The sequence below is a fragment of the Flavobacterium sp. genome (assembly GCF_040383245.1).
In the GTDB taxonomy this organism is placed as follows: domain Bacteria; phylum Bacteroidota; class Bacteroidia; order Flavobacteriales; family Flavobacteriaceae; genus Flavobacterium.
Genome location: NZ_JBEIDX010000014.1, coordinates 1 through 57,671 on the forward strand (window position 1 = coordinate 1; position 57,671 = coordinate 57,671).

The window sequence follows — 57,671 nt, forward strand, 5'->3', positions numbered from 1 at the left end:
GTTAATATTATTTTTAATTTATTGTGCAATCATATTTTATTAATTTTAGATTTACATTATGAAAAATGATTCTTTAATTATTTTACTATTAAGTTAGTATCAAAAGATTTTTATTTTTCCTTTGTTTTATATTTAATATTTTCAAGTTTCTTTCTTTTTTTATATAATAATTCTGTAAATTAATTCAAGGTAATGACAAAAAAAAATAATCTTTTTACAAATCTTAATTCTGATTTTGGATCAGGTTTAGTTGTTTTTCTTGTGGCTTTGCCATTGTGTCTCGGTATTGCATTAGCCAGTGGAGCTCCGCTTTTTTCAGGTATAATTTCCGGAATTGTAGGTGGTGTTATTGTAGGTTTTTTAAGTCAATCACAATTAAGTGTTTCTGGTCCTGCAGCTGGTTTAACAGCAATTGTATTTACTGCAATTACCGACTTAGGGTCATTTAATGCATTTTTATTGGCAGTATTACTAGCTGGAATTTTCCAATTAATATTAGGCTTTATTAAAGCGGGGACCATTTCAAATTATTTCCCTAATAATGTTATTGAAGGAATGCTTGCAGGGATTGGAGTAATAATTATTTTAAAACAAATTCCTCATGCTTTTGGATATGATCCAGATTTTGAGGGGGACGAATCTTTTTTACAAATAGACGGTCAAAACTCTTTTTCTGAACTTTTCCATGTATTAAATCATATACAACTCGGTTCAATAATTATTGCTTTAGTTTCCTTAACAATATTAATACTGTGGAATAAAATTGAGTTTTTAAAGAAAATTAAATTAGTTCCGCCAGCTTTAATTGCAGTTATAGTAAGTATTGTATTAAATGAATATTTTATTAAATCAGGCAGTAATTTGGTTGTTGCAAAGGAGCATTTAGTTAGTTTACCTGTGCCAAAAACCTTTGAAGATTTTAGAAATATTATTATTTATCCCGATTTTACATTTATTACAAATCCTAAAGTTTGGATTATTGCAATAACCATTGCTGTCGTAGCTTCAATAGAAACACTTTTATGTATTGAAGCAGCCGATAGAATGGATAAACAAAATAGATATACAAACACCAATATTGAATTAAAAGCACAAGGAATAGGAAATATCATTAGTTCACTTTTAGGTGGTTTACCAATGACATCAGTTGCAGTTAGAACTTCTGCAAATAATGCTGCGGGTGCAAAGTCAAAAATGTCTGCTATAATTCATGGGCTATTATTATTAGTGAGTGTTATTTTTATCCCTTCAATATTAAATAAAATTCCACTTGCAACTTTAGCTGCAGTATTAATTTTAGTTGGTTATAAATTGGCTAATCCAAAAACAATAAAGCATTTTTGGGAGAAAGATAAAATATACCAATTTATTCCTTTCATATTTACTTTTATTGCGGTTGTTGCAACTGATTTACTAAAAGGTGTAGCACTTGGAATAGTAATAAATATTATATTTATTTTGATTGGTAATTCAAAAAGGGCTTATAATTTTAAAGTTGAAGATTATCATGAGGGGGATATTATTCATATAGATCTTGCTCAAGAAGTTTCATTCTTAAACAAATCTGCAATTAAAGATACTTTAAATAAAATTCCTGAAAATTCAAAAGTTGTAATTAATGCCAGCGCTACAGTATATATTGCTCATGATGTTTTGGATTTAATAAAAGAGTTTAAAAAAATTAAATCCAAGGATTTAAATATTAATGTTAAATTAGTAGGCTTTAAAGAAGCATACAAACTTGAAAATAGTGAAGGATATCAAAATACAGTCACAATTGTTCAAAAGTATAATGTGCTTAAAAGAAAGTTGGAAACTATTGAGAATAAGGAAATAATATTTAATTAATATTGAAGATGAGTAGTGATTTTTACAAAAAAATTCTTGACAATAATAAAAAGTGGGTTGAAAATCAGTTAGCGCTTGATCCAGAATATTTTAAAGATTTGGCAAAAGGACAACAACCTCCCTTGTTGTGGATAGGTTGTTCTGATAGTAGAGTTCCTGCTAATGAAATAATTGGTGCAAAGCCTGGAGAAGTTTTTGTTCACAGAAACATTGCTAATATGGTTATACATAGTGATATGAACATGTTGAGTGTATTAGATTATGCGGTAAATGTTTTAAAAGTAAAACATGTTATAGTATGCGGTCATTATGGTTGTGGAGGTGTAAAAGCAGCAATGGGTAATCAGTCAATTGGATTGATAGATAACTGGATTAGGCACATAAAAGATGTATATAGATTACATGAACATTATTTAGATACAATCAAAGACGAAGAGGAACGATTCAATAAATTTGTTGAAGTAAATGCTCAAGAACAAGTATTTGATTTAGCTAAAACATCCATAGTTCAAAATGCTTGGCGAAATGGGCAAGAGTTAACTTTACATGGTTGGACTTATGGTTTAAACTCTGGATATGTTACTGATTTAGGTGTTAATATGAGTTCAAATGAAGATTTGGATGAAGTATACCAATTAAAATTTTCAAGTTAGTTTAAAATAGAAAGACTACACTTTTTAAATGTAGTCTTTCAAAACAAAAACAAAAAAAATTAATTGAATAACTCAATTAATGTCAGGTAAATAGGCATTCCTAATGTAATATTAAATGGAAATGTAATTGCCAAAGTCATTGGTAAAAATAATCCCGGATTTGCTTTTGGTACCGCAATTTTCATGGCTGCTGGTACTGCAATATATGAAGCGCTACTCGCTAATACTGACAACATAAATCTATTGCCAATATCATTTGTAATTAGTTGACTTGCAATTGAAACTAAACTTCCATTAATTAAGGGAATAATTATAGCAAATAGAACTGCAAACCATCCACTTTTTAAAAAATCTCCTAATTTTTTTCCGCTGACAATTCCCATGTCTAAAAGAAAAATTGCGAGAAATCCTTTAAATAAATCATTAGTAAATGGTTTTATTCCCATGGCTTGCTCGTCACTTGCAAGTAATCCAATAATTAAACTTCCTAAGATTAATAACACACTTCCATTTGTAAATGAGTGTTTAATTATTGATAAAATAGGTGTGTTTATTTCTTTTTTTGTGTCAAATAATCTAATTAAAATAACACCTACAACAATTGCTGGAGCCTCCATTAATGCCATCACGGCTACCATGTGACCACTAAAATTCATATGTTGGATTTCTAAAAATGAGGCAGCTGTTACAAATGTTACTGCACTTACAGATCCATAAGCCGCAGCTATAGCGCCTGAATCATAAACATTGAATTTTTTTCTGAGAATAAAATAGGAATAAATAGGGATTACAAAAGCAATTAAAATTCCAAATAAAACCGACCAAACTATTTCTAAGTTAAAATGACTATGCGCTAATTCTTGTCCACCTTTAAATCCAATTGAGAATAATAAATAAAGAGAAATAAATTTTGATGAATTGGGGGGTATTTCTAAATCACTTTTAAGTTTTACTGCTATTATTCCAAGTAAAAAGAATAGTAGGGCAGGATTGGTTAAATTATCAATAAGTAAATTTAAATTCATAGTTTTAATTTTTTGTTGCTCGTTCTAAACGGTCGTTAATTGATTTTCCCAAATCATTTTCGGGGAATTTTTCTGCAATAATAATGTCTAATCCTTTTTTATCTAATCGATGCATTGCAGCATATAGTTTGGTGGAAGCTTCTTTAAGATTCCCATTATTTGAAAGTATCTCTTTTTCGATATTATTTTCATTTAAATTCAAATCATTAAATAATAAAACTCCAATTTTAGAATTAGGATAGTTATTAATTTCAGCCTTAATATTTTGTGTTAAAATTGTTTTCGTCTTTGGAGCGTAATGCCTAGATAACATGCCTGGAGCATTTGGGGATTTGTCATTTTTATTCTTAATTTTTATTGGACCAACAACAGATTCAATTTCTTCTACAGATATTGAGCCCAATCGATATAAAATGACTTCTTCATTTTCAAAACCAACAATTGTTGATTCAATACCATTATTACAAGCACCACCTTCAATAACCATTTCTAGAGAATCCTTAAAATAATTAGCTACATGTTGCGAAGTTGTCGGACTAATGGAACCGAATGGATTTGCACTAGGTGCTGCTAATGGAAAATCAAGTTTTTTTAACAATTCTAAAGTCAAAGGATGGTCAGGGACTCTAACTGCTACTGTATCTTTTCCTGCTGTTATGCTGTTTGGAATAGTATCTTTTTTCTTTAATACGAGGGTAATGGAACCAGGCCAAAATTTTTCAGCTAATATTTTTGCTTTTTCAGGAATTTCTTTAGTAATGTTATTTAATAAATTTACAGAATGTATGTGAACAATTAACGGATTATGTTTAGGCCTGTTTTTTGTTTTAAAAATATTATTTATTGCTTTTTCGCTATAAATATTTCCAGCCAAGCCATATACTGTTTCAGTTGGAATAGCTACTAAACCTTCGTTTTCAAGAATTTGTTTGGCCTTATTTATATCGGTTGAAATTTGTATCATATTTTTTTACGGATTGCAATAATCACAAAATGTTGGATCTTCAAATTTTATTCCTTTAGGATAGATTAATTCTTTTTCAAAACAACATTTTTCACATTTGTATAAATAACTTAATGTAGATCGAGTAGGTAAAGCACAATTTTCACAGGGCAAACCAGGAATAGCTTTAAGAATATCAAAACCAGGCAAGAAACAATTAGGGCATTTACTTTTTATTTTATCAACTAATTTTTTAGTAACCTTTTTAATCACTTTCATTCTTGTAGGATTATACATTGCTCTCATGTCCGTCTCTGCATAAACACTATTAAATTCTTCTTTTAGTTCATGAAAATGCTTTAGCAAAGCTTTCATTGTTGTTATTCCTTTGTGTATTTTTAAAAAATTCTGCTCTGTAGACTTTAAGATAATTGCATGACTTGGAAAATTAACTTGTTCTGCAAATGCTAGTAAATCAGGCTCTTCAATTATGATTTTTCCATAAAAGTTGGTTTCTAAACTAATTTCTCGTGTTACAATTTCAATATCATTTTTAAAATCTTTGAGCATTATTAATTCTTCATTTGCTTGTGCAAAAAATAGTGTTGGATGTGTTCCAAATGAACCTTCACTTGCAATTACCAAGTCGCATTTAGTAACTTGATTTCCCAATATGCATTTGGCTCTTAATGTTGAAATCACATCCTCTTTACGATCTATTTCACCAGAGAATGTGCCCAATATATCAGTGTCAATTTTCCCATTTGTAAAACAATAGTTTTTAAATTCCTTAGAAAATATTGGTGCAATTACTAATTCCTTATGATGTTTTGTTGCAATAAGAAGTTTTCTGTTTTCAAACATTTTATTATTCTAACTCAATTGTAATATTGCCTTTTATAATAAATTTAGGATCCCTTAATTTTGAATTATTTATAATATTTTTTATTTGATCTTTTGTTTCTGTAAGTTCTTGAATTCGTTTCTTTGAATGTTCAATATCTTTATTAAATCGGATGTGATTGCTAAAATCTTCTCTATTATGATAGTCAATTTTGTAATTTATTAATGTTGTTAATACTCTATCAGCATCTTCTAAAGAAAATACCCCATCAATAAGTTTGAATTCGGTGTTGTTTTTCATGTTCTTTTGTGATTGTAATATTTAATTTATTAATCTTGATTTATCATTAAGGGCGATTTACCATCAGTGACTATTATTTTAGTGTTTGGTGATTTTGATAATTCTTTAAAAGCATCAATACTTCTTAATTTGATTATTTCACTACTTAAACCCTCTGATAGAATTTTTTGTGAATCTCTTGTTCCTTTAGCTTCAATTATTTTTCTTTCAGCCTCAAATTTTTCTTGTTGCAATACAAACTCCATTCTCATGGCATCTTGTTCAGCTCTAAGTTTACTTTCAATTGATTGCGATAGACCTTGAGGAAGTTGAATACTTTTCATCAGCACAGATTCAATTACAATACCTTTATCAAGTAGGTTATTAGACATTCTTTTTAAAATATCAGTTTCTATTTCTGATCTTTTTCCAGAATGCATATCCTTAGCGTAGTATTGAGAACATATATCTGCTGAAGCAGAACGGAATACATTAGCAATTATTCCTTCATAATTAAGACCTAAATTATTCACAATTTTAACTACTTCGTTTTTTTCTAATCTGTAAAGAATTGAGATTTGTGATGTAATACTAAGTCCTTCTTTGCTTGGCAGATTTAAACTTAATTCCAAATTTCTCGTTTGAATTGAAGTACGAACTACTTTTGAAGTAAATGGATTAAAAAATACCGGACCTTGAGAATAAATCTGATCTGATAATTTTCCAAGTTTTTGTTTTAAACCAACTTCTCCAGGTTTAATTGTAACACAGTTTGTTAAACTAAAACCTAATAATAGAATTAAATAATTTTTTTTCATGACTATTAATTTTTTTACAAAATTCTATCATTTTAATCATATATTTTTATTTATATTTGTAATGATATATATAAAATATTTTTATGAATTATACCCTTCACCAACTTCAAGTATTTTTTAAAATAACTCAAACAAAGAGCATAACTAAAGCTGCCGAAGAGCTTCATCTTTCTCAGCCTGCTGTTTCTATTCAATTAAAAAATTTTCAAGATCAATTTGAAATTCCACTTACTGAAGTTCTTGGAAGAAAATTATATGTTACCGATTTTGGAAAGGAAATTGCTCTGGCAGCAGATAATATAATTAATGAAGTTTATGCAATTAATTATAAAACTCAAGCTTTCAAAGGACAATTATCAGGAAGGTTAAAGTTATCTGTGGTTTCAACTGGTAAATATGTAATGCCTAATTATTTGTCAGAATTTATGAAAAAAAATTCAGAGGTTGAACTTGAAATGGATGTAACCAATAAAAGTAAAGTAATAAAATCTCTAAAGAATAATGAAATTGATTTTGCGTTAGTGTCTGTTCTTCCCACTGATATAGCTGTAGAATCTATTCAATTAATGGATAATAAATTGTTTTTAGTCGGAAATAAGTTTATTGAAATAAATAATGATACATTAATATCAAAATATATTTCAAATCTACCTTTAATTTACAGAGAGTTAGGTTCTGCAACAAGAACTTCAATGGAAACTTTCTTAGATAAATCTAACATTATTCCTAACATGAAAATTCAACTTACTTCAAATGAAGCGGTAAAGCAATCCGTAATTGCAGGATTAGGAATTTCAATAATGCCACTTATTGGATTAAAAAATGAATTAGAAAACGGAGATATAAAAATTATACCTGTAAAAAATTTACCTATTATTTCAACTTGGAGGTTAATTTGGTTAAAGGGTAAAAAATTAAGTCCAGTTGCTAAAGCCTATTTGGAATTTGTTAATTTACAAAACGAGGATATAAAAAATAATCATTTTTCTTGGATAAATAATTATTAGTCTTCTAAATTTTCATTAAAAGCCGAAGGTAATATTTGCGGGATAAATTTTATCAAAAGGGGGAGTAATAAACTCCCGCCAGGAAGTAAAAAAATAGTTAAGGACGGTACGCTTTTGCAGATGTCTAATAATTGTTTTTTCACTTTCTTTTTTTCGTTAGTATCCAACTCTCTTTGAGTTGATTGAAGTAATAATTGCATTAATTCCTTACTTTCAACTATTTCTTTTGATAATCTTTTTTTGTTTCGTTTTATCAGCAGCTCCACACTTGAGGTCGAATGCTCATAAAAATGCTTTACTGGATTGGAATAATTAAAATATTGGATTTCCGATTTATACTTTTCAATAAATTGGCTAATACTATCAATTGATTCTTGAGTTATTGCGTCAGATAATTTTAGTGTTTCTGCTATTTTAAATAGAAAATAGGATTCTTCATTATCTAATTTTCCATCCTTCCATACTGTTAATCCTGCTAAATCTAGAAGGTAATACTTTTCTAAATCATCTTTGAAATAATCAAGTGAAAGCCCATCTAGGTTTTGTATATTAACTTGTGAAAACTTAGTGTATCGTAAAGATGATTCAAATAGTTTTATAAGTAAATCATCATTTGAAGTTTTTACAGTTTTTATTTGTAATGCCAATGAAACAAAACTAATAATAGCTTCTTCAGTTTTTTTAAAATACTTATCAGGTACTTCGCCTGCAATCAAATAATGTCTATATGCCAAAATATCTACAAATAATAAAGCATTAGTCATAATATGAGAAAAGTTCCGGCTAATGATGTCTTTATTAGTTTGTACTCTTTCTTCAATAATACCTTCTAATTTATGACTATCTGAAGTAGGTAATATTTTTTCAAAAAATCCAAATCCAATTGGTGTAATTTTCTGATAAAAGCTTACGGTTTTAGTAATAAAATCATTTTGGTTGTTACTTTTAGTTGTAAAAAAATAAGTTTCAAATAAAGTATTTATTAATGCAATTTTTGAAACTTCTTCCAAATTCCATTGTGCAATTGAAACTTCGGAATTATTATTTAAGCTTACTATATGTCCGTAAATGAAACCTGTTGAACGAATGTTTTTATAAAAACCCAATATATCGGTTTCTAAAATAGATTTGGTATTGGATTGCTCCAAGAAGTATTTATCTATCCAACCATTTGCCGAAGGGTTAATCATAAAATAAATTTGAATTACAAATCTAGAATAATTTTAAACAAAAAATCGTTATCTAAATTAATAAATAACGATTTGATAAAGAAATAGTAACGACTATTTTATTATTCCTGAGCAAGCTACTCGAGCTCCCGCATTTCCTGTTGGTTGTGTTACAAAATCGTCAGGTTTATCGTGAACTATTAAACCTTTTCCTAGAATATCCTTGTTTGTATCGCCACAACCAATGCACCAATCCTCAGTTTTTAGGGTGATAGTTCCGTTGCCATTTTCATCTGCAGTAAAGTTTCCAATATCTCCTTTATGGTGTTCTGCATCAGTCCAATTTCCATGTTTAACATGCATAGGATTCCAATGTCCGCCAGCAGATGAAGCATCTCCCGTCGAACAATCCGCTTTTTCATGAATATGAATTGCATGAACTCCTGGTTTTAATCCAGATAATTTTGCTTCAAAAGAAACAACACCATTTTTTTCTTTGAAAGTAGCAGTTCCAGTAACTGTGCTTCCGCTTTTTGGTTCTAATGTTATGGTTAAAGCATTTGCTTTGCTAGAATTACCCGATTTGCATGCAACAAAAATTGCAATTGATGCTAAAGTTAGAATAAGTAATTTTTTCATAGTATTTATTTTTATCAAAGTTAACGATAAAAAAATATTTTTACTTTAATATTTACTTAAAAGCAATACTCGTTTTCTGCAACTAATTTATTGGTAATTGTTTCTCTCAAAGCTACAACATTTGGCATGTTTGTGTACTTGGTAAATCTTCTTAATCCCATTAACATCATTCTCTGTTCATCGCCTTCGGCAAATGAAATAATGCTTTCTTTACCACGTAATGCTACAATATCAACAGCTTTGTATAGATATAGTTTTGCCATTGCTATTTGTTCTTCCACTTTTGCTTCTCCTCCTTTTTTGGCTAATTTTTCAGTGCGAAGGAGCGTACTTTCTGCCATGTAGATTTCAATTAACATATCTGCAGCAGCCATTAATAACTGTTGGTGCGAATCTAAATCCATTCCAAATTTTTGAACCGCAGCACCTGCAACCATTAGAAATGCATTCTTCAGTTTAGCAATCATTTCTTTTTCTTCAGAGAATAATTCAGAATAATCGGGTGTTTCAAATGAAGGAATTCCCATTAATTCTTCTTGTACTTTCATGGCAGGTCCAAGCAAATCAACATGGCCTTTCATGGCTTTTTTAATTAGCATTCCTACAGAAAGCATTCGGTTAATTTCGTTAGTACCTTCATAGATTCGAGCAATACGAGCATCACGCCAAGCACTTTCCATTGGAGTGTCTTCCGAAAATCCCATTCCGCCATAAATTTGAATTCCTTCATCGGCACAATTTTGTACATCTTCCGAAACGGCAACTTTTAAAATCGAACATTCAATGGCAAATTCCTCAACTCCTTTTAATTCTGCTTCTTGGTGTGAAGTGCCTTCTGCAACACGAGCATTAATTCGATCTTCAATCGATTTTGCTGCACGATACGTGGCGCTTTCTCCAGCATAAGCTGAAGTTGCCATTTCGGCTAATTTATAACGAATTGCTCCAAATTGTGAAATTGGGGTGTTGAATTGAACTCGTTCATTGGCATAATGAACGGCATTAGTTGTTACTCTTCGTTGGGCATCCAAACAGGCTGCAGCCAATTTGATACGGCCAACATTCAAGGCATTCATTGCAATTTTAAATCCGTTTCTTCTTTCGGAAAGCATATTTTCAACTGGGACTTTTGTTTCATTAAAGAAAACTTGTCGGGTAGAGGAGGCCCTAATTCCTAATTTATGTTCTTCTTCTCCAAATGAAATTCCATTAGTTGTATCATTTTCTACAATAAAACCAGTAATGTTTTTATCGTCATCAATTTTTGCAAAAACTATAAATAGCGAACAAAATCCGGCATTGGAAATCCACATTTTTTGTCCGGTAATTTTATAATGTGTTCCATCTTCTGATAAAACTGCTTTCGTTTTTCCTGAATTGGCGTCACTTCCTGCGCCAGGTTCTGTTAAACAATAAGCACCAAACCATTCTCCTGACGCCAATTTCGGAACGTATTTTTGCTTTTGCTCCTCGGTTCCGTATAAGGTAATTGGCATAGTACCAATTCCGGTGTGGGCGCCAAAAGCTGTCGAAAAAGATCCTGTTGCCCCCGAAATATAATCACATACCAAGCAGGTATCTACAAATCCCATTCCCATTCCGCCATAATTTTCTGGAACAGCAACACTTAAAAATCCCATTTCACCGGCTTTTTTCATTACCTCTTCGGTAAATTTAAAGTCCTTGCTCTCGAATCGGTTTTTGAATGGCCAAATTTCTTTTTCCACAAATTCTTTAACCGAATCGCGCATCATTAATTGTTCTTCCGAAAAATCTTCTGGTGTAAAAACATCCTCACATTTGGTTTCTTTAACCAAAAATTGTCCACCTCTTGTTATTTCGCTCATGGTATTTATATTTTGAATTTATTAATTATAGTAACTCATATACACCAGCGCAACCTTGTCCGGTTCCAACGCACATGCTAACTATTCCGTATTTGCTTTTTCTTAATCGCATTTCTTCAAATAATTGTACTGATAATTTAGCACCGGTACAACCAAGTGGATGTCCTAATGCAATGGCGCCACCATTTACATTTACGATATCTGGATTTAATCCTAATTCTCTTATGACAGCTAATGATTGCGATGCAAAAGCTTCGTTTAATTCAATTAAATCAATATCATCTAATGTTAGACCTGCTTGCTTTAATGCTTTCGGAATTGCTTTAACCGGACCGATTCCCATAATTCTTGGTTCCACTCCAGCAGAAGCAAAGTTTACCAAGCGAGCGATAGGGGTTACGCCCAATTCTTTTACCATTTCTTCACTCATAATGAGAACAAAAGCTGCACCGTCACTCATTTGTGAGGAATTTCCTGCGGTTACACTACCATCGGCAGCAAATACGGGTTTCAATTTACCTAATGCTTCAATATTGGTATCGGCTCTCGGACCTTCATCTTTTGAAACAACATACGATTTGGTTTCTTTTTTACCATTTTCATTGATAAATGTTTGTTCTACAGTTATCGGAACAATTTGATTATCAAATTTACCCTCAGCTTGCGCTTTTAAGGCTTTTTGGTGTGAGTTGAAGGAAAATTCATCTTGATCATCTCGAGATATAGAAAATTGTTTTGCTACAGCTTCTGCAGTTAAACCCATTCCCCAGTAATAATCTTCGTGCCCTTCTTTTGCAATAGCATAATCTGGAGTTGGTTTATAACCCCCCATCGGAATAAAACTCATGCTTTCGGCACCACCTGCAATAATACAATCGGCCATGCCACTCTGAATTTTAGCTGTTGCCATTCCGATAGTTTCTAAACCAGAAGCACAATACCTGTTTACGGTTACCCCAGGAACATCAGTAACTTTTAATCCCATTAGGGAAATTAAACGACCCACATTCAATCCTTGTTCGGCTTCTGGCATTGCGTTGCCAACCATTACATCGTCAATTCGAGTTTTATCAAAATCAGGTAAATCCTTCATCATAAATTGGATGGTTTCAGCTGCCAATTCATCGGGACGCTTAAATCGAAATACCCCTTTTGGAGCTTTTCCAACTGCTGTTCTATAAGCTTTTACTATATAGGCTGTTTTCATAAATTTTAGTATTAAGAATAGAGTATTAAGTATTAAGACTTTTTTAGTATTAAGAATTAAGACTTTCTAATTTTTTTTATGTTGTTTTTAATTTTTTTTGAATGGAGAAATTCATATTTGAAACTTCTACTAGTTGACTTATAATAGGTTGTATTATTTCTTCAGTTACAAGATTTAATCTTTTTGCTAGTATTAATTGTGTTATTAATTCAAATGTAGATCCATTTGCAATTCCTAAAAATTGAATAAATTCTTTATTATGATTTCTACCTGATCCTTCTGCAATGTTTGAAGGTATTGAAACTGCACACTTTTTTATTTGGTGTATTAAATTAAATTTTTCATCATTTGGTAACAATAAAGTAACTTCATAAACTGAAACCGCTACATCCATTGCCTTTTGCCATATTTTAAGTTTTTCATAATTGTGCATATTCTGTATTGTATTAAGATTGGAGTATTAAGTATCAAGACTACCAATCATGTTTAATTATCTTTTTATATTTTAAAACCTTTGTCCATTAGTCTTAATACTTAATACAAAAGTCTTGATACTTAATACAAAAGTCTTGATACTAATTTCTCAACGGTTTTCCTTTAGTTAACATAAACTGAATTCGTTCCAATGTTTTTCTTTCAGCACAAAGGGATAAAAAGGCCTCTCTTTCGATATCTAATAAATATTGTTCACTTACTAGAGTTGGTTCTGATAAATCACCTCCAGCCATAACATAGGCTAGTTTATTGGCAATTTTTAAATCGTGTTCGGATATGTATTTTCCAGCAACCATTTGATTGGTTCCAACTAAGAACATTCCAAGTGCTTGTTTTCCTAATACTTTAATATCTGTTCTGCGAATAGGCTGCGTATAACCTTGATCTGCCATTTGCAAGGCAACTTGTTTTGCTACTGCAATTTGACGGTCTTTATTCACCACAACAATGTCTTTTCCTTTCTGTAAAACACCAATATCAAATCCTTCGTATGCAGATGTAGCTACTTTAGCCATTCCAATAGTTAGAAAATATTCTTGAAGTACATTTAATTCTACATCATTTTTATGAAATAAATCCGATGCACGCAAGGCCATTTCTTTAGATCCACCGCCACCAGGAATAACACCAACTCCAAATTCAACCAAACCAATGTAAGTTTCTGCTGCAGCAACCACACGATCGGCATGCATGCTCATTTCGCATCCACCACCTAAAGTCATTCCGTGTGGCGCAACAATAACCGGAATAGAGGAGTAGCGCACGCGCATCATGGTGTCTTGAAAATATTTAATTGCCATATTTAACTCGTCGTATTCTTGTTCGACAGCCATCATGAAGATCATTCCAATATTCGCACCAACCGTAAAATTGGCTCCTTGGTTTCCAATAACTAATCCGCGGTATTCTTTTTCGGCTAAGTCAATTGCTTTGTTAATTCCTGCTAATACGCCTCCGCCAATGGTGTTCATTTTTGAATGAAATTCTAAATTCAAAATTCCATCGCCTAAATCAATAATACTAGCATCCGAATTACCCCAAACTTTATGGCTCTCGCGAATATTGTCTAGAATAATAAAGGCATCTTGACCTGGGATTTTTTCTTGAGATTTACTGGTGTTATTATAATAATGTGTGGCTCCGTCTTTTACCGAATAAAAAGTTGAATTTCCAGAAGCTAGCATGTCATTCACCCAACTAGCAGGAGTATATCCTTCAGCTTTCATTAATTCGATGGCATTTTCAACACCAATGGCATCCCAAATTTCAAAGGGTCCGTTTTCCCAGCCGAAACCGGCTTTCATGGCATCGTCAATTTTGTAAAAATCGTCTGAGATTTCAGGAATTCTATTCGAACAATAGGCAAACATCGCTGCAAAACTTTTTCTGTAAAAATCTCCTGCTTTGTCTTTTCCTTTTACTAATACTTTGAAACGATCAATAGGTTTTTCAATAGTTTTAGTTAATTCTAATGTAGCAAAGGAAGCTTTTTTAGCAGCTCGGTATTCTAATGTATTTAAATCTAATGATAGAATTTCTTTCCCAACTTTTTTATAGAATCCTTGTCCGGATTTGCTTCCCAGCCATTTATTTTCCATCATTTTGGAAATAAAATCTGGAAGTTTAAATAAATCATGCGCTTCATCATTTGGGCAACCTTCATATAAGCCATTAGCTACATGAACTAAAGTATCCAATCCAACCACATCGACTGTTCTAAATGTAGCCGATTTTGGTCTACCAATAACAGGACCAGTAAGTTTATCCACTTCTTCAATAGTTAATCCCATTTCTTTTACCAAATGAAATAAACTCTGAATTCCGAAAATTCCAATACGGTTTCCAATGAATGCTGGAGTATCTTTGGCAATTACCGATGTCTTTCCAAGAAATTGGGAACCATAATTTGACAGGAAATCTAAAACATCAGGCGAAGTTTTAGGTCCAGGAATGATCTCGAACAATTTCAAATAACGCGCAGGATTGAAGAAATGTGTTCCACAAAAATGCGCCTGAAAATCATCGCTTCTGCCTTCACTCATATACTTAATCGGAATTCCAGAAGTATTGGAAGTTATTAAAGTTCCGGGTTTACGGAATTTATCAATTTGTTCGAAAACTTGTTTTTTGATATCCAATCGCTCCACAACAACTTCAATAATCCAATCGCAAGTGGCTATTTCAGAAAGGTTATCGGTTGTGTTTCCAGTTGTTATTCTGTTTGCAAATTTCTGACTATAAATAGGAGAGGGATTCGATTTTAAAGCATTCGCCAAATGGTCGTTTACCATTCTATTACGAACAGCCTTACTTTCTAAAGTCAATCCTTTCTTTTCTTCAGCTTCAGTAAGTGCATTGGGAATAATATCCAATAATAATACCTCAACTCCAATGTTAGCGAAATGACATGCAATTCCAGATCCCATAATTCCAGACCCAACAACTGCTACTTTTTTAATTATTCTTTTCATTTTTTTATTTGAATGTAGTTCAAAATATTTTTTTCTCTGTGATCAAATCGTTTATGGTTTCTGAAACCTCCATGAAATGATTTAGTTTTTCTTCTGTAAGGTTTTTTCGAATGGCTTCATTAAATTTCAAAACAGTTGCTTTTGATAATTCTCTTTTTTCTTTACCTAATTCCGTTAAGTATATTAAAACCCCTCTGCCATCATCTGGATTTTTCTTACGAATTATCAAGCCTTTTTCTTCTAAAGTTTTAAGTGTTCTAGTTAATGAAGTAGGCTCCATTCCCATTCGGTTGCTAATATTGGTTGATGGAGTGCCCTCTTCTTTGTCAATACTAAGTAAAGCAAATCCTATTGCCATCGAACCATCATACTTTGAAGCTTCTTCATTATACATCCTAGAAACGGCTTGCCAGGTTGCTCGAAGCATGTAATCAATGGTTTTTTCTTTCATGATTTCTAAATTCAAAATCAAATATACAATAATTTATTATGCACGCATAATAAATTAAGATTTATTTATATAATTCAGAAAAAAATTATTCATTAAGTCAATTATCAATTATTTAGGTCAATTATAATACAGAACAACCTATTTATATATAATTATTTTGTAGGAAAATTATACATACTTGATAAATTTTGTTTACACTTACAAAATGTTAAATATTTGAAAATAATAAATTTTAAAGTGTGTTTTATTGAGGTATTATTAATTGAAAGTAAAAATGGTAAATAATAATGTTTTAGCATTAATTCTATGTTTGTAAAAAGATGAATTAATTCATTATTATTAGAGTTTGTAAAGAATCTATTCGTAAATTAAATATATAATTCAAAATTGAATATAATTGAGAAAGTAAAAAACTATGAATAGAAATAGAATCCTTATTGTTGGTTCGGAGTTATTGTTATCTCAAAATATTCAATCTATTTTAGAAAACGAAGGTTATGAAGTTATCATAAATTTAGTAATTGCAGATTCAATTTTGCAGCAAATTGAGACTATAAATCCCCAATTGGTTTTAATTGATAATGATATTAAAGGAAAAATTAGTTCAACTGAAATTGGTAAATATCTTTTAAATGCCGATTTAATTCCCTTTATGTATATTTCTTCTTCTGCAGATAATATAACATTAGAACAAATTAAGGTAACTCGTCCCTATGGTTTTTTGATTAAGCCAGTTCGAAGGACTGAATTGAATGCTTTAGTAAAAATTATTCTATACAATTACTCGCATAAACATTTAGATCTATTAAAAACCGATAAGAAAGTTATTGAAGATGTACCTTACCGAATTCGACATGTAATTAATTACATCAACGACAATATTTATGAAAAAATTGATATTGATGAATTAACAAATTTAACTAAATGGAAAAAGCATCATTTTATTCGAATTTTCCATAGTATCATTGGAAATACACCTTATCAATATATTTTATTTCATAAAATGGAAATAGCGAAAGCATTAATCGAAGAGACCGATCAACCAATAAATGAAATTGCTTTTGATTTAGGGTTTGTAAATTATTCCAACTTTGGGCATGTATTCAAGAAAATATGCCACACTTCTCCCGAGAATTATAGAAAAACAAAAAAAACTAAAAGCTCAATTGAGCAACTTTGAAGTTCAATACTTTCCGTTTAATAATTCTCCCCCAATACTCGATTTAGCTTCGATACCAATCTTTTTCATCATTTCATAAGTAGTACAAACTGCAGCTGAAGTAACCGGAATTCCACATTCTGCTTGAATCAAATCAATTGCTTCTAAAGAAGGCATTTGTACACAAGCCGAAGCCACTAAAACATCCACATCAGTTAAATCCAATTGCTTGTATATTTCCAATAAATTCATTGGGTTTTGAGCTGCAACTTCTAGGTTATCTGGAATTTCTAAGGCGATACTTTGTTTAACTTTGATCCCTTGGTTTTCTATATAATCGACAACCATATCGGTTAATGGTCGCATATAAGGCGTAATTATAGAAATTTGTTTGGCACCTAAAACTTTTAATCCATTGATTAATGCACCAGCCGAAGTTACAATAGGAGTAGGGAAGTCATTGGCAACAGTTTCTTGATGTAAATTCACTTCAGAAACGCAATGATAACCGCGTCCCATGCTCATAATGGCAACCAAACAGGCATATCCCATAACATCTACATGTGCATCCGAAAGTTCTTGGGCACATTTTAAACTCATGGCATCCATGGCTTCTAATTCTTCTTTGGTTACTTTCTTCATGCGCATTCTACTGCTATGAAAAGTAAAACGTTCTGGCAAAATGGTTTCTCTTGCTCTAAATATCGCTGGTATTTCGGTTTCCATCGTCACATTGGAAGACGGAACTATTTGTCCTATTCTGTATTTTCTCATATTGTCATTGCGAGGCACGAAGCATTCTCTCTTATATTTCCTTAATCGTATTTACTATTGTTCCAATTCCTTCCACAGTGGCTTCCACAATATCACCATCGTACATCCATTCTTGAGGATCTCTACCGGCACCAACTCCTGATGGTGTTCCGGTTGCAATAATATCACCTGGTTCAAGAGTAAATACAATACTCAAATCCTCAATTAAATCATTGATATTGAACAATAAGAATTGGGTATTCGAATTTTGTTTTTCAACTCCGTTTACTTTTAAAGATAAATTCAAGTTGTGCGGATTTTCAATCTCATCTTTGGTTACTAAATAAGGTCCCATTGGCGCAAAAGTATCTTGTCCTTTAGAAACAATCCATTGGCCTTCACGACGGCAATCTCTTGCAGAAATATCGTTGATAACGGTATATCCAAAAACAAAATCCATTGCATCAGCATTCGATACAAATTTTCCTTTTTTACCAATAACTACTGCCAATTCTACTTCCCAGTCTAATTGTGAAGTTAGTTTGGTGTTTTTAATAATGTTGGTATTTGTCGCTGTAACTGTTGTTGGCGGTTTCGAAAAGATAATTGGTTTTTGAGGTAATTTACCAGTAGTATCCAATGTTCTTGCGCTTTCGGCAACGTGTTCTGTGTAGTTCAATCCAATTCCGATGATGTTCTTTCTCGGTTTTTCAATCGGAGCGAGGATAGTAACTTCATTCATTTCATATGAAATTTCTTCAAAGAAATTTTCTGGAGTTTCGTTCACCATTTCGGTGATTTCTTGAATGATTTCAAATCCAAGGTCAATTAAATCCAACATATCGTTTGGTAATGGAAAATTGGATATTTCTCCAAAATCTTCCATGTCGATTACTTGGTTGTTGTGAATAAATCCTAAACGAGGTTCGGTGTCGGCTGTTTTGTAAGTAAGTAGTTTCATTTTTTTTAAGTTTCTAAGGAACTAAGCTTTATTTTTTTTAATTAATTTATAAAACGCAAATAGCAATAATACGGACCAAAAGCAAATATTTACATATCCAATAATAACTGCCAATTTATCATGTTTTTGAACTAAATTGGCTCCCAATATAATAAAACCAATAGGTCCAATAAAAGCATTAATTAATTTTAATTTATTCATTATTCGTTAATCAATTGGTTTCCATTATTTTCTAAATAGTCTCTTCCTTGAAATAACCCCAATCCTTCAATTACAGGTAAATCGTTGAATTGAAATAAGCAAGCATCTTCGTTTTCAGATAGGTTATGGTGCTCATGCCAAGCCCAAGAGGGAACGCAGAAAATATCGCGTTCCTTCCAATCGAAACGTTTTCCATTGATGATGGAATATCCTTTTCCTTTAGCACATTGGTATACAATAGACCCTGTATGTTTGTGTGCTTTTCCTTTAAATCCTGCCGGTAACAATTGTATGGCTGCGCCCATGGTTTGCATCACATGTCCACCTGTTAATGGATTGGAATACTGCATTAATATACCGTCAAACGGATTGACTTCATTAACTTTAGCCACTTCCAACATGGTTGGATAAACAGTGGTCCAAGAGTATTTAAACAAAGGAGAATAGGGTTTGTCCCAAGTTTTGTCGGCAGGAATTAATCCTGCTCCGCCATAAGTCAAAGGAGAGTGATTAATTGGTGCTGTTAATGGTTGTTTGCCATCATAAACCGCATAATCATTAGCTTCTAATGCATTAACTAAAGGAATATCCAAGCCATCTTGCCAAATACAAGTTTGGCCATCTGCTTCAACTCCGTGTTCGTGCCAAGATGAATTTGGTGTAATCACAAAGTCGTTGACTTCTAGCATGATTTTATTACCATCTACTACGGTATATCCTTTGCTGCCTTCCATGATGAAACGCAACGCAGAAGCACGATGGCGATGCGCCGAAGTGCTTTCCCCTGGTCGAGTAACTTGAATTCCGGTATATAACCAACCCACAGCTGCCGAAACATCTTTACGTTTGTCATTTACTAAATAAACCACGCGACGACCTGCTTGTTCTGGAGTTACTAATTCGGAGGATTTTAAAACTAAAGCTCTTAAATCATCGTATTTCCATAACATTGGAACGGATGTAGATCGAGGTTCCCAAGGTTCAATATCATTGGCAACGGTCCATAAAGCACCTGCACCAAGAGTTTCTAATTCTTTATAATAGGCTTCTAATTCTGGCGAATCCTGAACTCGAGCTCTTCCTATTTGGTCGTCTGAATGTTTTGCGTCCATGCTAATTCTTATTAAATTCTTCGTGATTGTCGATAAAAGTTATCTTTCTTGTAGGAGCAGTGTTCACTCTTAAATCAAAAATATCAAATCGGTTGTAATGCCCTAATATATCGTGCATTTGTTTCGGTTGAATGCATTTTTCCAAATCAATATCGGCATAAATCATTCCTTCTTGATCAATTAACGGAGTTCCAATTACAGCACCATTCGGACCAATAAATCCAGAGAAAGCAGAGCTTTTTCTAGTCAATAATTCATCTACATTTGGAACATCTGCTCTTAAAGCATCTTTTATTTCTTGCGATATTGTAGAACAAGAAACGATTGTAAATAATTTTCCTTCAAATGAATGTGCTGCCGCTCGAATTTTAATGGCTTCAGCCATGTCATAATCGGGTGGGGCAACAGGCAACGAAATGTAATTAGCAATATGAATTAATTCGCCTTGCGATAACAAAGTAAAACGGGCTAAAGTATTAGTGTTTTCGCCACAAGCTAAGGTTCCAATTGGACCAATTTCAGTATTATAAACTTTTAATGATGATCCATCACCTGAAGTCCAGGTTAGTTTTTCTGCCCATGTTGGTACTAATTTTCGGTGTTTACCAATTAGATTTCCGTTGTTGTCAATAATTAAATTGGTATTGTATATTTCGCCATAACTGTCTCCTCTTTCATTAATTCCGATAACAATATGAATGTTGTTTTCTTTTGCAGCTTGAAATAATGGTTTCATTGATTCGTCAGTAACTGCAACCGAATTTTTGTATAATTCTTCGTACCATTTGCTTCCTTGAATAGGAGTCATAATCCAATTCCAATACGGATAACCTGCTACAAATACTTCGGGAAACGCTATTAATTGCGCACCATTTGCACTTGCTTCCTTAATAAAATTAATTGCTTTATCAATTGTTTTTTCTACATTTAAAAAAACTGGTGCTGTTTGAACGGTAGCGGCTTTAAATTTTTTGAAATCCATTTTATATGTAAATATTAAATAATAAAAGTAGCAATTTTAAGTTTCATTTCTTCGTTAAACGGAGTTGCTTTAATGTCTTTTCTATCGTCGTTGATAGTCACATTTACTAAAGTAACTTCGCCTTCTAAACAAACTGATCCTTGTGCGTCTTCAAATGAAAATCCGCAAAGAATGGATGCACCACCTAAATTTTTAACCCATAACTTCTTAGTTAAGATTTCTCCTAAGCGAGCAGCTTTTTTGAATTGCACTTTCAAATCAACGGTTGGAATACCATTGGTTTCGTGCATTTGAGAAAATGGTCTTCCAAGTGCTTCTTCAAACCAATCTTCGACTAAGCAATTCAGCATTTCTAGAAATCTAGGATAGAATACTATTCCGGCATAATCTACATGCTGAAAACGAATTTTTTCTTGTTTTACAAAAGGTTGGTTCATCTTACTTTAATTTAAATCGTTGTATTTTTCCGGTTTCAGTTTTTGGCAAAGCCTCAGTAAAATTAATTACTCTCGGATATTTGTAGGGCGCAGCCACTTCTTTAAACCAATGCTGTATTCTGTTTTTCATTGCATCAGAAGCCTTTTTTTTGTCTTTCAAAACAATGTGTGCGCAAACTAACATTCCGCGTTCTTCATCGGGTAAACCCACAACAGCACATTCTAGAATATCCTCGTGAGTCAAAAGTACGCTTTCTACTTCAATTGCTGCAATATTGTATCCTGAAGAAATGATCATATCATCTCCACGAGCCACAAACCAAAGGTAACCTTCTTCATCTTTTCGGAATATATCTCCCGTAATATTCCAGCCCTTTTCGACATAGTCTTTTTGTTTGTCTTCGCGATTTAGGTATTTACAGCCGGTAATTCCCCTTACGGCTAATCTTCCAGGTTCGTTAGCAGGAACTTCGTTTCCGTTTAGGTCAATTATTTTGGCTTCATAACCGGTAATTGGCAATCCGGTAGCCCCAGGTTTCATGTTTTCTTCATTGGAAGAAATGAAAATATGCAGCATTTCTGTAGCTCCAATACCATCAATTATTTTCAATCCAGTGGCATCGTACCAATCTTGCCAAACTTTTATTGGTAAAGTTTCTCCAGCCGATACACATTTTCGCAAACTCGAAATGTCGTATTCTTTTACTTTGGTTGTGATGATTCGCCAAGCAGTTGGAGCAGTAAAGCAAATGGTGATTTTATGTTCCTGAATTGCTTTTAATAAAACATCTGGACTTGGTTTTTCAATTAAAAAAGTAGAAGCACCAAAATACATCGGAAACAAAACCAATCCACCTAAGCCAAAGGTAAAACCAATTGGAGGACTTCCGGTGAAAATATCATTTGGAGTTGGTTGTAAGGAATAGGTTGGAAAGCATTCACAAATATTTAAAATATCTTTATGGAAATGCGAGGTCATTTTTGGTAAGCCAGTTGTTCCAGAAGTAAATCCGATTAGGGCAACGCTATCGTTTTTAGTTTGAAAATTTGAAAATGTTTTTGGTTTGTCTTTCATTAATTGCTCTAATTGGGAATTTCCATAGATGCAAATTTGTTTCAAATAATCCGATTTTACCAAAACCATTTCCTCTTCCAATTCCTTGTCGCAAAAGGCATGAGATATTTGAGCGCAGTCAATAATTGTAGTCAATTCTTTATCTCTAAGTAGCGGCATGGTTGCAACAACAACGCCACCTGCTTTCAATATTGCAAACCAACAAGCGACCATCATTGGGTTATTTGCAGAGCGAATTAAGACACGATTACCTGATTTAAAATTTAAATCTTCAACTAAAACATGTGCAATTTGATTTGCTTTTTCATACAAATCCTGATAGGTCCAAACAGTGTCAAAGGTTCTAATGCAAATGTTGTTTCCGCGACCTTCTTCAATATGTTTATCAAGCAATTTATCAACACAATTCAGTGTTTCAGGATGTTGAAATTGAGGCAAATCGGTGAATAGATAATCAGGTTGTAATTTTTGATTAGGTAAATTGTCATGAGCAAAATTATCTTCCATAAATTAATTACGAATTTTAAATTACGAATTACGTAACGTTTTTTGAATAGAACCAATTATTCTTAATAATTCTTCAATATCAATTAATAAACTTTGAGCCTCTTCATTTGAAAGATAAGAAGTGTCTTTTAGCAATCTAATCCAGTAATGAGTTTCTCTTGCTTCTTTATAAGAAATCGTAAGTTTTGCAAAAAAATCTTTTTCAGTTTGTCCTCCAATTGCTTCTTCTATGTTTGCTCCAATTGAAGTTCCACATCTTAAAAGTTGCTTGCTCAATACATATTCTTTTTTTTCTTCTGATAAATACTTATAAACATTTACAATCCGAACTGCAAATGCATAACTTTTAATTTGTACCACATTATCTTTTTTCATAATTCGTAATTCATAATTTATAATTACTTTTTATTACTTTTTGGTTTTAATGCTTTTTTCATTCCTTCCAGTTGCTTTCTTTCGGTTGCCTTTAATGGATATGAATGCGAAATTCCTGCTTTGTATGAATTTGGAATGTCCATTGGTTCAAATTGTTCGTAGGCTTGTGCGTTACGAACAAAGTTAGGGTCTGATAATAAAGGTCTTCCAAGCGCAACAATATCCGCTCTTCCATTAAGGATAATAGTATTAATTTGATCAATGTCTTGAATGTAACCTGCGGTAATTGTAGGGATATGAACGGTATTACGAACGGTATCTGCGAATGGCGTTTGCCACATTCTACCGGTTTGTGGTTTTTGACCTGCAACGGTATTTCCTGTAGATACATTAATAATATCGGCTCCAGCCTTTTTAAACGCAGCAGCAATTGTAATAACATCTTGCTCAGATATTCCGTTTTCAACCCAATCAGTAGCGGAGATTCGAACTGACATTGGTTTTTCTTTTGGAAAAACGGCACGTATTTCATTGAAAACACGTAATGGAAATTTCAATCTGTTTTCTATGCTTCCACCAAATTCATCATTTCTATTATTTGTTAATGGAGATAGGAACGAGGCTAATAAAAATCCATGATGCGCTTGTAACTCGATCATATCAAACCCAGCTTCATTGGCATTTTTAGCTGCTTGTACAAATTGAGAAGTTATCAAATCCATATCAGAAAGGGTAATTTCTTTCGGTGTTGCAAATTTTTCATTAAATGCAATTGGTGAAGCCGAAAGTAATTCCCAGCTGTTTTCTAACGGTTCTCCACCTTCCCAAGGTTTTTTTGTAGCACCTTTTCTCCCAGAATGTCCTATCTGAATTCCGATTTTAGTTTGTGTCTTTTTATGAATAAAATCAGTTATCTTCTTCCATTCAACTATTTGATTTTCATTATATATACCAGCGCAACCTAAAGTTATTCTTCCTGTTTCTGAAATTGCAGTTAATTCGGTGATAATTAATCCCAAACCACACAAAGCTCGAGAGGTATAATGTTGGAAATGCCAGTCATTTACAATGCCATTTTCAGCTTGATATTGACCCATTGGAGCCATTGCAATTCTATTTTGCAATTCTAAATCGCGTAATTTGAATTTAGAAAAAGCTGCAGGAGTAGCTTGTTGATTGGTATTGAATTCTTCCAAAACCTTATCTGTAAAAGACTTGTCTCTTAATCGTAGGTTTTCATAAGTTACTTTTTTAGAACGGGTCATGCAACCAAATGCAAACTGGTAAAACGGATGTTGCATGTTGCGATCCATATTTTCAAACCAATCCAGCGAAACTATAGCTGCATGCTGAATCATTTCTACTGTATTTCTCCGAGTCTTTTCGTATTGCTGAAAAGCAGCTTGTACATCATTTGTATTAGCAATTAAAGCATCCGATAAGCCGATAGCGCAATCCATGGCTAATTTTGTTCCAGATCCAATAGAGTAGTGGGCTGTTGCTTTTGCATCACCAAGTAATACAATATTTTTATGATACCATTTTTCATTAGTTACATGAGGAAATTGACGCCAATTTGATTTATTAGACAATAAAGGATGTCCGTCTAATTCTTCCTTAAATAGTTCGGCTATTTTTGCAATGGTATCTTCTTCATTAGTTACTTCAAAACCATGCCTTTCCCAGGTTTCATTGCTGCATTCGAAAATCCATGTACTACGATTTTCTTCGTATTGGTAAGAATGAGCTACGATAGTTCCGTGGGGAGTTTCTCTAAAAAAATAAGTAAATGCATCCAGTGGTTTGGTTGAACCCAGCCAGACAAATCGGTTTTTCTTTAAAACAATTTTGGTCCCGAATTCTTTTTCATATTTTGTTCTAATTCCGCTTGAAATACCATCGGAGGCCAAGATAATATTGGCATCTGCATATTTTGATAAGTCATCAATATTTTGCTCAAAATGTAAATTCACGCCTTCTTCAATACATCTTTGTTGCAGTAACTGTAATAATGTTTTTCTGGAGCAGCCGCAAAATCCATTACCGGCAATACTTACTTGTTCGCCATTTCTAGCCACTACAATATCATCCCAGTAGGCAAACTTGCTACGAATTAATTCATACGACTGCATATCGCGTTTTAAAAATTCGCCTAATGTTTCATCTGAAAAAACAACTCCAAATCCAAAACTATCGTCAGGTTTGTTGCGTTCGTAAATATCTATTTGGCAATGCGGCATTGCTTTTTTGGTAAGAATCGAAAAATAAAGTCCGCCAGGACCACCGCCAATAACTGCTATTTTCATATTTTAATTTCTTTTGACAGAAAAGATTTCTCCAATTTTACTGTAGTTGGAACCTGCTAAACGTGAAATTGGTTTGTAGGTTTCCAAATTAATTTTATAATCTTCCAGAATCACATTGTCATCAAAATGCATATGTACAATTCTCCCAATAATTACGCATGCTCCACCTTGTTTATGATTTTCCAAAAAATAATGATGCACTAATTCACATTCTAAATGTATAGGACTTTCTTTTACACGCATTGGCTTAACCAAAACTGATGGCACCGGAGTTACCCCAACCAAATCAAACTCATCAATATCTGAAGGAACGGATTGTGCAGTTGCATTCATTTGTTCTGTTAGTGATTCAATCACCATATTTACCACAAATTGTTTGTTGGTAAGAATATTATTTAAAGTGTCTTTATTGGAATTGTCATCTCTGCGTGTAGAAAACATAATATGCGGCGGATCATCGCCAACCATATTAAAATAAGAAAAAGGAGCAAGGTTATTAATCCCGTTATCATCCACAGTTGAAACCCAGGTAATAGGCCTTGGAATGATCGTTCCGGTTAGCAATTTATAAATTGCTTTAGTTTCTAGGTCGTTAGGATTAAATTCCATTCTTTATTGTATTTGTAAAAATTAAAGATATTTTTTGGAATTTTTTTAGCTGATTTGTAATTTATATGTAATAAAAATTGAGAATTTCTATTTTAGTTTTTAGAAAAACAAAAACTAGGAATTATATATTTTGTTATATAATTGAATGTATTTCTCTTTTACGATTTTACGTTTCAATTTTAATGTAGGTGTCAGTTCACCACCATCAATACTCCAAACATTTGGCGTTAATTCAAATCGTTTTATTTTCTCCCAATTTCCAAATTTTTCATTGTAAAAATCAACTTCTTGTTGAATTTTATTTATCACATTTTGATTTGAAACTACATCTTCATTTGTTTCTCCAATTGAAATTCCTTCTTTTTCTGCCCAAGTTTTAATATAGCTGAAATTTGGTTGAATAAAAGCTCCAGGCATTTTTTCACCATCGCCTATAATCATGATTTGCTCAATAAATAGCGATTGTTTTAATGTGTTTTCTAGATGTTGCGGTGCAATATATTTTCCGCCAGAAGTTTTAAATATTTCTTTTTTTCTATCGGTAATTTTTAAGAAACCTTCTGAGTCAATTTCCCCAATATCTCCAGTGTGAAAATATCCATCAATTATTACTTGTTTAGTAAGTTCTTCATCTTTATAATAACCCATCATTACATTTGAACCTTTGCAAAGAATTTCTCCATCTTTTGCAATTTTTATTTCTACATTTTGAATTGCTTTACCAACAGTCCCAACTTTAAACAATCTGTTTCTAATATCGTTTACAGTAATTACAGGGGAAGTTTCGGTTAATCCATAACCTTCCATAACAGGCATTCCTGCTGCTGCGAATACTCTTGTTAGTCGTTGTTGTAATGCAGCACTTCCAGAAACCAAAACATTAAGGTTGCCACCTAAACCATCTCTCCATTTGCTAAAAATTAATTTTCGAGCTAATTTTAATTGCAATTCATACCAAATTCCGTTTGCTCCATAAGGTTCGTATCGCAATCCTAACCCTACAGCCCAAAAGAATAATTTTCTTTTTATTCCGGTAAGCGCAGATCCTTTTTCAATAATTCGGTCATATACTTTTTCTAATAATCTTGGTACAACCGAAAAAACGGTAGGTTTTACTTCGGCAATGTTCTCTGAAAGTTTATCAATGCTTTCTGCAAAATATATAGAAACTGAATAATATTGGTAAATGTATAAAATTACTCTTTCAAAAATATGGCAAATAGGCAAGAAGCTAAGTGCCCTACTGGTTCCTTCTTCAAAAGGGATTCTGGGCGAACTATCCAATACATTGGAAACAATATTGTGATGCGAAAGCATAACTCCTTTAGGTTTTCCCGTTGTTCCAGATGTGTATATGATAGTTGCTAATTCTTCAGGCTTTACATCATCTTTGCGTTTTTCAACTTCATCTTGGTTTGAAATAGGTTCACCTAATTCCAGTAATTCATTCCAATTTTTACATCCTTTAATTTCATTAAAAGAATATACTTCTTTTAATTTTGGAAGATTTTTTTTAATTGATTTTACTTTTCTAAATACTTCTTCATCTGATACAAAACAATAACTCGATTCGCTATGTTTTAAAATGTATTCGTAATCTTCCTCGGAAATAGTAGGATAAATAGGTACTGTTTGTGCACCAGTTTGAAGCACTCCAATATCCATAATATTCCATTCGGTTCTGTTATTTGAAGATATAATGGCAATTTTATCATTTTTTTCAACACCTAATTTAAGAAGTGCTCTAGAAATAGTATTTGCTTTATCAATATATTCTTGTGTTGATGTTGCAATCCATTTTCCATTGTATTTGGTTACCAAACAAGTTTCTATATTGTTTTTTTCTAACTGATAATATGGAAAATCAAATAAACGCGTAATTGTTATCATTTGAGTAGAGTTCTAATTTTTTTGCAAATTAATTAATTATTAATTTATAATCAATTTATTTTTAATTATTCTTATTGGATTTAGTAATTTTGCGAAAAATCAACTTTGAATATATATGATAAAATTTCCTAGGTTTAGTGAATATAAAGTATTGTTTTATAGAATAATTTTAGCATATTTTTTTTATATGATTGCTCGAATATTATTCTTTTTTTATAACATAAATTTACTTAAAATAAATACTATTTCTGATTTTATTTCTTTATCTTTTCATGGAATCACATTTGATACTACCTCAATTCTATATGTAAATTCTTTATTTATTTTATTGTCAATTTTTCCATTTATAGTAAATACAAAAAAAGGTTATCAAAATTTTTTATTTTATCTTTATTTTGTTACAAATTTAATCGCATATACAACAAATTTTATAGATTTTATTTACTATAAGTATACTTTCAATAGAAGTACAATTGCCTCATTAGATACTTTGGAAAATGAAAGTAATAAGTCAAGATTGCTTTTCAATTTTTTAATAGAATACTGGCATGTTTTTTTGTTATTTTTTTTGTGTTCATATTTATGGATATTCTTATATAAAAAAGTAAAAATTCAACATCTACCTCCACAGCTATCCGTTAAATATTTTGTTGTTTCATTTTTTACTTTTTTATTTCTAACTACTATGTGTATTGGTGGTATAAGAGGAGATTTTAAAAAAAGCACAAGACCAATTAATTTATTAGATGCAAGTAGATATGTTACAGATGCTTCTCAAGCAGATTTTGTATTAAACACTCCTTTTGCAATAATTAGAACTTGGGATGTAAATTCTTTTCAAAAAGTAAATTTAGTGTCTAAAATTACGATTGATAGTTTAATTGTTCCTATCAAAGAATATCATAATAATCCAAAGACCAAACCTAATGTGGTTATTTTAATTTTAGAAAGTTATGCCAAAGAATATATTAGTTCATTCAATAAAGACAATATTATACCAAATTATAGAGGCTATTCACCATTTGTGGATTCATTAGCTCAGCATAGCTTAATTTATACAAATGGCTATGCAAATGGGTATAAATCTATTCATGGAGTATCATCTGTAATTGCCGGAATCCCCTCTTTTAAAGAAGCATTCACATCTTCTCCTTATCCAAAACAAAATATTGAATCATTAGTTTCAACATTAAAAGGCGAAGGTTACGATACTTCCTTTTTTCATGGTGCACCAAATGGTTCGATGGGGTTTCTAGGGTTTTGCAATATTCTTGGTTATGACCATTATTATGGAAAAAATGAATTTAATAATGATTCTGAATTTGATGGCTCTTGGGGTATTTGGGATGAGCCATTTATGCAATATTTTAATCAAACTCTTTCAAGAAAGAAAACTCCATTTATGGCAACTTTTTTTTCTGTTACTTCTCACGAACCCTATGTAATTCCTGAAAAATATGAAGGTAAATTCCCTAAAGGCGATAATCCAATTCACAAATGTATTGGTTATACCGATTATTCCTTAAAACAGTTTTTTAAAGCTGCAAAAAAAGAAAAATGGTATCAAAACACAATTTTTGTATTGGTTGCTGATCATGATAATTTAATTTATTATAATGAGTATAGTAAAGATCAAAATTATCATACTGTTCCGATTTTGTTTTATTATCCAAATGAGAAATATAAAGGAGTAAATAAAGATTGGGCTCAGCAAATTGACATTTATCCTACCATATTGGATATGATTGGATATGACAAGCCATTTAGAAGTTGGGGTAGAAGTTTGATTAGTAATGATAACATTAAGCCTTTTGTTATGCGATATTCATCTGATAATTATCAAATGATGAGTGGCAGTTATATATGTATATTTGATGGGGTAAAAGCTGTTGGTTTTTACAAAAAAGAAGATAAAGAATTAAAAACTAATTTGATTAGAACACGAAATTCTGAAATGAATTTATTAGAATTACGATGTAAAGCATTTTTACAAGATTATATGCAGCGAATTATAGATAAAAAATTGACTTCTAAATAACAAATGATGAGCATAAAAAAGAAAATAACGATACTTATTACTGTGGTAGTTTTAGTTATTACAGGTAAATATGTTTATGACAGACATATTAATAATAATTTCATGGCCATAACTGAAGGCAAAGTATATAAAAGTGGGGTTATTCCGCCGGATGAAATTGAAAGTTATGTAAAGAAATATAATATTAAGTCAATTGTTGATTTGCGTTTTCCAGGAACTGGAGATGATGTAAATAATCCGGAAATTCCTGCCGAGTTAATTGCTGAGAAAGAGGCAGTGGCAAAAATACCTGGAGTTAATTATTTTAACAATGGATCAGATCAAATTCCTAATCAACAAAACTTAGATACTTTTTTTACAATTATGGATAATCCAGAAAACTATCCTGTTTTAATTCATTGTTACCATGGCATCGGTAGAGCGCAATTGTACTCTGCTTTATATCGTATAGAATATGAAGGGTTTTCAAATGAAGAGGCTCGAGAAAAAGCGGCTTTCCCTTTAATGTTTAGTTCTTTTGATAATGGAAAGCCTAAAGGAGAATATTTAAAAGCTTACAAATCCAGAATACAATTAGCTAAAAAACAATAAATTAAGAAAGCACTATTTATAGTATTTTTTTTATTTGTTTAATTTTTTACACATGTGATTTATATAAAATAAAATATTTAAAATGTAATAATAATAAGCCTTAAACCTTGCAAATTTGTATTATTAAAACGTTCATAATTAAACAGTTTTTATACATTGGCTTGGTTATATGGGCAACGTAGAGTTTACGGAAGACTACGAATACAGGTAAAAGTCAATTCAAGCACAGGAAATCTTTTCTGTGCTTTTTTTTTATTTTAATTTTTTAATAGTAAATAGCTCATTGTGTACTTCAACTTTTGGATACATTCGCAGAGAATAATTATCATCAAATTTCTTACGATAATCTAAGTTTCGAATTTTATTTTTTTCATTTATTACCATCGTGTTAAATAAAATAAATCCATTTATATTTAATAAGCAATTTACTCTTTGAATAAAGTGGGTTTCAAATAAAAAACTCGGCATTTTAGTATCTTGAAAAATGTCTATGATAATTAAATCAAATTTATCTTTTGTTCTTAAAACAAATTCAAATGCGTCTTCAATTACGATTTCTAAATTTTTAATTTGATCAATATTAAAGTAAGTATTTGCTAATTCAATGATTTCAGGATCTATTTCAACGCCAATAATCTGACCTTTATATTTTACATCATCAACTAAAGTTTTTATAACACTTCCGCCAGCAACACCTAAAACTAAAACTTTATCAAACTTTTTAATACGATCGTATCCAATGTATTTTAAGCCTTTTTTTAAGATACGCTGTAAACTGCCATAAGAGTAATTAGTGTTTTCAGAATCAATTACTAATTCGCCGTTATTCCAAGTTACTTCAATAGAGTTGCTTACAGAAGATTTTCTCTTAATTACGTTTATTGGAAGGAAATAACTAAAGAATTTAGCGAACATTTTTATATTTTTCTCAAAAATAGCAGAATAATCTTAAATTTACACAAATTATTTTACATGAAAAAGCAACTATATAGTTTTATTTTTTATAAAATACTAGGTTGGAAATTAATTGGGAATTTTCCCTCAGAAATAAAAAAATGCGTGGTCATTGTGATACCACATACCAGTAATTTAGATTTTTTTATTGCCCTATTGGTTAGAGGAATATTAGGGATTAAAATTAATTTTGTTGGAAAAAAAGAATTGTTTCTATTTCCGTTCGGGTATTATTTTAGAGCAGTAGGAGGTGCACCATTAGATAGAAGTGGAGGAAAAAATAATGTAGACGCTACTGCAGAAGTATTTGAAAAACATGATGTGTTTAGATTAGCATTATCTCCCGAAGGAACTAGAAAAAAAGTAACCGAATTACGAACAGGTTTTTATTATATTGCATTAAAAGCAAAGGTGCCAATTATTCCTGTTGCATTTGATTTTGGTAAAAAAGAAGTTAAAATAGGGGATGCATTTATTCCTTCTGGGAATTATGAAAATGACTTGAAAATAGTACTTCCGTTTTATAAAGGAGTAGTTGGAAAAATTCCAGAACGAAGTTATCAGGTTTTATAATAATGGATTATATAGAATTACATAAGCAGTATAAACAAAATTCACTTTTTGGGAGGTATATCACTTTACGTGATATTGAGCCTATATTAATGAAGTTTTCTACCAAATATATAGGTGAATCGGTTTTAGGTAAACCTATTTATCAGTATACTGTTGGTAACGGAGCAACTAAAGTTTTTATGTGGTCTCAAATGCATGGAAATGAAAGCACAACTACTAAAGCATTATTTGACTTTTTAAATTTGATCGATTCAAATGAAGAACTTGGAAAACGATTAATTAAAGATTTTACTTTTTGTATTATTCCAATGGTTAATCCAGACGGCGCCGAATTATATACTCGAGAAAATGCAAATAAAGTCGATTTAAACCGAGATTCAATTGATTTATCACAACCAGAAAGTCAATTATTACGTAAAGTTTTTGATGAATTTAAACCTGATTTTTGTTTTAATCTGCACGATCAAAGAACTATTTTTGGTGCAGGGACTTCAGGGTTTCCAGCTACGGTTTCTTTTTTAGCGCCATCTTATAATGAGCAAAGGGATGTAAACGAAGTTAGGGCTAAGGCAATGAAAGTAATTGCAGGCATGAATACAGAATTGCAAAAATATATTCCTGGCCAAGTATCCTTATTTGACGATGGATTTAATCCTAATTGCATTGGTGATCAGTTTACTTTGCAAGGGGTTCCTACTATTTTGTTTGAAGCTGGGCATTTCCAAAATGATTATTATCGAGAATTTACTCGTAAAATGATATTTATTGCACTTATTTCGGGATTGCTAAATATTAACGAAATCGATATAGTTGATGGTAATAATGCAGATTATTTCGAAATAACTAAAAATAATACTGTTTTTTATGATTTTCTTTATAAAAATGTCAAAATAAATTATGATGGTAAAGAAATAATTACCAATTTTGCTGCTCAATACAAGGAAGAGCTTTTTGATGGTAAACTCCAATTAAATGCTTATATAGTTGAGATAGGAGAATTGAAGGGCAAATTTGGTCATTATCAGTATAATGCACATAAAATGCATTATGAAGATAATTTAGGTAATTGTCCAAAATTAGATCAAAAAGCTAACTTTACTTTGGGTAAAGTAATAAGATTTGAGAACGGAATTAAGCTTTAATTCATTTCTTTAAATTTAATAATTGTATTGCAATAAATAATATATTAATTAAAATTTTAAGTATGAGTAAGTTCCGATTAGATGAAGTAGATCATCAAATTTTAGACATGTTGATTGATAATACAAGAATTCCGTTTACGGATATTGCAAAAAAATTATTGATTTCTGCTGGGACAGTTCATGTTAGAGTTAAAAAAATGGAAGATGCAGGAATTATTATGGGATCTTCATTAACTCTTGATTATGAAAAACTTGGCTATTCATTTATTGCTTATGTGGGTGTTTTTTTAAATAATACTTCTCAAACAAAATTTGTTTTAGAAAGAATTAGTGAAATTCCATTTGTGACGGTTGCTCATGTAACTACAGGGAAATTCAATATTTTCTGTAAAATTCGCGCTAAAGACACTAAACATGCCAAAGATGTAATTTTTATGATAGACGATATAGAAGGAGTTTATCGCACAGAAACAATGATTTCACTTGATGAAAGTATCAATGATAAAAAAAGATTGATGCATACGATTTTTAAAGACTTCTAAATTTATTTACAGTTTTCAAATATCACAAACAAAAACCTCAAGATAACTTGAGGTTTTTTGTTTTTATTTTTATTAATTTGTCAAAAAAATATGAAAGTACAAGATTTAAATTCTTACGAATACGGACCTTATCATCACAATTATTTAAAACTTGTGTCTAACGAATATACTCTCATTGAGGAACTAGAAATTTCTTTACATAGGTTTATTAAATTCGTACAGGATATTCCAATGGATAAATTTGATTACCGTTATGCTGAAGGAAAATGGACGATAAAAGACATCATTCAGCATATTATTGATGCGGAAAGAGTATTTTCTTATAGAGCTTTACGATTTGCAAGAAATGATTCTACTAAGTTGCCAGGCTATGAAGAAGATCATTATGCAACATTCGCCAATGGTTCACAAAGAAGTATTATGGATTTATTAAATGAATTATCTGCTGTTCGATATGCTACACTAAGTTTGTTTAAATCCTTTAATTCTGAACAATTAGTTAGAATAGGAATAGCTTCAGACAATCCAATGTCTGTTAGAGCTGCTGGATTTATTATAATTGGTCATCAAAGTCATCATCAAAATATATTTAAAGAAAGATACCTATAAAAAAAGCCTCAATTTAATTGAGGCTTTTTTATGTTTTAATTTATTCTTCTTCTTCGTCTTCAAAATTATCAGAAGATTCTAAATCTACATCATCTTCATCTTCCTCTACATCTTCAGATCCACCACTGTCTTTTAATAAATCAACTTCTTCCTCTTCTTCTTCACTTGGTAAATCATCATCATCTATATCTAATCCTTTAACTGGAGCAATTGGCTCAATTACTGCATCTAAATCTTCTTCATCAAATTTTTCCATACGGTTAGCTAATTTCGTGCTAACTTTTACTAAATATATAGTATCTTCTGTTCTAACTTCTACTGCTTCGATAAGTTCGTCTTTTGCATTTCTAAAACGAATAATATCAGTACTATCATATCCGTCAGGAAATTTTTCTACTAATAAGTTTAAAATGTCACCGGTTAGCTTGGCATAATCAACAATTATTCTTTTCATAAATAGGATATTATAAATCTAATAAATAAGCAAAAATTAAAGGTGCAACTATTGTTGCGTCTGATTCAATAATGTATTTAGGAGTATCAATATCTAATTTACCCCATGTTATTTTTTCATTTGGAACTGCCCCAGAATAGGATCCGTAGCTTGTTGTAGAATCTGAAATTTGACAGAAATAACTCCAAAACGGAATGTCGTGCATTTCCATATCTTGGTAAAGCATTGGTACCACGCAAATAGGAAAATCTCCAGCAATTCCACCGCCAATTTGGAAGAAACCAACTCCTTTACCAGCAGAATTTTTAGGATACCAATCTGCAAGCCACATCATGTATTCAATACCACTTTTCATAGTAGTAGGTTTGAATTCACCTTTGATGCAATAGGAAGCAAAAATATTCCCCATCGTACTATCTTCCCATCCTGGAACTACAATAGGTAAGTTTTTTTCTGCTGCAGCAATCATCCAAGAATTCTTTGGATCAATTTCATAATATTGTTCTAATACACCAGAGTTTAGCATTTGATACATAAATTCATGCGGAAAATAGCGTTCTCCTTTAGAATCAGCATTGTTCCAAATATTGAATAAATGTTTTTGTAATCTTCTAAATGCTTCTTCTTCTGGAATACAAGTATCTGTAACTCTATTGTAATGATTTTCTAATAAATCCCATTCTTCTTGAGGACTAAGGTCTCTATAATTTGGAACTCTTTTGTATGAATTATGAGCTACTAAATTCATAATATCCTCTTCAAGGTTTGCTCCTGTACAAGAAATAATATGAACTTTATCTTGACGAATCATTTCTGCAAGTGATTTACCTAATTCTGCAGTACTCATTGCGCCAGCAAGTGTTATCATCATTTTTCCGTTTTCTAAAAGATGTTGTTCATATCCTTTTGCAGCATCTACTAAAGCAGCAGAATTAAAATGAAGATAATTATTTTCTAAAAACTGACTTATTGGTCCTTTACTCATTGTTATTGTTTAATTAGTTGTAAACACTTGGGTTCAAAGAAAAACTATTTTTTTTAATATTTCAAATTTTTGAGAACTAATTTTAGGTATAAAAACGACTTAAAATCAGCCTTTATAAATGGTTGATAATTAATAAAATTAACTCCTTATTTTTGAAAATAGGTTGTAAAATAATTTAAAATATTTTTATTTTTTTTTGGTGTAACCTAAAATTTTAAGCACATCATCGGAAGTTTGCTGTTCAGAAAAAACCTCAGTTGCTATGATTCCGTTTTCATCTCTATCAATTAAGATATGTTTTGGCTGCGGAATCAAACAGTGGTGCAGTCCTCCAAAACCACCAATGGTTTCTTGGTAAGCACCCGTATTGAAAAATCCAATATAAAGAGGTTTTTCTTTATTGTATTTTGGCAAATAAATAGCATTCATATTTTGTTCAGAGTTATAATAGTCATCGCTATCACATGTCATTCCGCCAAGTAGCACTCTTTCGTAGGTATCATTCCATCTATTTACGGCAAGCATAATGAAACGCTTGTTAATTGCCCATGTATCGGGTAAAGTTGTGATAAATGAGCTGTCAATCATGTTCCATGCTTCTCTGTCATTTTGCTGTTTTTGATACAATACTTGGTAAATAGCGCCTCCAGATTCACCAACTGTAAACGATCCAAATTCGGTAAAAATATTTGGAACATCAACTTCAGCTTCATCACAAGCAATTTTTATTTGGTGAATAATTTCATCAATCATGTATTGGTAGTCGTATTCAAAAGCTAATGAATTTTTAATTGGGAATCCACCACCAATGTTTAGTCCATCAAGTGATGGACATTCTTTTTTTAGAGCTATATAAACTTTAATACATTTTACCAATTCGTTCCAGTAATAGGCATTGTCATTAATTCCAGTATTGATAAAGAAGTGAAGCATTTTCAATTCTAATTTATCATTTTCTTGAATTTGCTTTTTATAAAACTGAACAATATTTTTATATCCAATTCCTAAACGAGAAGTATAAAACTCAAATTTTGGTTCTTCCTCCGCAGCAATACGAATTCCGATTTTAAATTTACCTTTAATTTCTGATTGAAGTAAATCTAATTCTTCATAGTTGTCAATAACAGGAATGGTATTTTTATGACCATTATTAATTAATCTTGCAATATTTGTTATGTACTGTTCTCTTTTAAAACCGTTACAAATTATATAGGTGCTCTTATTAATTTTCCCATTTTCTAATAAATTCTCAACAATATTAATATCAAATGCAGAAGAAGTTTCTATATGAATATTGTTTTTAAAAGCTTCATTCATAATGTATTGAAAATGAGAGCTTTTTGTGCAGTAGCAATAGTAATATTTACCTTCATATTTGTTTTTTTCCATAGCATTACGAAACCAATTTTTGGCTTTTTTAATGTTATTGGAAATTTGTGGTAAATAAGTAAACTTTAACGGAGTTCCGTATTGTTCTACCAATTTCATCAAATCAATATTGTGAAATTGTAAAGCATTTTCTTTATTTAGAGTAAATTCCTCTTGAGGAAAATAGTAGGTTTGATTAATTAAGTCGAAATATTTAGTGTTCATTATAGTAGATTTTAGATTAAATAAATGTAATTAAACAAAGATTAATCTAGAATTCAAACCCTAATATTTGCGTAAGCAATTGGTAAATCAATTGTTATTGATTCGATGTTATTAAAATTTTCAACAATACTTGCACTATTAGTATATGAAATACCAATTCTATTAACCGGATTAACTGGGTAGTTTTCCAGTATAAACAGAGGGTTGAAAGTATTGTTTTTGTTTTTGTTCATCACGGCAAATTTAAAAAATAATAAATGTGATTTATAAAAAAATAAATAAAATAATTGTTAAGTTTCGTATTCTTTAAAGGCACTTATAATTGTTTCATTATCAGCGTTTTGATTTAGAATACAGGTTCCGATTGAATTAATTAAAGCAAATTGTACCATTCCATACTCATTTTTCTTGTCATGAATTAGAAGGTTTAGTATTGCTTCAATGTCGTTTGAAGTGAAAATATGCTTTCCAAAAACAGCTAATAAAGTGCTTTTTATTTCAATATATTCTAATTCAGAAATAAGGTTTTTTTCCTTTGAAATGAAACTCTCCAAAACCATTCCTATAGCAATTGCTTCGCCATGTAAAAGAGGTGTGGGAGTTTCTAAAAAATGACTTTCAATTGCGTGTCCTAAGGTATGCCCGAAGTTAAGTGCTTTTCTCATCCCAGTTTCAGTTGGGTCCTGGCATACGATTTCGTTTTTTATTTCAACAGAGCGATGAATCAATTGATCTAAATCATCAAAATTTAAATCCTGTAAATCTTTAAATTGATTCCAGTACGTTTTATCAAAAATTAATCCGTGTTTTAGCATTTCTGCCAATCCCGATTTCATATGATTTTGAGGTAAAGTTTCTAAAAAGTCGGTGTCAATTAATACTAATTTGGGTGCATTGATAACTCCAATTTGATTTTTTAATGCTCCAAGATCAACACCGTTTTTACCGCCAATTGCAGCATCGACCATACCTAGAAGCGTAGTTGGGATGTTAATGAAATCAATTCCTCGTTTAAAGGTTGAAGCAACAAATCCGCCAAGATCAGTAATAACACCACCACCTAGATTTAGAAGTGCGCTTTTTCTGTCAGCACCTAAGTCTGCAAGTATGGACCAAATTTCAACGCAAGTTGAAATATTTTTCATTTCCTCGCCAGCTTCAATTTCAATAATTTCAATTGGAATTTCTACTTCTAATAAAGGCAATAACTTTGGCAAACAAAATTCATTTGTAGTTTCATCTACTAAAATAAATAATTTTGAATAGTTGTATTTTGGTATCCAGGAATTAAGCATTTCATGTGCTTCGTGATTGAAGTAAATGGAATAGTCGTTGGCTTTTATGGATTGCATTTTCTTGTTATTTAAGGTCAAAAATAAGGTTATTTTTGATAAATAATCGCCAAACTCTAATTATATTTGTGCAATTATTACAAATAAAGTAATGGATAAAATATTCAATAATACCGAAGTTGCATTTTCTTTAAAAAGCGACACCGAACTAGATAGAGCCTATTTTCTTTTTAAACTTATTGCAAGTCAACCACTAGTTCGAATTGGAACTGCGGTTACCAATTTTGCTATAAAAGCACATCTTCCAGTTGAAGGACTTATTCGTGCAACCGTTTTTGATCATTTTTGTGGTGGTGTAAATGAATTGGATTGTCTTTCGGTTGTTGATAAAATGTATACCAAAGGCGTTTCTTCGGTTTTAGATTATTCTGTTGAAGGAAAAGAAGAAGAAGCGCAATTTGATGCTGCTTTGGAAATGACTTTAAAAACTATCGAATTTGCAAAAAAACGCCAAGCAATTCCGTTTGCTGTTTTCAAACCAACCGGATTTGGAAGATTGGATTTATATACTAAAGTGGGAGAGAAGTCAACTCTAACTTCTGCTGAACAATCGGAATGGAATAATGTAAAAAATCGATTTGAAAAAGTTTGTAAAACGGCTCATGAAAAGGATGTAGCATTATTAATTGATGCTGAAGAAAGTTGGATGCAAGATGCGGCAGATGATTTAGTTGAAGAAATGATGCGCAAATACAATAAAGAAAAAGTTATTGTTTTTAGTACGTTGCAAATGTACCGTTGGGATCGATTGGATTATTTGAAATCGTTACACGAAAGAGCAAAAGCGGAAGGTTTTTATATCGGAATGAAATTAGTTCGTGGCGCCTACATGGAAAAAGAAAACAAGCGTGCGGAAGAATTTGGATACCCAACGCCAATTTGTGCTTCTAAACAAGCTACCGATGATAATTACAACGCTGCTGTAGATTACATGATGCAGCATATTGATAAAATGGCAATTTTTGCAGGAACACACAATGAAGAAAGTTCTTATAAGTTACTTGAAATGTTGAAAGCTAATAATATTGCCATTAACGATAACCGAATTTGGTTTGGTCAATTGTATGGAATGAGTGATAACATAAGTTATAACTTAGCTTCCAATGGGTATAATGTAGCTAAATATTTACCTTTCGGACCAGTTCGTGATGTGATGCCATATTTGATTAGAAGAGCTGAAGAAAACACTTCAGTTGCAGGACAAACCAGTAGAGAATTAAATTTACTTAAAACGGAAAGAGAAAGAAGAAAATTAAAATAAATAATTAGTATTCACTAAACTGCAAGTTGCTCAAATTCTTGTAGATACCATTTTCTATTTCAAGTAATTCTTTATGAGTTCCCGACTCTGCGATTACACCATCGTTTAATACTAAAATAGCATCTGCATTTCTAATAGTTGCCAATCGGTGTGCTATTATAATGCTGGTTCTGCCTTCCATTAAGTTTTCTAAAGCTTCTTGAACTAATTTTTCGCTTTCGCTATCTAAAGAGGAGGTTGCTTCGTCTAAAATCAAGATGCTTGGATTTTTCAATAAAGCACGAGCAATAGCAATTCGTTGTCTTTGCCCACCCGATAATTTAATTCCGCGTTCTCCAACTAAAGTATCAAATTTTTCAGGGAAGCCGTTTACAAAATCCAAGGCATTGGCTTGTTTTGCTGCAAGTAAGATTTCTTCTTCGGTCGCTGTTGGTTTGCCATAAGCGATATTTTCTCTTATGCTTCCGCCAAATAAAATCACGTCCTGCGGAACGATACTCATATTTCCTCGGAGACTTTCTAAATCATAGTCATAAATGCTTTTTCCATCAATTAATATGGAACCACCTACAATGTCGTAAAAACGAAGTAGGAGTGAAGAGATGGTTGATTTTCCTGCACCACTTGGACCTACAATTGCAATCTTTTGTCCGTAATTTGCAGTGAAATTCACATCTTTCAAAACTTGTATTTCAGGACGTGAAGGATAAAAAAAAGATACATTTTGGAAAGTTACATTTCCTTGTATTTTTTCAAAATTTGAAGTTCCATTAATTTTTTCTGGGGTTTCATCCAATAGTTCAAAAACTCGTTCCGTAGCACCAACTGCTTTCTGAATTTGTGCATACAATTCGGCTACACCGCCAAAGGAGGCACCAACAAAAGTAGAATAAAGTACAAATGAAATTAGTTGACCAACGCTCATTTCTCCACTGATACTCAACGTTACGCCATACCAAACAACTGCCACAATTGCGCCAAACAAACAGAAAATAATAAATGAAGCAAAGTAACCTCGGTATTTTCCACCTTTAATTGCAATCTTCACAATTTCTTGAATTTTGCCTTTGTATCGGGCAATTTCATACCATTCGTTGGCAAACGCTTTTACATTGCTTATACCTTGTAACGTTTCTTCAACTATAACTTGGCTTTCGGCAACTTTATCTTGAACGTTTTTAGAATACTTTCTGATAAATCTTCCAAAAATAACTGCTGCAACAGCAACAACCGGAACTATTGAAAGCATCATTAAAGTTAGTTTGAAGCTCTGACTTGCAAGCAAAGCCACTCCGCCAATAATTAGAATGAATTGTCTTAAAAATTCGGCAATCGTTGATGTTAAGGTGTCTTGAATTTGAGTAATATCCGAACTGATGCGGCTGTTTAATTCGCCTACTCTTTTTTGAGAAAAGAAAGTCATTGGCAATTTTACCAAATTACTATATAACGCCAAGCGTATATTTGCTAAAGTATGTTCGGTGAAATTCACAAATAAGGAAAGTCGGAAGAAAGAGAAAAATGATTGTAGGAATAAAATTCCAACTAAAATTAAAGCAATGGTATTGGCTTCGGCTGTATCTTTATTTTTCACACAATCTACCAGCATCCCCATTAACTTAGGGAAAGCCAAGGCTGTACAACCGGTCATCAACAAGAAAAAAAGACCCAAATAGAATTTCCATTTATGGTTGTCGGCATACTTAAAAATTAAAAGCGCTTTACTTAAAGAACTGCTGTTGATTTTTGCTTTCGGTAAGTCGTTTTCTACAAATCGAGCCATTTTTATATTTTTTTTCAAAAGTAATTAATATTACTTTTTTATACTCTTTACAAATGGTAAAGTTTAGTGAAAATTGAAACAAATTTGAAATAAAAAAAAACTCCAAGTTTCCTTGAAGTTTTTATGTAATTATTTTAAAACTAATTATTCAGATTCATCCATGGTGTGATACACATTCATCACATCATCGTCTTCTTCAATTTTTTCAATTAATTTTTCTACATCTGCAATTTCAGCTTCTGTAAGTTTTTTTGTTATTTGTGGAATTCTTTCAAATCCAGAAGATAAAATCTCAATTCCACGAGATTCCAATTCTTTTTGAATAGCACCAAAGCTTTCAAACGGCGCATAGATTAAAATTCCGTCTTCATCAGCAAAAATTTCTTCGGCACCAAAATCGATAAATTCCAATTCCATTTCTTCAATATCAATATTGTTATTTGGAATTCGGAAATTACAAGTATGGTCAAACATAAATTCAACCGAACCTTGAGTCCCCATAGTTCCGTTACATTTATTAAAATAACTTCTAATGTTAGCTACGGTTCTGTTATTGTTATCGGTAGCCGTTTCAATTAATAATGCAATTCCGTGTGGTGCATATCCTTCAAAAAGTTGCTCTTTATAGTTGGCTGTATCTTTGTCGGTTGCTTTTTTAATTGCACGCTCCACATTTTCTTTTGGCATATTTGCTGCCTTCGCATTTTGCATTACAGCACGTAAACGAGAATTGGCATCCGGATTTGGACCACCTTCTTTTACGGCCATTACAATGTCTTTTCCAATACGAGTAAATGCTTTAGCCATTGCTGACCAACGCTTCATTTTTCTCCCTTTTCTAAATTCGAACGCTCTTCCCATTTCTAAGAATATTTTGTATTTATTTAATCGGTTGCAAAAGTAATTTTTTCATTTGTATAACAAAAGAAAGTTATGCTTTTTTGTAAAACGGCATTTTTACTACTTTGGCAGCCACTTTATTGTTTCTAATTTGAATGAATATTTCGCTATCTATTCCAGCAAATTCGCTTTTCACATAACCCATTCCAATTCCTTTTCCTAAACTTGGCGCCATAGTTCCCGAAGTTACAATCCCGATGTTGTTTCCATCAGCATCTACAATTTCGTAGTCGTGACGTGGAATTCCTCTTTCGATTAATTCAAACCCAACCAGTTTTTTGGAAACTCCAGTTTCTTTTTGCGCTTTAAGATTAGCGGAATTTGTAAATTCTTTATCAAATTTAGTAATCCATCCTAAACCTGCTTCAATAGGAGAGGTGGTGTCGTTGATGTCGTTTCCGTAAAGGCAAAATCCCATTTCTAAACGAAGGGTATCTCTTGCTGCTAATCCAATTGGCTTAATGCCGAATGCTGCTCCTGCTTCAAATACTTTATTCCAAATGGTTTCAGCATCTTCATTTTTGAAATAAATTTCAAATCCTCCTGATCCAGTATAGCCTGTAGCAGAAACAACTACATTTTGAATCCCTGCAAATTCTCCAATTTGAAAAGAATAATAGGCCATATTTGCTAAGTCAATATTAGTTAAACTTTGCATTGCAGCTGCTGCTTTTGGACCTTGAATTGCAAGTAGTGAATAGTCGTCAGAAGCATTGGTCATGTTAACTCCTAAGTCATTATGTGATGATATCCAGTTCCAGTCTTTATCAATATTAGAAGCGTTTACCACCAACATATAATCGTTATCGGCAATTTTATATACGATTAAATCGTCTACAATTCCACCCTCATTATTTGGTAAACAAGAATATTGTGCTTTTCCATCAACCAATTTAGAAGCATCATTTGAAGTTACTTTTTGGATTAATGCCAAAGCATTTTCTCCTTTTAAAAAGAATTCACCCATATGGGAAACATCAAAAACACCTACAGAAGTTCTAACAGTTTCGTGTTCTGAATTAACTCCTTCGTATTGAACAGGCATATTATATCCTGCAAAAGGCACCATTTTTGCTCCTAAACTTTCATGTATGTGGGATAAAGCAGTATTTTTCATCGTAAAATTTGTTTGTTTTAAAGAGGCAAAATTACTACTTTTTTAGAGAATAGTATATGTTTTACCCAACAGAATTTTTGTAAACACGCAAGCATTTTTCTCTTGCTTCTTTGTGATCTACAATTGGATTTGGGTAGTTTGGAGTATTAATTTCTGGAATCCATTTTTTGATATAGATTAAGTCTTTATCAAACTTCTTTATTTGTTCTGTTGGATTGAATATTCTAAAATAGGGAGCTGCATCAACACCACTTCCGCAGGCCCATTGCCAATTACCCACATTACTCGCTTGCTCGTAATCTAAAAGTTTGGTTGCAAAATAGGTTTCGCCCCAGCGCCAATCAATTAATAAGTGTTTGCATAAAAAACTAGCCACAATCATTCGGACACGATTGTGCATGTGTCCGGTTGCATTCAATTCGCGCATTCCTGCATCAACAAATGGATAGCCAGTTTTTCCTTCGCACCATTTTTTAAATAAATCCTCGTTGTTATCCCACTGAATAGCATCATATTTTGGACGAAAGCTAGAATTAGAAGTGTGAGGAAAATGCCATAAAATTTGCATAAAAAACTCCCTCCAAATTAGTTCTTTTAGAAAGGTATTGTTTTTACTTTGTATAGCATTTGAAACCATTTTTCGGATTGAAACGGCACCAAATCGCAAATAAATTCCGAGGTAGGATGTTTTGTTTTGCGCAGGAAAGTTTCGCGTAGCTTCGTAATTATCAATTAAACTGGTTGAAATATCGAAAGGAGTTACTTTTATATTAGAGTTAGTAAAGCCAATATCTTCCAGCGATAAAAACGGAAAATTATGTTGCGCTATATTATGAAGTAACTCTTCCGATTTATAAGATATTAATTGACTTTTATTAAAACGATCCAACCATTTATTGCTATAAGGTGTATAAACCACATAGGGCGTTCCATCGTCTTTAACTACTTCACTTTTTTCAAAAATGACTTGATCCTTACTGGTTTTAAATTCGATGTTGTGCTCCTTAAAAAGATGAAATAATTCTAAATCTCTTTTTCGGGCATACGGTTCATAATCGTGATTGGTAAAGACGGCTTGAATTTTATTTTCGGAAATTAATTTGCTAAAAACTTCCTGAGGTTTACCATGAAATAGAGCAAGTGATTTTCCAATAGTTGAAAGTTGCTGCTGAATTTTTTCAAGTTGTTGGTGAATAAACGTTACTCGGGCATCGTCTTTTGGTAATTGAGATAAAATACTTTCGTCAAAAATAAAAATAGGTAAAACTGATGTATCACTATTTAAAGCATGAAACAATCCCACATTATCCTCTAAGCGTAAATCCCGACGAAACCAAAATATGTGCATAAACTATTTATCCATTAACTAATAAGGTAGACATTCCTCCATCAACATGGAAAATTTGTCCTGATATCCAACTGCTTTTATCGCTTAATAAAAAGCTTGCCATTTGCGCCATGTCTTCACTAGTTCCTACTTTTTTAAGTGGATGTCTTTCGGCAGATTTTTCCTTTTTAGCATCCGAATTTAAAAATTTGTCTGCTAGCGGTGTATCTGTTAACGAAGGTGCAATTACATTGACTCTAATTTTAGGTGCATATTCTGCTGCCAAGGATTTAGCAAAACTTTCTACAGCACCTTTTGCTGCTGCAATACTGGTGTGAAAAGGCATTCCCATACTTGCTGCAACCGAACTAAAAACTACAATACTTGATTGATTGGAAGCAGTTAAATTTGGTAAAACCGTTTGAATAACTTTCACCAAACTTATGAAATTTATTTGCATATCCGATTCGAAGGCATCTATTTTTAATCCTCTAAAAGGTCTTAAATTGATACTTCCTGGGCAATAAACCAATCCGTCAATGACTTCAGGAAGTTGTGATGTATCGATAGTATCAGTTAACGCGTCAAAAGGAAGATGAGTTACATTTAAATCACTTAAATCTTCATTAGTTCTTGAAGCTACAAAAACTCGATTTCCTTGATGCAATTCTTTTGCAATTGCTAATCCCATTCCATAAGAACCCCCAATTAATAATATGTTTTTCATAAGTTATCCTTTAAATTCTCCAAAGAGTTCGATTAGTTTTTTTCTACGGAAGTCAAATATTTCTTTAAGTTTAGGTGCGACCAAAATAGGGTGAACCAATTGCCCAAGTAGTCCCATTGGAATTTTATAATCCACAATGTCTTCCATTTCAACTCCGCCCGGAATTTCTTTTAAGAAATGCTTGTGATGCCACAAAGCATAGGGTCCAAAGCGTTGCTCATCAACGAAATAACTGTTGTCTTTAACATGGGTGATTTCTGTAACCCATTTCATTGGTATGCCCATAACTGGAGTTACAATATATTGAATTATTTGTCCAGCAAACATGGCTCTGTCATCTCCAGAAAGTGTTTTAAATCCCATGTATTCTGGAGTGATTACTTTAAGATTTTTTGGATCTGATAAAAATTTCCAAGCCTCATCGATGGTTATTGGAAGGTTTTGTTTGCTGTGAAGTGTATATATTTTCATTAATTTTTTTTTACAAATATACAAAATGTTTAATGATTTATTTAATAAGTTAAACAAAAATATAAACGCATTTAAATACACTTAATTTTTGGTTTTATAATTATTATATTAGATTTACAATCTATTTATTAAATTAAATCAAATATGAATATTAAGTTTAAATTGACTTTAATGAGTTTCCTTCAATTCTTTGTTTGGGGAGCTTGGTTAATTACGGTTGCTAACTATTGGTTTGGAACTAAAAATTGGAGTGGAGCCGAATTTGGAGCTATTTTTTCTACCTTAGGATTATCATCAATTGTGATGCCTGCCTTAACTGGTATCATTGCTGATAAATGGATTAATGCCGAAAAGTTATATGGAATTTTGCATATTTTGGGAGGATTGGCGCTTATGTATTTGCCACAAGTAGAAGATCCAACCACTTTTTATTACGTGATTTTTGCAGCCATGTTGTGCTATATGCCAACCATTTCATTGTCGAATTCAATTGCTTATAATATTCTAAAGACAAATAATTTTGATGTTGTAAAAGTATTTCCACCTATTAGAGTTTGGGGAACAATTGGTTTTATTGCCGCGATGTGGATTACCAATCTTACTGGAAATAAAGCATCTTACAACATGTTTTATCTTTCTGCTATTGCTGCATTTGTATTAGGAATTTACTCGTTTACATTACCTAAATGTCCTCCACAAAAATTGATCGCATCTGATGCAACAATTGGCGAAAAATTAGGTTTGAATGCTTTCAAATTATTTGGAACTTATAAAATGGCATTATTCTTTATTTTCTCTATGTTTCTAGGAGGTGCCTTACAATTAACGAATATGTATGGCGATGTTTATTTATCAGAATTTTCTAAAGTTCCTCAATATGCAGACTCTATTGTAGTTAAATATTCAACCATTATTATGTCGATTTCTCAAATATCGGAAACCTTATTTATTCTTGCTATTCCTTTCTTTTTAAAACGATTTGGAATCAAACAGGTAATGTTAATTTCTATGTTGGCTTGGGTTATGCGTTTTGGATTGTTCGCTTATGGAAATCCTGTAGATGGCTTGTGGATGATTGTTCTTTCTTGTATTGTATACGGAATGGCATTTGATTTCTTTAATATTTCGGGTTCTTTATTTGTAGAAACCACAACCGATTCGAAAATTCGTTCTTCAGCACAAGGTTTGTTTATGATGATGTCAAATGGATTTGGTGCCTTTTTTGGTGGATTGATAAGTGGAGTTGTAATTGATAAATTTTTCACTCACGAAGGAATTCGTGATTGGCACAATATATGGCTTGCCTTCTCTGGATATGCTTTAGTGATTGCTGTGTTGTTTGCTATTTTCTTTAAGCACAAGCACCAGCCGGAAGAAGTTGCAAACGTGAGTCATTAATATTAAAGTAAAACCCCAAATTTTCGGGGTTTTGTTTTATATAGGAAGTTCTAATTCATTTTTAGCTTTTATAAAATCGGTAATTAGATAACCAATTAATTTTCCAACTAAATGATTGTTCTTTTCATGATCTAAACTTGGAGCGCCTTCGCAAATATGTAAATAGGCTGCATTTTCATGGTTGCCAAAGAAATAAATAAACTGACGCAATTCTTCTACAGAAAAACCACTTAAAGTCATCGCGCTACAAGGAATATTTGGAATAGAATCCAAATCAATTTCAACACCGTAATAATCGTTATTAATGAAATCTAACGCCAACTGCATTTCAGAATCAAAGTCTTTTGTTCTTTTGATTTTCATACTGTCGTAGGTATTGTAAAGAACACGCTCTTTTAGAGTTTTAAGTTTATCTAAAACACTTTTTGATGTATAACTGTGATGTAATCCAAATATGAAATATTTTTTTAAAAACCCTTCTTCAAAGGCATATGAAAAACCATTTCCACTGTGACGACCTTCTAAAATTCTAAAATCGGAATGGGCATCAAAATTCACTGCGTTAATTGGTTTTCCTTTTCCTAAAGCAGTTCCTTTAATATTTCCATAGGCATTGTTATGTCCGCCGCCAATTACAATTGGTGTTTTTCCTGCTTTTACAATTGTAGCAATTATGTGTGCTACTTCTTTATCGATTATTGAAACCAAATCACACATTTTTTTGCGATCTTCAGTAACATTGAAATCCAAACTTTCAATCGCTTGCATTTCTTCAGATGTGTCTAATGCACCCAAAACAATAATTTGTGATCCTTTGCAAAAACGATTATGCTGAATATTGGCAATACTTTTAATAGCGCTTTCCCATGCTGAATTTGCTCCTGGACGTCCATAATTGGCTCTAATGCCAATGTCTTCTGGAATTCCAAATAAAACAAATTGGGATTCACAGGACTGAAGGAAAGAAACAATTTCTTGCTCTTTTGGAATGGTAATCATTTTTTCTCCAAATTTTACTTCACCACTTCGGTAGTTGGTAATTTTGGATAAATCGGAAGCCGTAAAACGGATTAGTTTTTCCATTTTGTTGTTTGTTTGAGTCCAAAAATAATATAATTGTACAAACTATCGTTATACAATTAAATATTATTAAATTTGCTAAACAAAATTAATCCCAAATGGAAAATCAAAAAAATAACTCAAATCAAAAAATTATAATATTTGTATTGCTATTCCTACTTTTATGTAGTGTATTTTACAATGTTAAATTATCTCAAGAGGCTTCAATGCTTACAACCGAAGTTAAATCGGTGAAAACTGAAAAAGAAAATGTAATGAAAGATTTACAATTTCTTAAAGACAGTTATGATGCTGCAATTGCTGAAAATACAACGATGTCTGATGATCTTATTGCAGAAAGAGAAAAAGTTGTTGGGCTAATGGCTCAATTAGAAAAATCTAAAGTTAATGAGCTTTCTTTATTAAAATACAAACAACAATTTTTAGCATTACAAACAAAAATGAATACCATGCTAAAAGAAGTTGATGTGTTAAAAAAACAAAATCAAACTTTAAAAACTAATTTAGATAGCACAACTGTAGTATTGGCTGATTCAAAAAATTACAATCAAGTATTGGTTGGTCAAAATGAAGAATTAGCTAAAACGGTAGAAAAAGGATCTAAACTTTCAATATTGAATCTAAAAACAGCTACTTTCAAATTAAAAGGTTCTGGTAAACATATTGAAACTGATAAAGCGAGTAGAGTAGATGTGCTTAAAGTTAGTTTTACTATTGCTGAAAATAGCATTGCAAAATCAGGCGATAAGACCTATTATGTTCAAATTATTGACAGTAAAAATAATGTTCTTGGTGATAAAGCAACTATTTATTTTGGTGATAAATCATTAACTTATAGCTTTACTGCAGGAGTTAAATATGAAAACAAAACCGTTGATGTGGTTCATGACTTGCCAGGTAAAGATTTTGCCGCAGGAACTTATTATGTGAATTTATTTGATAAAAATCAATTGGTTACTAAATCGACTTTTACATTAAGGTAATAAGGTAACTTAAAATAATCATCCGCGGATTAACTAATTACAAGTTACTTCGCGGATTTTTTTATTTTATCCTTTTTCCTTCTATAATTACGGTATCAATTAAATCACTTCCAAATTCATAAGGTAATTGATAAAAAGAGGAAACCCCTTTGCTTATAATTAGGTTGGCTTTTTTACCAATTGTAATACTTCCATGTGTATCTGAAATTCCCATTGCATAGGCGCCATTAATAGTTGCTGCATTTATGGCTTCTTCGGGCGTCATTTTCATTTTGATACAAGCAGTTGCAACTACAAAATTCATATTTCCTGACGGAGTAGTTCCGGGATTGAAATCGGTTGCCAAAGCCAAAGGTAAACCAGCATCAATCAATTTTCTTGCAGGTGTGTATGGAATGCTAATAAAATAGGAACAGGAGGGAAGTGCCACTGGCATAGTATCCGAATTTTTTAATGCTTCAATGTCTTCATCAGTTACAACTTCAAGGTGATCAACAGAAAGTGCGTTGTGTTTAACACAAGCATTTATTCCGTTGATGGCATTAAATTGATTGACATGAATTTTTGCTTGTAAACTATGTTTCTTTCCCGCTTCCATGATGCGTTCGGTTTCTTCAACAGAAAAGTATCCCGTTTCGCAAAAGGCATCAATATAATCGGCAAGATTTTCTTTAGCAATTTTAGGCAACATTTCATTTATAATTAAATCTATGTAACTTGAATGATTGTCTTTGTATTCAGCAGGGAAGGCGTGAGCCCCAAGAAAGGTTGCTTTTATTTTAATAGGATAATTTTCAGCCAACTTTTTGATTACCCGAAGCATTTTAATTTCACCAGCTACAGTTAATCCGTAACCCGATTTAATTTCAACGGCTCCAGTTCCTTGCTGCATAATTTGTTCTAAGCGTACTTTTGATTGTTCGAACAGCTCCTCTTCACTGGTTTCGTTTAGTTTTTTTGCTGAATTTAAAATACCTCCACCACGATTAGCTATTTCTTCATAACTCAATCCGTTTATTCGATCAACAAATTCTAAAACTCTATTTCCTGCGTAAACAATATGCGTATGACTATCGCACCAAGTTGGAAGTACAACTTTTCCTGTTGCATCAATGGTAATGTCGACTTTGATTTCAGGGCAATTTTTCATTGTTCCAAAATCAGCAATACGATCGTCTTCAATTATTAAATAAGCATTCTTTATGGAAGGTAATTGTTTCATTTCAACTCCGGATACTTTATTTATTGAAGCATCCCGAATTTGTAAAAGTTCTCGTATGTTAGTAATTAATGTTTTCATGAAATGATTTTGGGTAAAATTACTTTTTAAAAAATAATTATTTATAAATTTATACAAAATAAAATAAGGTGCGAAAAATAAAATATAAAAAAGTAAAAAAAGTACAACCTACACATTTAGAATACACAGGAAGTCATAAATTTATAAAAACAGAGATTCAACTATTTACATACAATGATCTAGATGTTGAGGAATTTCATGATTTTAAAATTATTGATTTAAATAAATATGTTGATTTTAATAAAGTCAATTGGATAAATGTGCATGGTTTAAACGATTCGGATATTATTGTTGAAATTGGCGAATTTCTTGGTGTAGATAACTTTATGTTATCTGACATATTGAATACAACTAAGCGAACAAAGTTGGATGAATACCATGATATTTTGTTTTTTAACATTAAGTCATTATTGCCAGATGCAGATTCGGATAATATTAAAGTTGAGCAAATTAGTTTCTTGATGAAAAACGGAATTTTAGTTTCATTTCAAGAAAAAAGAAGTGAATTTTTCACACACATTCGAGAACGGATTAAAACGCATTCAGGAATTGTTCGAACAAAACAAGTAGATTACTTATTGTTTTTATTATTGGATGCAATTATGGAAAACTTCTACATAACCATCGAAAATGAAGAAGATAAAGTTGAAGAATTAATAAATCAATCCAAAAAAAGCACCGATCTTTCAATATTAGAACAAATTGAAAAACATAGAGATAATTATAATTTTTTAAAAAGATCTATTATACCGCTTAGGGATTCTTTATACTCCATAAAAAGCATAAAAGATGATAATGTATTTAATACAATCGAAGATAATAATTTTACATTTTTTGAACGATTACATCAAAAATGCTTAGAATTATTAGATCAAATTGAATATGACTTAACTACTCTGGACAGTGCTGCTAATTTCTTTTTTTCTACTCAAAGTCACAAAATGAATGAGGTTATGAAAACGCTAACATTAGTTTCTGTGTTTTTTATGCCGCTAACTTTTATTGTTGGAGTTTATGGCATGAACTTTAAGTATATGCCTGAATTAGATTGGAAATATGGATATTTTGCCATACTTGCTTTTATGTTTATTTTATTTTCAGGAATGATTTATTACTTTAAGAAAAAGAATTGGTTTTAATTGTTTAAAATCTTGTTGATAATTTACTTTAAATTATTTGTAGAATAAAATTTTAGAATTATCTTTGACCTATATTTATAAAGAAAATTTCAAAAAGATATGTTTACATTCGCTCAATATTTAGGATTCTTATTGTTCTTGACCATATTAACAATTGGTTTTTGGTTAATGATGTTCTTAATTAATTTCGTTTTCTACTGGGTTTTTGGCGCAACTAAAGAGTTGTTAAAAGAAAGAAGAGAAAAAAGAGAATTAGAAGCAGAGTAATAATTCCATTTCATATATAAATAAAAAGCCCCGATAATTCGGGGCTTTTTATTTTAGTATCAACTATAAATTACCTTAAAAATCTCCTCCTTCACCTTCGCCTTCTCTTCTAGGCTTGTTTTCTCTTTCCGATTTTTGTTTATTGAAACGATAAGTAAAGGACAAGTTTATTTGTCTTTCACGAAATTGCATTTCACTGTATGAATTTAAGGTTGGTAAATTGGTTTGCATAATTCTTTTTCTAGAATTTAAAACATCATTAACATTTAGTGAAATGGTTGCTTTATCCTTCATTATATCTTTGCTAAATGCTAAATTTGCAGCAAATACTCCAACACTTTTTCCTTGAAAATTATTTTGTGGCGCAGTATAAGTTGCATTGGTTTGCCATTCAATTTTATATGGTAAAGTAACTTTTGACGAAATTCTTGTAAACCAACTTGAGGATTCTTTATATACATCCTGATTAATTAAATCTGTAGATCCGTTTAGGGTGTATTTGAAATTACCTATAATCGTACTTTTAAAGAAGTTAAAATTTCCATTCAACTTCCACCATTTAAAGGGAGTATAATTCATAGTAAACTCAAATCCAAATCTGGTATCGGTGTCTAAATTCTCAGCAGTAGATAAATAAACAGGAGTATCTACAGGCAATCCGTTTACAATAATGCTTATAATATCCCCCGTGGGTCTTCTTACAAATTGAAATGGATTTTTATTTCTATTGTAATATAAAGAAGTCGTTAAGGTAACTTTCTTAAACTTACTCATGTAAGCAAAGTCAAGTGCATCGGTGAAAGAAGGATTAATATTTGGATTTCCTACAAATAAATTTATGTTACTTGTATAGTTGTTTGGAAACGGAATAATAAATCGGTTTCTAGGTCTTTCAATTCGCTTACTATAATTAATAGAAACTGTGCTTTGATCTGTAATTTGATAGGTAAAAAATGCACTTGGAAAAAAGTTGCTGTATTTTCTTAAATAACTAAAATCGGTTAGTAATAGCTTTGTATCAATTCTTGAATCTTCAAATCGCATTCCAAGTAAATAAGAAAACTTATTTATTTTAGATCCAAATTGTGAATATATGGCATGGATACTTTCGCTATAATCAAATATATTTGTAAAATTGGTATATGAGTTGTAGTTGCCCAAATTATCAATACTTCCAACTTGAAAATCATTAATAAATTCATTATAATTCCCTCTATATCCTGCTTCAAATTGACTGTTTGTTGCCATTGGCAAAACATAATCAGCCTGTAATAAATACCTATTTTGAGTTTGATAATACTTTGATGATTCAATTGTAGTATTGCTTGTTGCGCCTAAAAATGAGTTAGTTATTGTAGAAAAATCTTTATCGTTATTTTTTGAAAGGGTACCTTCAATTGTTAAAACATGTCCCTCTTTTTTGAATTTTTTACTAAAATTTGAATTATAATCAAAACCTGTTGAATAATTAACTTGATCATTAAATCGATTTGAAACAAAGTTATTATTCACTTCATAATTGTTAATTACATCATTTATTGGACTTGAACCATCATTTTTTCTAAAGAAAACAACGTTTGTCCATGTAGTTGATTTATTTAAAAACAAATCCATTCCAAAACTATAATTGTACCCTTGCCTTATCGAAGAACGGTTTATCCGCTCTTTTATAGATTTGTAAATAGAGCCGTCAGGGTTAAGATAATCAGAATCGGTTAATGTTCGACCGGGTGAATTGTTATCATTGAATCCAATTGTAGAGTATAAGTTAAATTTTGTTCTTTTAAAGTTGATTGTTCCTGTTGCATTATAATTTCTAGGATTTCCAACTGTTGCAATGAATGTTCCATTGATGCCGTTATTCTTTCCTTTTTTAAGTACAATATTAATTATTCCGGCTCCGCCTTCGGCATCATAACGCGCAGATGGATTTGTAATTACTTCAACTTTTTCAATAGCATCAGCAGATATAATTCTTAAAGCTTCTGCAATATTTATAGCATTTGTAGGTCGTCCATCAATAAATATTCTTACATTTTCATTTCCCCTTAAACTTACATTCCCATCACCATCAACGCTAACAGAAGGTACATTATCCAATACATCACTGGCAGTTCCGCCTTTAACTGTCATGTCTTGTCCAACATTATATATTTTCTTGTCTAATTTAATTTCTACAGAAGCTTTTTCACTTTTTATTACTACATCATTAAGTTGTTTTGCATCTGATTGAAGTGAAATTATACCAAGATTTGTATCAGTCGTGAATGATTTTTCTTTTAATTCTAATGATTTAAATGAAATAAATTCAATTTTCACAATATATGTTCCTGGTGTTGCATCAAAGTTAAATTCTCCAGATACATTTGTTACACCTCCAGCAACTACTTTGTTTGTTGCTAAACTTTTTAATGAAATTGTACTGTATTCAAGAGGGGTGTTGGTTCCTTTTTCAATAACCTTACCTGATATTTTTATTTTCTTTCCCTCAGTTTTATTTTGAGAATAATTTATAATTGAGGCAAATAATAGTAGTAAGGTTAAAAATAATTTAAATATTTTCATGATATGGTGTAAAATTTCTTGATAACAATATGACTACAAAAATAATCAATCGTTTAAGCAATACCTAATTAATGTATGCAAATAAATTAAAAGAGCGATTCAATTAGGTTTAAGGGTCTTGCAATGATTGCTTTGTTATTATATATAACAACAGGTCTTTCCATTAAAATTGGATTTTCCAAAATAGCCGTTATGATATCTGCTTCTGTAAGTTGTTTTCCTTTGTATTGTTCAATCCAAATTTTTTCTTTTGTTCGAACTAATTCTATTGCAGGGATATTAAGTTTAGTTATTATTTCAGTTAATTTTTCCTCACTAATCGGATTATCTAAATATTTTACAATTTCAAACGACCTATTTGATTTTTCTAAATATGCCAAACATTCTCTAGATTTTCCGCATCTTGGATTATGGTAAATTGTTATCATTTTTTTGTACAAGTTTATGTAATGTGATTTTTTATGTTACTTTAGTGGATGCAAAAATAAAATTTAATAATTATAACAATGTTTATTGAACAAGGAATAAATAAAAACAATGATTTTTGGAAATACATTTTAGGGTCAATTATCATTATTGGTGCGGCCACACTAGGTCAAATTCCATTAAGTTTAGCTTTCTTAAATGAAAGCTTAAAAACTAACAAAATTCCAACTAATGCTAACGAGGTATTAAAATCATTAGATTCTAATTTGTCGCTTTTTTTAATGATGTTGTCTTTTGTTTTTGGGTTTATCGGACTAATTTTAGTTGTAAAATACTTTCACAAACAATCACTTTTAGAAATAACTACATCAAGAAAAAAAGTAGATTGGGGAAGAATTATTTTTTCATTTACACTTTGGACTTTATTTACAATTGTATCAACAATTGTTATCTATTATATGAATCCAGGCACCTTAGTTTGGAATTTCAAACCAGTGCCATTTGCCTTATTGTTTATAATAGCAACGGTATTAATACCAATTCAAACAAGTACTGAAGAATATGTATTTAGAGGCTATTTAATGCAAGGATTTGCAAACTTGTCTTTAAATAAATGGTTTCCGTTACTGATGACTTCAGTGATTTTTGGCTCCATGCATATTTTGAATCCCGAAGTTGATAAAATAGGGTATTGGGTATTAGTTTATTATATAGGTACTGGCTTGTTTTTAGGTATATTAACACTAATGGATGAAGGATTGGAATTGGCTCTGGGTTTTCACGCAGCCAATAATCTAATTACTGCATTATTAGTGACTTCGGATTGGACTGCAATACAAACAAATTCGTTATTTAAAGACACTTCAACTCCAGGAGGAATGTGGGAAATATTTATTCCTGTATTTATAATATTTCCTATTTTATTATTTATCTTTAGTAAGAAATACCAATGGACCAATTGGAAAGAAAAACTTACTGGTAAAATAAGTTTATAACCATATTAAATAGCGAGATCATGATTCATGTTACCTACGAAAACGTTCACAACCAATTTAAACTTAATGGCTTTCAGCTAGATAAAGATGATTTATGCCGTGTTGCTTACAGTTTTATAAAAGAAGGAGAAGATTTTGAAAAGCCAGTTGGTGATTTTTTATTAGATTGGTTTGATAGTAAAACCTATATCGAAATGCAAACTTCGGGCTCTACAGGAACTCCCAAAATTATTAAAGTCGATAAGCAAGCAATGGTTAATTCGGCATTAGCAACCGGAGATTTCTTTGGATTGAATCCCGGTAACAGAGCTTTGCAATGTTTACCAGTTAAATATGTAGCCGGAAAAATGATGCTTATTCGTTCTATTATTTTAGGTTTAGATTTAGATTTTGTAGCTCCAAGTTCCCATCCAATGGAAGGATTGGAAGAAAAATATGATTTTGTTGCTATGGTTCCAATGCAAGCTCAAAATTCTTTAAAAGAATTGAAGAATGTGAAAAAATTAATTGTGGGTGGTGCCCGAATTAGTGCTTCTTTAGAAAAAGAACTAATGAAATTGCCTACACAAGTTTATGAAACCTATGGAATGACTGAAACAATAACTCATATTGCTGCAAAAAGAGTAGGGGAAAAGATATTTACAGTGCTTCCAAATGTTACTATTTCTTATGATGACAGAAATTGCTTGGTAATTCATGCGCCAAATATAATTGCTGAAGAAACAGTAGTTACCAATGATTTAGTAGAATTGGTAAACGAAAATCAGTTTAAATTTTTTGGTCGAATTGACAATGTAATTAATAGTGGTGGTATAAAAATTATACCTGAACAAGTAGAGCAAAAACTAGATGGAAAAATTGACAGAAGATTCTATATTGCCTCTAAAGAAGATAAAGAATTAGGCGAGAAAGTAGTGTTAGTTGTAGAGGGAAATACTATGGAAATAGATTCATCTACTTTTGATGTATTAGATAAATACGAGCATCCACGCGAAATAATATTTATTCCAAAATTTAAAGAAACCGAAAATGGAAA

Annotated in this window: 54 protein-coding genes (1 of these 54 running past the window's edge); 17 read left to right on the forward strand and 37 right to left on the reverse strand. The window is 31.5% G+C overall.

Features of this window, described 5'->3' with window-relative positions:
- Positions 1–192 precede the first annotated feature (192 nt).
- Entirely contained in the window at positions 193–1,848 is a 1,656-nt protein-coding gene (locus ABWO08_RS07135) for a SulP family inorganic anion transporter (protein ID WP_353084688.1), read from the forward strand.
- Between the two features lie 8 nt (positions 1,849–1,856).
- A complete protein-coding gene (can, locus tag ABWO08_RS07140) occupies positions 1,857–2,501 on the forward strand; it encodes a carbonate dehydratase (protein WP_353084690.1) in 645 nt (214 codons plus the stop codon).
- Between the two features lie 59 nt (positions 2,502–2,560).
- Here can and ABWO08_RS07145 read toward each other — a convergent pair whose 3' ends face one another.
- From ABWO08_RS07145 to ABWO08_RS07165, 5 genes are read right to left on the reverse strand one after another with little or no spacing between them, the layout of a single operon-like run.
- The gene (locus tag ABWO08_RS07145; protein WP_353084692.1) at positions 2,561–3,526 is read right to left on the reverse strand and encodes a sodium-dependent bicarbonate transport family permease; all 966 of its coding nucleotides are present in this window, start codon (positions 3,524–3,526) and stop codon (positions 2,561–2,563) included.
- Between the two features lie 4 nt (positions 3,527–3,530).
- Complete coding sequence (locus tag ABWO08_RS07150) at positions 3,531–4,490, reverse strand: L-threonylcarbamoyladenylate synthase (RefSeq protein ID WP_353084694.1); 960 nt, start codon at positions 4,488–4,490, stop codon at positions 3,531–3,533.
- Between the two features lie 6 nt (positions 4,491–4,496).
- Complete coding sequence (locus tag ABWO08_RS07155; RefSeq protein ID WP_353084696.1) at positions 4,497–5,333, reverse strand: DUF6671 family protein; 837 nt, start codon at positions 5,331–5,333, stop codon at positions 4,497–4,499.
- A gap of 4 nt (positions 5,334–5,337) precedes the next feature.
- Positions 5,338–5,613, reverse strand: coding sequence for a hypothetical protein (locus tag ABWO08_RS07160; RefSeq protein WP_353084698.1), 276 nt, complete (start codon positions 5,611–5,613; stop codon positions 5,338–5,340).
- Positions 5,614–5,642: 29 nt separating this feature from the next.
- A complete protein-coding gene (locus ABWO08_RS07165) occupies positions 5,643–6,410 on the reverse strand; it encodes a prohibitin family protein (RefSeq protein WP_353084699.1) in 768 nt (255 codons plus the stop codon).
- Between the two features lie 83 nt (positions 6,411–6,493).
- Between ABWO08_RS07165 and ABWO08_RS07170 the strand changes: the two genes are divergently transcribed.
- Complete coding sequence (locus ABWO08_RS07170) at positions 6,494–7,417, forward strand: LysR family transcriptional regulator (protein WP_353084701.1); 924 nt, start codon at positions 6,494–6,496, stop codon at positions 7,415–7,417.
- On the opposite strand, the gene ABWO08_RS07175 is transcribed toward ABWO08_RS07170, so the two are convergent.
- The 7 genes from ABWO08_RS07175 to ABWO08_RS07205 all read right to left on the reverse strand — a co-directional run bounded on the left by ABWO08_RS07175 (position 7,414) and on the right by ABWO08_RS07205 (position 15,696).
- Entirely contained in the window at positions 7,414–8,607 is a 1,194-nt protein-coding gene (locus tag ABWO08_RS07175; protein ID WP_353084702.1) for an LETM1-related biofilm-associated protein, read from the reverse strand. The genes ABWO08_RS07170 and ABWO08_RS07175 overlap by 4 nt on opposite strands.
- Before the next feature lie 93 nt (positions 8,608–8,700).
- On the reverse strand, positions 8,701–9,225 hold the full coding sequence (locus tag ABWO08_RS07180) for a superoxide dismutase family protein (protein ID WP_353084704.1): 525 nt from the start codon (positions 9,223–9,225) through the stop codon (positions 8,701–8,703).
- A gap of 56 nt (positions 9,226–9,281) precedes the next feature.
- Entirely contained in the window at positions 9,282–11,072 is a 1,791-nt protein-coding gene (locus ABWO08_RS07185; RefSeq protein ID WP_353084706.1) for an acyl-CoA dehydrogenase FadE, read from the reverse strand.
- Positions 11,073–11,097: 25 nt separating this feature from the next.
- Positions 11,098–12,279, reverse strand: coding sequence for an acetyl-CoA C-acyltransferase (locus ABWO08_RS07190; protein WP_353084708.1), 1,182 nt, complete (start codon positions 12,277–12,279; stop codon positions 11,098–11,100).
- A gap of 76 nt (positions 12,280–12,355) precedes the next feature.
- Positions 12,356–12,712, reverse strand: coding sequence for a four helix bundle protein (locus ABWO08_RS07195; RefSeq protein WP_353084709.1), 357 nt, complete (start codon positions 12,710–12,712; stop codon positions 12,356–12,358).
- Between the two features lie 142 nt (positions 12,713–12,854).
- Positions 12,855–15,245 (reverse strand): 3-hydroxyacyl-CoA dehydrogenase/enoyl-CoA hydratase family protein, encoded by a 2,391-nt coding sequence (locus ABWO08_RS07200; protein ID WP_353084711.1) that lies wholly within the window; start codon positions 15,243–15,245, stop codon positions 12,855–12,857.
- A gap of 19 nt (positions 15,246–15,264) precedes the next feature.
- Positions 15,265–15,696 carry a MarR family winged helix-turn-helix transcriptional regulator gene (locus ABWO08_RS07205; RefSeq protein ID WP_353084713.1) on the reverse strand — a complete coding sequence of 144 codons (432 nt, stop codon included), beginning with the start codon at positions 15,694–15,696 and terminating at the stop codon, positions 15,265–15,267.
- 415 nt (positions 15,697–16,111) lie between these two features.
- On the opposite strand from ABWO08_RS07205, the gene ABWO08_RS07210 reads away from it, so the two are divergent.
- On the forward strand, positions 16,112–16,876 hold the full coding sequence (locus tag ABWO08_RS07210) for a response regulator transcription factor (protein ID WP_353084715.1): 765 nt from the start codon (positions 16,112–16,114) through the stop codon (positions 16,874–16,876).
- 3 nt (positions 16,877–16,879) lie between these two features.
- On the opposite strand, the gene ABWO08_RS07215 is transcribed toward ABWO08_RS07210, so the two are convergent.
- The 10 genes from ABWO08_RS07215 to ABWO08_RS07260 form a co-directional block, all read right to left on the reverse strand.
- Positions 16,880–17,629 (reverse strand): maleate cis-trans isomerase family protein, encoded by a 750-nt coding sequence (locus ABWO08_RS07215; RefSeq protein ID WP_353084717.1) that lies wholly within the window; start codon positions 17,627–17,629, stop codon positions 16,880–16,882.
- 31 nt (positions 17,630–17,660) lie between these two features.
- A complete protein-coding gene (locus ABWO08_RS07220; protein WP_353084719.1) occupies positions 17,661–18,569 on the reverse strand; it encodes a fumarylacetoacetate hydrolase family protein in 909 nt (302 codons plus the stop codon).
- 200 nt (positions 18,570–18,769) lie between these two features.
- A complete protein-coding gene (locus tag ABWO08_RS07225; protein ID WP_353084721.1) occupies positions 18,770–19,882 on the reverse strand; it encodes a cupin domain-containing protein in 1,113 nt (370 codons plus the stop codon).
- A 1-nt stretch (position 19,883) separates the two neighbouring features.
- The gene (locus tag ABWO08_RS07230; protein ID WP_353084722.1) at positions 19,884–20,864 is read right to left on the reverse strand and encodes a carbon-nitrogen hydrolase family protein; all 981 of its coding nucleotides are present in this window, start codon (positions 20,862–20,864) and stop codon (positions 19,884–19,886) included.
- A 14-nt stretch (positions 20,865–20,878) separates the two neighbouring features.
- Positions 20,879–21,301 carry an acyl-CoA thioesterase gene (locus ABWO08_RS07235; RefSeq protein WP_353084724.1) on the reverse strand — a complete coding sequence of 141 codons (423 nt, stop codon included), beginning with the start codon at positions 21,299–21,301 and terminating at the stop codon, positions 20,879–20,881.
- A gap of 1 nt (position 21,302) precedes the next feature.
- Positions 21,303–22,883: an AMP-binding protein gene (locus ABWO08_RS07240; RefSeq protein WP_353084726.1), complete on the reverse strand. Its 1,581-nt coding sequence runs from the start codon at positions 22,881–22,883 to the stop codon at positions 21,303–21,305.
- Between the two features lie 21 nt (positions 22,884–22,904).
- Positions 22,905–23,258, reverse strand: a complete 354-nt coding sequence (locus ABWO08_RS07245; RefSeq protein WP_353084728.1) for a four helix bundle protein — start codon at positions 23,256–23,258, stop codon at positions 22,905–22,907.
- 23 nt (positions 23,259–23,281) lie between these two features.
- Positions 23,282–25,564, reverse strand: a complete 2,283-nt coding sequence (locus ABWO08_RS07250) for an oxidoreductase (RefSeq protein WP_353084730.1) — start codon at positions 25,562–25,564, stop codon at positions 23,282–23,284.
- Between the two features lie 3 nt (positions 25,565–25,567).
- Positions 25,568–26,173, reverse strand: a complete 606-nt coding sequence (locus ABWO08_RS07255; RefSeq protein ID WP_353084731.1) for a flavin reductase family protein — start codon at positions 26,171–26,173, stop codon at positions 25,568–25,570.
- 114 nt (positions 26,174–26,287) lie between these two features.
- On the reverse strand, positions 26,288–28,063 hold the full coding sequence (locus ABWO08_RS07260; RefSeq protein ID WP_353084733.1) for an AMP-dependent synthetase/ligase: 1,776 nt from the start codon (positions 28,061–28,063) through the stop codon (positions 26,288–26,290).
- A gap of 115 nt (positions 28,064–28,178) precedes the next feature.
- On the opposite strand from ABWO08_RS07260, the gene ABWO08_RS07265 reads away from it, so the two are divergent.
- Both ABWO08_RS07265 and ABWO08_RS07270 read left to right on the forward strand, forming a co-directional pair.
- Complete coding sequence (locus tag ABWO08_RS07265; protein WP_353084734.1) at positions 28,179–30,101, forward strand: LTA synthase family protein; 1,923 nt, start codon at positions 28,179–28,181, stop codon at positions 30,099–30,101.
- A 6-nt stretch (positions 30,102–30,107) separates the two neighbouring features.
- A complete protein-coding gene (locus tag ABWO08_RS07270) occupies positions 30,108–30,692 on the forward strand; it encodes a dual specificity protein phosphatase family protein (protein ID WP_353084736.1) in 585 nt (194 codons plus the stop codon).
- 252 nt (positions 30,693–30,944) lie between these two features.
- On the opposite strand, the gene ABWO08_RS07275 is transcribed toward ABWO08_RS07270, so the two are convergent.
- Entirely contained in the window at positions 30,945–31,607 is a 663-nt protein-coding gene (locus ABWO08_RS07275) for a spermidine synthase (protein WP_353084738.1), read from the reverse strand.
- A gap of 57 nt (positions 31,608–31,664) precedes the next feature.
- Between ABWO08_RS07275 and ABWO08_RS07280 the strand changes: the two genes are divergently transcribed.
- The 4 genes from ABWO08_RS07280 (at position 31,665) to ABWO08_RS07295 (ending at position 34,512) form a co-directional block, all read left to right on the forward strand.
- On the forward strand, positions 31,665–32,219 hold the full coding sequence (locus ABWO08_RS07280) for a 1-acyl-sn-glycerol-3-phosphate acyltransferase (protein WP_353084740.1): 555 nt from the start codon (positions 31,665–31,667) through the stop codon (positions 32,217–32,219).
- 2 nt (positions 32,220–32,221) lie between these two features.
- Positions 32,222–33,361 (forward strand): M14 family metallopeptidase, encoded by a 1,140-nt coding sequence (locus tag ABWO08_RS07285; protein ID WP_353084742.1) that lies wholly within the window; start codon positions 32,222–32,224, stop codon positions 33,359–33,361.
- Positions 33,362–33,423: 62 nt separating this feature from the next.
- Positions 33,424–33,903 carry an Lrp/AsnC family transcriptional regulator gene (locus tag ABWO08_RS07290; RefSeq protein ID WP_353084744.1) on the forward strand — a complete coding sequence of 160 codons (480 nt, stop codon included), beginning with the start codon at positions 33,424–33,426 and terminating at the stop codon, positions 33,901–33,903.
- Positions 33,904–33,993: 90 nt separating this feature from the next.
- Positions 33,994–34,512, forward strand: a complete 519-nt coding sequence (locus ABWO08_RS07295) for a DinB family protein (RefSeq protein WP_353084746.1) — start codon at positions 33,994–33,996, stop codon at positions 34,510–34,512.
- 40 nt (positions 34,513–34,552) lie between these two features.
- On the opposite strand, the gene ABWO08_RS07300 is transcribed toward ABWO08_RS07295, so the two are convergent.
- From ABWO08_RS07300 to aroB, 4 genes are all read right to left on the reverse strand, one after another.
- On the reverse strand, positions 34,553–34,966 hold the full coding sequence (locus ABWO08_RS07300; RefSeq protein ID WP_353084747.1) for a DNA primase: 414 nt from the start codon (positions 34,964–34,966) through the stop codon (positions 34,553–34,555).
- Between the two features lie 10 nt (positions 34,967–34,976).
- The gene (locus tag ABWO08_RS07305; RefSeq protein ID WP_353084749.1) at positions 34,977–35,951 is read right to left on the reverse strand and encodes a deoxyhypusine synthase family protein; all 975 of its coding nucleotides are present in this window, start codon (positions 35,949–35,951) and stop codon (positions 34,977–34,979) included.
- A 186-nt stretch (positions 35,952–36,137) separates the two neighbouring features.
- A complete protein-coding gene (locus ABWO08_RS07310; protein ID WP_353084750.1) occupies positions 36,138–37,544 on the reverse strand; it encodes a type III PLP-dependent enzyme domain-containing protein in 1,407 nt (468 codons plus the stop codon).
- A gap of 290 nt (positions 37,545–37,834) precedes the next feature.
- On the reverse strand, positions 37,835–38,896 hold the full coding sequence (aroB, locus tag ABWO08_RS07315; RefSeq protein ID WP_353084752.1) for a 3-dehydroquinate synthase: 1,062 nt from the start codon (positions 38,894–38,896) through the stop codon (positions 37,835–37,837).
- Positions 38,897–38,987: 91 nt separating this feature from the next.
- On the opposite strand from aroB, the gene ABWO08_RS07320 reads away from it, so the two are divergent.
- Positions 38,988–40,157, forward strand: coding sequence for a proline dehydrogenase family protein (locus ABWO08_RS07320; RefSeq protein ID WP_353084754.1), 1,170 nt, complete (start codon positions 38,988–38,990; stop codon positions 40,155–40,157).
- Between the two features lie 4 nt (positions 40,158–40,161).
- Here the strand turns inward: ABWO08_RS07320 and ABWO08_RS07325 are convergent, their stop codons facing one another.
- The 6 genes from ABWO08_RS07325 to ABWO08_RS07350 all read right to left on the reverse strand — a co-directional run bounded on the left by ABWO08_RS07325 (position 40,162) and on the right by ABWO08_RS07350 (position 46,482).
- On the reverse strand, positions 40,162–41,940 hold the full coding sequence (locus ABWO08_RS07325; protein ID WP_353084756.1) for an ABC transporter ATP-binding protein: 1,779 nt from the start codon (positions 41,938–41,940) through the stop codon (positions 40,162–40,164).
- A gap of 144 nt (positions 41,941–42,084) precedes the next feature.
- Positions 42,085–42,801, reverse strand: a complete 717-nt coding sequence (locus tag ABWO08_RS07330; RefSeq protein ID WP_353084758.1) for a YebC/PmpR family DNA-binding transcriptional regulator — start codon at positions 42,799–42,801, stop codon at positions 42,085–42,087.
- Between the two features lie 70 nt (positions 42,802–42,871).
- Positions 42,872–43,957, reverse strand: coding sequence for a glycine cleavage system aminomethyltransferase GcvT (gcvT, locus tag ABWO08_RS07335; protein WP_353084760.1), 1,086 nt, complete (start codon positions 43,955–43,957; stop codon positions 42,872–42,874).
- Between the two features lie 61 nt (positions 43,958–44,018).
- Complete coding sequence (locus ABWO08_RS07340) at positions 44,019–45,305, reverse strand: cryptochrome/photolyase family protein (protein WP_353084762.1); 1,287 nt, start codon at positions 45,303–45,305, stop codon at positions 44,019–44,021.
- 7 nt (positions 45,306–45,312) lie between these two features.
- The gene (locus ABWO08_RS07345) at positions 45,313–46,011 is read right to left on the reverse strand and encodes an SDR family NAD(P)-dependent oxidoreductase (protein WP_353084764.1); all 699 of its coding nucleotides are present in this window, start codon (positions 46,009–46,011) and stop codon (positions 45,313–45,315) included.
- 3 nt (positions 46,012–46,014) lie between these two features.
- A complete protein-coding gene (locus tag ABWO08_RS07350; RefSeq protein ID WP_353084766.1) occupies positions 46,015–46,482 on the reverse strand; it encodes an SRPBCC family protein in 468 nt (155 codons plus the stop codon).
- A 144-nt stretch (positions 46,483–46,626) separates the two neighbouring features.
- On the opposite strand from ABWO08_RS07350, the gene ABWO08_RS07355 reads away from it, so the two are divergent.
- Positions 46,627–47,880 carry a nucleoside permease gene (locus ABWO08_RS07355; protein ID WP_353084768.1) on the forward strand — a complete coding sequence of 418 codons (1,254 nt, stop codon included), beginning with the start codon at positions 46,627–46,629 and terminating at the stop codon, positions 47,878–47,880.
- A 36-nt stretch (positions 47,881–47,916) separates the two neighbouring features.
- On the opposite strand, the gene ABWO08_RS07360 is transcribed toward ABWO08_RS07355, so the two are convergent.
- Complete coding sequence (locus ABWO08_RS07360) at positions 47,917–48,963, reverse strand: formimidoylglutamase (protein WP_353084770.1); 1,047 nt, start codon at positions 48,961–48,963, stop codon at positions 47,917–47,919.
- 95 nt (positions 48,964–49,058) lie between these two features.
- Between ABWO08_RS07360 and ABWO08_RS07365 the strand changes: the two genes are divergently transcribed.
- Positions 49,059–49,943 (forward strand): DUF8428 domain-containing protein, encoded by an 885-nt coding sequence (locus tag ABWO08_RS07365; RefSeq protein WP_353084772.1) that lies wholly within the window; start codon positions 49,059–49,061, stop codon positions 49,941–49,943.
- A 61-nt stretch (positions 49,944–50,004) separates the two neighbouring features.
- Here the strand turns inward: ABWO08_RS07365 and hutI are convergent, their stop codons facing one another.
- Entirely contained in the window at positions 50,005–51,243 is a 1,239-nt protein-coding gene (gene hutI / locus ABWO08_RS07370) for an imidazolonepropionase (RefSeq protein ID WP_353084774.1), read from the reverse strand.
- A gap of 68 nt (positions 51,244–51,311) precedes the next feature.
- Here hutI and corA point away from each other — a divergent pair, with 68 nt between their 5' ends.
- Positions 51,312–52,382 carry a magnesium/cobalt transporter CorA gene (corA, locus tag ABWO08_RS07375; RefSeq protein WP_353084775.1) on the forward strand — a complete coding sequence of 357 codons (1,071 nt, stop codon included), beginning with the start codon at positions 51,312–51,314 and terminating at the stop codon, positions 52,380–52,382.
- 99 nt (positions 52,383–52,481) lie between these two features.
- On the forward strand, positions 52,482–52,649 hold the full coding sequence (locus ABWO08_RS07380; protein ID WP_353084777.1) for a hypothetical protein: 168 nt from the start codon (positions 52,482–52,484) through the stop codon (positions 52,647–52,649).
- A gap of 75 nt (positions 52,650–52,724) precedes the next feature.
- On the opposite strand, the gene ABWO08_RS07385 is transcribed toward ABWO08_RS07380, so the two are convergent.
- Together ABWO08_RS07385 and arsC are read right to left on the reverse strand one after the other, a co-directional pair.
- A complete protein-coding gene (locus ABWO08_RS07385) occupies positions 52,725–55,214 on the reverse strand; it encodes a TonB-dependent receptor (protein WP_353084778.1) in 2,490 nt (829 codons plus the stop codon).
- Between the two features lie 86 nt (positions 55,215–55,300).
- Positions 55,301–55,642 carry an arsenate reductase (glutaredoxin) gene (arsC, locus tag ABWO08_RS07390; protein WP_353084779.1) on the reverse strand — a complete coding sequence of 114 codons (342 nt, stop codon included), beginning with the start codon at positions 55,640–55,642 and terminating at the stop codon, positions 55,301–55,303.
- A 78-nt stretch (positions 55,643–55,720) separates the two neighbouring features.
- Here arsC and ABWO08_RS07395 point away from each other — a divergent pair, with 78 nt between their 5' ends.
- Positions 55,721–56,635, forward strand: a complete 915-nt coding sequence (locus ABWO08_RS07395; protein WP_353084781.1) for a CPBP family intramembrane glutamic endopeptidase — start codon at positions 55,721–55,723, stop codon at positions 56,633–56,635.
- A gap of 20 nt (positions 56,636–56,655) precedes the next feature.
- On the forward strand, positions 56,656–57,671 hold the 5' portion of the coding sequence (locus tag ABWO08_RS07400) for an AMP-binding protein (protein WP_353084782.1). It continues 28 nt past the right edge of the window; 1,016 of the gene's 1,044 nt are visible here — the first part of the coding sequence; the start codon lies at positions 56,656–56,658; the stop codon falls past the right edge of the window.

Coding starts and splice junctions, on each gene's coding strand:
- ABWO08_RS07270 (WP_353084736.1), top strand. CDS start 30,108: ATGAGCATAAAAAAGAAAATAACGATACTTATTACTGTGGTAGTTTTA.
- ABWO08_RS07175 (WP_353084702.1), bottom strand. CDS start 8,607: ATGATTAACCCTTCGGCAAATGGTTGGATAGATAAATACTTCTTGGAG.
- ABWO08_RS07245 (WP_353084728.1), bottom strand. CDS start 23,258: ATGAAAAAAGATAATGTGGTACAAATTAAAAGTTATGCATTTGCAGTT.
- ABWO08_RS07280 (WP_353084740.1), top strand. CDS start 31,665: ATGAAAAAGCAACTATATAGTTTTATTTTTTATAAAATACTAGGTTGG.
- ABWO08_RS07345 (WP_353084764.1), bottom strand. CDS start 46,011: ATGAAAAACATATTATTAATTGGGGGTTCTTATGGAATGGGATTAGCA.
- ABWO08_RS07220 (WP_353084719.1), bottom strand. CDS start 18,569: ATGAAACTACTTACTTACAAAACAGCCGACACCGAACCTCGTTTAGGA.
- ABWO08_RS07195 (WP_353084709.1), bottom strand. CDS start 12,712: ATGCACAATTATGAAAAACTTAAAATATGGCAAAAGGCAATGGATGTA.
- ABWO08_RS07170 (WP_353084701.1), top strand. CDS start 6,494: ATGAATTATACCCTTCACCAACTTCAAGTATTTTTTAAAATAACTCAA.
- ABWO08_RS07255 (WP_353084731.1), bottom strand. CDS start 26,173: ATGGAATTTAATCCTAACGACCTAGAAACTAAAGCAATTTATAAATTG.
- ABWO08_RS07135 (WP_353084688.1), top strand. CDS start 193: ATGACAAAAAAAAATAATCTTTTTACAAATCTTAATTCTGATTTTGGA.
- aroB (WP_353084752.1), bottom strand. CDS start 38,896: ATGCAATCCATAAAAGCCAACGACTATTCCATTTACTTCAATCACGAA.
- ABWO08_RS07145 (WP_353084692.1), bottom strand. CDS start 3,526: ATGAATTTAAATTTACTTATTGATAATTTAACCAATCCTGCCCTACTA.
- hutI (WP_353084774.1), bottom strand. CDS start 51,243: ATGAAAACATTAATTACTAACATACGAGAACTTTTACAAATTCGGGAT.
- ABWO08_RS07305 (WP_353084749.1), bottom strand. CDS start 35,951: ATGAGTAAAGGACCAATAAGTCAGTTTTTAGAAAATAATTATCTTCAT.
- ABWO08_RS07225 (WP_353084721.1), bottom strand. CDS start 19,882: ATGGACGCAAAACATTCAGACGACCAAATAGGAAGAGCTCGAGTTCAG.
- ABWO08_RS07250 (WP_353084730.1), bottom strand. CDS start 25,564: ATGAAAATAGCAGTTATTGGCGGTGGTCCTGGCGGACTTTATTTTTCG.
- ABWO08_RS07230 (WP_353084722.1), bottom strand. CDS start 20,864: ATGGATTTCAAAAAATTTAAAGCCGCTACCGTTCAAACAGCACCAGTT.
- ABWO08_RS07240 (WP_353084726.1), bottom strand. CDS start 22,883: ATGGAAGATAATTTTGCTCATGACAATTTACCTAATCAAAAATTACAA.
- ABWO08_RS07155 (WP_353084696.1), bottom strand. CDS start 5,333: ATGTTTGAAAACAGAAAACTTCTTATTGCAACAAAACATCATAAGGAA.
- ABWO08_RS07325 (WP_353084756.1), bottom strand. CDS start 41,940: ATGGCTCGATTTGTAGAAAACGACTTACCGAAAGCAAAAATCAACAGC.
- ABWO08_RS07215 (WP_353084717.1), bottom strand. CDS start 17,629: ATGAGAAAATACAGAATAGGACAAATAGTTCCGTCTTCCAATGTGACG.
- ABWO08_RS07355 (WP_353084768.1), top strand. CDS start 46,627: ATGAATATTAAGTTTAAATTGACTTTAATGAGTTTCCTTCAATTCTTT.
- ABWO08_RS07190 (WP_353084708.1), bottom strand. CDS start 12,279: ATGAAAACAGCCTATATAGTAAAAGCTTATAGAACAGCAGTTGGAAAA.
- gcvT (WP_353084760.1), bottom strand. CDS start 43,957: ATGAAAAATACTGCTTTATCCCACATACATGAAAGTTTAGGAGCAAAA.
- ABWO08_RS07310 (WP_353084750.1), bottom strand. CDS start 37,544: ATGAACACTAAATATTTCGACTTAATTAATCAAACCTACTATTTTCCT.
- ABWO08_RS07300 (WP_353084747.1), bottom strand. CDS start 34,966: ATGAAAAGAATAATTGTTGATTATGCCAAGCTAACCGGTGACATTTTA.
- ABWO08_RS07330 (WP_353084758.1), bottom strand. CDS start 42,801: ATGGGAAGAGCGTTCGAATTTAGAAAAGGGAGAAAAATGAAGCGTTGG.
- ABWO08_RS07285 (WP_353084742.1), top strand. CDS start 32,222: ATGGATTATATAGAATTACATAAGCAGTATAAACAAAATTCACTTTTT.
- can (WP_353084690.1), top strand. CDS start 1,857: ATGAGTAGTGATTTTTACAAAAAAATTCTTGACAATAATAAAAAGTGG.
- ABWO08_RS07200 (WP_353084711.1), bottom strand. CDS start 15,245: ATGAAAAGAATAATTAAAAAAGTAGCAGTTGTTGGGTCTGGAATTATG.
- ABWO08_RS07385 (WP_353084778.1), bottom strand. CDS start 55,214: ATGAAAATATTTAAATTATTTTTAACCTTACTACTATTATTTGCCTCA.
- ABWO08_RS07150 (WP_353084694.1), bottom strand. CDS start 4,490: ATGATACAAATTTCAACCGATATAAATAAGGCCAAACAAATTCTTGAA.
- ABWO08_RS07295 (WP_353084746.1), top strand. CDS start 33,994: ATGAAAGTACAAGATTTAAATTCTTACGAATACGGACCTTATCATCAC.
- ABWO08_RS07185 (WP_353084706.1), bottom strand. CDS start 11,072: ATGAGCGAAATAACAAGAGGTGGACAATTTTTGGTTAAAGAAACCAAA.
- ABWO08_RS07165 (WP_353084699.1), bottom strand. CDS start 6,410: ATGAAAAAAAATTATTTAATTCTATTATTAGGTTTTAGTTTAACAAAC.
- arsC (WP_353084779.1), bottom strand. CDS start 55,642: ATGATAACAATTTACCATAATCCAAGATGCGGAAAATCTAGAGAATGT.
- ABWO08_RS07380 (WP_353084777.1), top strand. CDS start 52,482: ATGTTTACATTCGCTCAATATTTAGGATTCTTATTGTTCTTGACCATA.
- ABWO08_RS07160 (WP_353084698.1), bottom strand. CDS start 5,613: ATGAAAAACAACACCGAATTCAAACTTATTGATGGGGTATTTTCTTTA.
- ABWO08_RS07365 (WP_353084772.1), top strand. CDS start 49,059: ATGGAAAATCAAAAAAATAACTCAAATCAAAAAATTATAATATTTGTA.
- ABWO08_RS07360 (WP_353084770.1), bottom strand. CDS start 48,963: ATGGAAAAACTAATCCGTTTTACGGCTTCCGATTTATCCAAAATTACC.
- ABWO08_RS07275 (WP_353084738.1), bottom strand. CDS start 31,607: ATGTTCGCTAAATTCTTTAGTTATTTCCTTCCAATAAACGTAATTAAG.
- ABWO08_RS07265 (WP_353084734.1), top strand. CDS start 28,179: ATGATAAAATTTCCTAGGTTTAGTGAATATAAAGTATTGTTTTATAGA.
- ABWO08_RS07350 (WP_353084766.1), bottom strand. CDS start 46,482: ATGAAAATATATACACTTCACAGCAAACAAAACCTTCCAATAACCATC.
- ABWO08_RS07260 (WP_353084733.1), bottom strand. CDS start 28,063: ATGATAACAATTACGCGTTTATTTGATTTTCCATATTATCAGTTAGAA.
- ABWO08_RS07395 (WP_353084781.1), top strand. CDS start 55,721: ATGTTTATTGAACAAGGAATAAATAAAAACAATGATTTTTGGAAATAC.
- ABWO08_RS07205 (WP_353084713.1), bottom strand. CDS start 15,696: ATGAAAGAAAAAACCATTGATTACATGCTTCGAGCAACCTGGCAAGCC.
- ABWO08_RS07235 (WP_353084724.1), bottom strand. CDS start 21,301: ATGAACCAACCTTTTGTAAAACAAGAAAAAATTCGTTTTCAGCATGTA.
- ABWO08_RS07180 (WP_353084704.1), bottom strand. CDS start 9,225: ATGAAAAAATTACTTATTCTAACTTTAGCATCAATTGCAATTTTTGTT.
- ABWO08_RS07320 (WP_353084754.1), top strand. CDS start 38,988: ATGGATAAAATATTCAATAATACCGAAGTTGCATTTTCTTTAAAAAGC.
- ABWO08_RS07210 (WP_353084715.1), top strand. CDS start 16,112: ATGAATAGAAATAGAATCCTTATTGTTGGTTCGGAGTTATTGTTATCT.
- ABWO08_RS07340 (WP_353084762.1), bottom strand. CDS start 45,305: ATGCACATATTTTGGTTTCGTCGGGATTTACGCTTAGAGGATAATGTG.
- ABWO08_RS07290 (WP_353084744.1), top strand. CDS start 33,424: ATGAGTAAGTTCCGATTAGATGAAGTAGATCATCAAATTTTAGACATG.